Origin of the sequence: Pseudomonas sp. IPO3749, from assembly GCF_013386605.1 — a bacterium.
Taxonomy (GTDB): Bacteria; Pseudomonadota; Gammaproteobacteria; order Pseudomonadales; family Pseudomonadaceae; genus Aquipseudomonas; species Aquipseudomonas azotoformans_A.
The window spans coordinates 1-45,677 of the sequence record NZ_JACARN010000052.1; the positions used below are offsets into that span (position 1 = coordinate 1).

Genomic DNA, 45,677 nt, shown 5'->3' on the forward strand with positions numbered 1-45,677 from the left:
GGACAGCGGCGTGCCCAGGGTGCAAGGCGTGCGTCTGGCGTTGTATGGCCGCAGTGGCTTGGGTGCGGCTGGGCAAAGCCTACAACGTCAACTACTTGATTTGTGTGCAAACAGCCCTGCCTGATCAATGCCTTTACTGAATATTTCTTATGCCTGAAAGGCATTCAAAAACAACGCCTTTGCGCCAGCCCCCGTAGGCCGGGGCTTTGCCGTTTCCAAGTATTTCATTTATTCAATTTAGATCTATGTATAACTTTAAAGATTACTTTAAGAGATAAGCGTCTGGCCCCGATGATTCAACCCTCGACGGCCTTCCACGCAGGCCTGTCGGTTTTTTTGTTTCAAAACCGTAGGGAGTGAATCAATGGGCAATGTCCAGACCGCCGCCAGTGCGCACGAGGCGCAATGGCGCCAGGCACCGGGTGGTGAGTTGGTCGACCTTGGCCGGCCGCACCGCGCGCCGTTGGGGCAGTTGCGCACGCAGAAAACGCCGAAGCGTTTCTCCAGCCGTCGCGAAGGGATCCTGCTGGGTTTGCTGGTACTGGCCCTGCACGGTGCGGTGATCTACTGGGTAAGCCAGAAGCCGACGCCGGTGCTGCCGATCGTGCCGCCGGAAATTCCGCCGATGACGATCGAGTTTTCCCAACCCGCACCTCCCGTGGTGGAACCGCCACCGCCCGTGCCGCCGCCACCACCACCGCCTGTGGTCGAGCCACCGCCGCCGGTCGTGGATGAATTGGCCGCCAAGCCGGCGCCACCAAAACCGATTCCAAAACCCAAGCCCAAGCCGGTTCCAAAGCCTGAGCCCAAGCCCGCGCCGAAACCTGTCGAGCAGCCGCCCGCGCCACCGACACCGGCACCACCTGCGCCGCCAGCACCACCGGCGCCGGCCCCGGTTACACCCGCTTCGGCCAACGCCGCGTACCTGAAGAACCCGGCGCCGGAGTACCCGTCACTGGCTCAGCGGCGCGGTTGGGAAGGCACGGTGTTGCTCAGGGTGCAGGTACTGGCCAGTGGCAAGCCGGGTGAGATCCAGATCCAGAAAAGCAGCGGTCGCCAGCAACTCGACGACGCCGCGCTGGCAGCGGTGAAGCGCTGGAGCTTTGTACCGGCCAAGCAGGGCGATGTGGCCCAGAACGGCTGGGTCAGCGTACCGATCGATTTCAAGATTCACTAACTATTCGGCTGCGGTGTGTTGCACACGCCGCGACCTGCACAGAGGGAAAACATCATGGCATTAGCATCTCCACTTGAATCCATCGAAAGCGCGGTGATCTGGCTGCTGGTGGTTTTTTCGGTCGCCACCTGGGGCCTGGCCCTGCTCAAGGGCGTGCAGTTCGGTCGCCTCAAGGCGCAGGATCGCAAGTTCCACAAACAGTTCTGGGCGGCGTCGAGTCTCGACTCGGCCGCCGAGCTGGCGGAAACCCAGCCGGGCGCCGCTGCTCGGGTGGCCCAGGCTGGTTACGCCGCGATCCAGGTGGGCGAAACCCCGCACGCGGCCGACCTGAGCCAGGCGATCAACCACCAGGACCGCCTCGAGCGGGCCCTGCGCCAACAGATCGTGCGTGAACGCCGCTCCCTGGAAACCGGCCTGGCCGTGGTCGCCAGTATCGGCAGCACCTCGCCGTTCATCGGCCTGTTCGGCACCGTGTGGGGCATCATGGAAGCGCTCAAGGGCATCAGCGCTGCGGGCTCCGCCAGTCTCGAAACCGTGGCCGGCCCGATCGGTGCGGCACTGGTCGCGACCGGTGTGGGTATCGCCGTCGCGGTGCCGGCGGTGCTGGTCTACAACTATTTCCTGCGTCGTCTGAAGCTGACCGCTGCCGACCTGGACGACTTTGCCCACGACTTCTACAGCCTGGCCCAGAAGAACTCCTTCCGCGTGTTGCTGCACCCGGCCCTGAACAAAACCGCTGCCGGCAACCCGCAGAAAGTGAAGGAGGCGTCCTGAGATGGCCTTTTCCACGCAAGACAGCGATGAGGTGCTGAGCGAGATCAACGTGACGCCGTTGGTGGACGTGATGCTGGTGCTGCTGGTGGTGTTTATCGTCACCGCGCCGCTCTTGACCAACGCGATCCCGATCAACCTGCCCAAGACCGAGGCGGTCGCGCCGGTGGAGCAGAAAGACCCGCTTGTGGTGAGTATCGATGGCGCCGGCAAACTGTTTATCAACAAGGACGAAATCCAGCCGGACCTGCTGGAGTTCAACCTGCAGGCGGCCAAGGCCAAGGACCCCGATGTGCGGGTGCAACTGCAGGCTGACGATGGCGTGAACTACGGCGAAGTGGCGCGAGCCATGGCGTCTATCGAGCGCGCGGGGATTACCAAGCTGTCGGTGATTACCGCACGTTAATTGCAAAAGCCTCGACAATTTTTTGGCCGTCTCCTTGGCAGGGTGCGGCCTTTTTTTTGCGTAAAATCCTTTTGTGATTTTGGTTATTAATAAATAGCTTCTTATTCCTTAACGAATATAACCCCCGTCCCTATACTGTTCAGCAACGTTAAACGCTGCAGGAGGGCACACCCATGCACAGCGAGTCGATTCGTTATCTGATCGTGCCGGGCTGGCAAGGATCGCCAGAAGATCATTGGCAAAGTCACTGGCAGAACAGCCTGCCCAACAGCGCCCGCGTGGAGCAAGATGACTGGCTGACGCCACGTCGCGAAGACTGGGTCGCCGCGCTGGCCGAGGCCATCGCCGCCGACAGCACGCCGGTGATCCTGATCGCCCACAGCCTGGGCTGCATCACCGTGGCGCATTGGGCGGCCACCGCGCCGGTGCAGTTCCTGCGCCAGGTACGCGGCGCCTTGCTGGTGGCACCGGCCGATGTCGAGCGTCCTGCCTGTGCTCCCGCCTTGCGTAATTTCGCGCCGATCCCCACCGACCTGCTGCCGTTTCCGAGCCAGGTGGTCAGCTCCGACAACGACAGTGCCGTCAGCGCGCCTCGGGCCCTTGAGCTGGCCCGTCACTGGGGCGCCGAAGCCGGGATTCTGTCCGGTGCCGGGCATATCAATGTGAAGTCCGGTCACCAACGCTGGGAGCAGGGGTTTGCTTACCTGTACCGCCTGCAAAGCCGCCTTGAGCATCACGCCCGGCGCACTGCCTGAACACTTTTCAACGCCCCGTCCCTTAAGCGGATTGGGGGCGGGAGCCTGCCATGAGTCTGCATGAAACCTACGGCCAGCCGTTGCTGACCTTCCCCGATGCCGAAAAAAGCCCGTTGAGCATTCGCGCCAAGGCGCTGGTGTTTGTCGACCCCCGTTCGCGCCAATTGCGCGAAGACCTCGAAAGCCTCGCACCACGCGCCTTGCCCGTGTTGATTCGCGGCGAAACCGGCAGCGGCAAGGAGCTGCTGGCGCGCCACATTCACCGTGGCAGCGACCGTACCGGTTTGTTTGTCTCGGTCAATTGCGGTGCCATCAGCCCGACCTACGCCGATGCCGAATTGTTCGGCTACGCCGCTGGCAGCCATAGTGGTGCCGCCAGCAGCCGGGCCGGTTGGTTCGGTTCGGCGAATGGCGGCACGTTGTACCTGGATGAGATCGGCGATTTGCCGCTGCCAATCCAGGTAAAACTGCTGGCCGCCCTGGAAAACCACGAAGTCACCCGCGTCGGCGCCCATCAGCCCAGCCCGGTGGATGTGCGCCTGGTCGCCGCCACCAGCATCGACTTGGCCCAGGCTGTGGCAGCCGGCAAGTTCCACGAGCGCTTGTTCCATTACTTGAGCGAAGGGCGGCTGGACTTGCCCGCACTGCGTGAGCGCGTGGGTGACATTCTGTCCCTGGCCGAGTACTTCCTGGGTATCTACAGCCAGCGTCTGGACCTGCCGGTGCCGCTGATCAGCGATGCCGCCCAGCGGGTGCTGGAACTCCACAGCTGGCCGGGCAATACCCGTGAGCTGGAAAACGTCATTCACTTTGCGTTGCTGGTGAGCAGCGGCGATGAGATTTTGCCCGAGCATTTGAACCTGCCGGTCGCAGGGTCACCGTTGGAGCAGGTGCGGCGGATTTTCAACAGCGCCAGCCCCGCCGAGCAGGAAACCCTGCTTAAATTCCTACATGAGCAAAATGGAATATCAACGTGAATAAAAGATATTGTTCGGGAATAAAAAATCTAGGTATTGTCCCTTCCACGCCGCGATAGCACTTCGCTGGCACACCACATAAAATACGGTCGTCAGAGACGCCCCGCAATTCCGATAAGGACACTGCATGAAAAAGGTTCTGTTGTTTACCGCACTGGCGGCTGCCCTGACTGCAAGCTTCGCTCAAGCCAACGAAAAACTGGTGGTTGCCGCGACCCCGATCCCCCACGCCGAGATCCTCGAGCTGATCAAGCCGACCCTGGCCAAAGAAGGCGTGGACCTGCAGATCAAAGTCTTCACCGACTACGTTCAACCCAACACGCAGGTGGCCGAAAAGCGCCTGGACGCCAACTACTTCCAGACCCTGCCGTATCTGGAAAACTTCAACAAGGGCAAGGGCACCAACCTGGTGACCGTGGTCGGTGTGCACGTTGAACCCATCGGCGGCTACTCGAAAAAGATCAAGAACATCTCTGAACTCAAGGATGGCGCCACTGTGGCCATCCCGAACGAAGGCTCCAACAGCGGCCGTGCCCTGTTGCTGCTGCAAAAGAACGGCCTGATCACGCTGAAAGACCCGACCAATGCCCTGTCCACGCCGAAAGACATTGCCAGCAACCCGAAAAACCTGAAGTTCAAGGAGCTGGAATCGGCGCTGCTGCCACGCGTGCTGGACCAGGTTGACCTTGACGTCATCAACACCAACTACGCGCTGGAAGCGGGCCTGAACCCAGCCAAAGACGCGCTGATCATCGAAGACGCCAAGTCGCCGTACGTGAACTTCCTGGTGGCTCGCCCGGACAACAAGGACAGCGACGCGATCCAGAAACTGTCCAAGGCCCTGACCAGCCCGGAAGTCAAAGCCTTCATCGAGAAGAAGTACAACGGCGCGGTCGTGCCTGCGTTCTGATGTAACTCAAAACCCCCTTCAAGGTTTGAACGCCGACGGCTTGCATCGCGTCGGCGTTTTTTTATTCCGGTTTTTTGATAAATAGAGAACTAAGATTGAAGGCGTTAAATGAGTTATTGGTCGAAGGCCACCGTTTAGTTCATTGGCGGGTCTGATTGATTGTGTCTGAGCGTGTTTTTAAATTGCCTTACATTTTAGGTTTTGCTTAGTTGGTTTAGTAGGGCCAAGCTTGCGCGTGTTGTAAGAGTCATCGCATGGAGGCGCCCGTGAGTTTTACCAACTTTTGGAAGCCAGTGTCATTATGATGAAATCCATTTCTCCTTACGATGTACGAACCCCTATGGCTGGCCATGTGAATGACGCTACTCATTCGCCATCTGCTGCAGGATTTGAAGCAAAATACCCCGAAGATCAGTTCAAGCCAGTCCCCAATAATATCCACATGGTCTGGGTGGGCTCCAAACCGGGTTCGAACCAAGATACTTATTTACGCCAGTGGGCCACCATGAACCCGAACCATAAAATTATGTTATGGGTTGACTCTACTCAGTTTGATGCTTACGCAACTAATAAATCGGCTCAGGCAAAAGCCGAAAGTGTTTACCCAAACTACCAGTCAGAAAGACCCGTTCGAGGGTTGTTCAGTCAGCTTAAGACAGCAATTAATAACCCGCTGCAATGGCCTCGCAATCAAATCGAGCAGAAGCAAGTTATTGGAGAACTTAATAAAGAACTTTTGTCTTCAGGTAACAAAGCATTGAAGGAAGCATTGCTGCCAGAGGGTGGAAAAGTTACGCCCCAGAACGCCTCTCAAGTGCTCAGTGCTTTTGAGCGTCACGCTTCACGTACCGATGACAAGTTTCATCAAGCAGAAGCCACCATTCTTGACCAGACGACAAAGTCCTGGGACCGCTACGCCAGTAACCCTCCCCGTGACACGACGACCCTGGCGGCTTTACAGGAGCGTTTCAGCGATCTGAAGAACGTGCAGATACGTGACTTGAGCAATCCTGCCGACATACGCCTGCAAAACAAGGACGTGTATCAGCATGAAATCATGGGCCGCAACGGCGGTTACGCCGCAGCTTCCGACGTCGCCCGATATGAAATCGTCAATCACTATGGCGGCACCTACACGGATATTGACCTGGAAAGCGTGCGCCCGCTTGACGGCGCCTTAAATGCCCACCCAGACCTGATGCTGGTCGGCATGGCTGCAGGCAAGAGTGAGGCAAGTGGCAACGCCACCCCCTATTTTGCCAACGCGCTGTTCTCCAGCCACTCCCAGAGCGCGATGCTGAAGAGCCTGATTGATGACATCGGGGACAAATACCGTTCGATGAACGGCAATGAATACGCCGGCGATCGTTACTTCAGCCGTCCGAATAAAAGTACCATCGAAACCACCGGGCCCAATGCACTACGTGGGCATGTTGACAGGGTGATACAAGAAGCCAAAGGACGACCGGACCTGATCCGTAACGACGCCGCCTCCTCTGCTGAACGTATCTGGGACATGGCAAAGCCACAGAATAAAGAGTACTGGGGCCTGGTGGATTCCCACTTCAAGTTCCCGGACAACTACGTCAACTTTGAGACCGAAGAACAGCAAAACAGCGCCACCAAAGCCATGGCGGGAGGTGCTGATCGGCAGCCTTCCACCCAAGGTTGAGCCTATGAGAAAAAGCCTCACCACGGTGAGGCTGTTGTTTTTTACAGCGCCTGACTATTGATCGCCCTGCGCAACGCCATCAACCACTTCACCAGTTCTTGCGGATCCATCGGTTTCACTTCCTGCATGGTTCAATCCCTCGAATCTCAGACCCCCCAACCATAGCTGCCACCCGCCAAACCCGCGAACCCGGCGGTTATCTTTTTGGGTGATATCAATATGCTATTTGGGTATTTAAATTTTCTTTTTTATACCTTTAAAGTTCGCGCTACCCGGCGTTACCCACACCGGATCGGATTGCGCTCGCTGCATTACCCTTGCGGCGTCATGGACTGGAAATGACCTTCGATTTCGCTTTTATCCTCAGCACCCTGCCGGCTTTCCTCAAAGCCGTGGGCGTGACGTTGCAAGTGGGCCTGATCGCCATTGCCACCTCGTTGCTGGTGGCGCTGATCAACGCGGCGCTGCTGGTGTTCCGCACGCCGTACCTGTCGCGCCTGGTGGCGCTCTATGTGGAGCTGGCGCGTAATACGCCACTGCTGATCCAGCTGTTCTTCGTGTACTTCGCGCTGCCGGCCCTGGGCTTCAATATTTCCGGGTTTTGGGCGGCGATCATCACCATGACGTTCCTCGGCGGCGCCTACCTCACCGAAGTGCTGCGTGCCGGTGTGGAAGCGGTGCCGCTGGCGCAGATCGAGTCGGGCAAGTCCATTGGCCTGTCCGACTGGCAGCTGTTGCGCCATGTGATCCTGCCCCAGGCCGGTATCCTTAGCCTGCCGGCGTTGTTTGCCAATTTCATCTTCCTGCTCAAGGAGACCACCGTGGTCTCTGCCGTGGCGGTGCCGGAGATTCTCTACACCACCAAGAGCTACATCGCCCTCTACTACAAAACCTACGAAATGCTCGCCGTGCTGACGCTGATCTGCGTGTTGCTGTTCTTGCCGCTGTCGCTGTTGCTCAGCCGCCTGGAAAGGAGGCTCCAGCATGGCCAGTTCGGGTCTTGAGTTGTTGTGGGTGTCGTTGCCGCAATTGGGCAAGGGCGCTGCGCAAACCTTGTCGATTTCATTCTTGAGCATCGCCTTCAGCACTGTCGGCGGCGTGTTGTACGGCGTGCTGCGCACCTTGAACAACCGGCTGCTCAACGCAGTGCTGCGGGTATATCTGGAGCTGTTCCGCGCGATCCCGGTGCTGGTGTGGCTGTACCTGCTGTTTTTCGGCCTGCCGATTTTCTTCGGCCTGAGCATTCCAAGCTTCTGGTGCGCTGTGCTGGTGCTGTCGCTGTGGGGCGCCAGTGAAGTCGGCGAAGTGGTGCGTGGCGCCTTGCATTCGCTGCCACGCGGGCAACGTGAAGCGGGGTTGTCGATTGGCCTCTCGGACCCGCAACTCTACGGCTATGTGTTGCTGCCCCAGGCCCTGAAACGCATGACGCCGCCGACCATCAACGTCTACACGCGCATCATCAAGACCAGTTCCCTGGCGGTGCTGATCGGCGTGGTCGACGTGATCAAGGTTGGCCAGCAAATCATCGAACGCACCTATGAGTCGGTATTGATCTACGGCGTGCTGTTCCTGTTTTTCTTCTTTATCTGCTACCCGTTGTCGGCCGCCTCCAAGGTGCTGGAACGGCGCTGGGCCCAAGCATGAGCGCATTGATCGAGTTCCAGGGTTTCAACAAGTTTTTCGGCGAGGCGCAGGTGCTCAAGGGCATCGACTTGAGCGTGCAAAGCGGCGAAGTGGTGGTGATCCTCGGCCCCAGCGGTTGCGGCAAAAGCACCTTGCTGCGTTGCCTCAACGGCCTGGAAGTGGCCCACAGCGGCAGCCTGCGGTTTGCCGGCAACGAGCTGCTGGGCAAGCAAACCGATTGGCGCCAAGTGCGCCAGGACATCGGTATGGTGTTCCAGAGCTACCACCTGTTCCCGCACATGAGCGTGCTCGACAACATCCTGCTCGGCCCGTTGAAAGTGCAAAAGCGCGACCCGCGCGAAGCCCGCGAACAGGCCGAGAAGCTGCTGGAACGCGTGGGCCTGGCCGACAAGCGCGACGCCTTCCCGCGCCAGCTCTCCGGCGGCCAGCAGCAACGCATCGCTATCGTCCGTTCACTGTGCATGAACCCCCAGGTCATGCTCTTTGATGAGGTCACCGCCGCCCTCGACCCGGAAATGGTCAAGGAAGTGCTGGAAGTGATCCAGGGCCTGGCCCGCGATGGCATGACCCTGCTGATTGTTACCCACGAAATGGCCTTCGCCCGCGCCGTCGCCGACCGCGTGGTGTTTATGGAAGCCGGTCGCATCCTCGAACACAACACCCCCGAGGCATTCTTTACGAACCCGCAAACCGCACGCGCGCAGCAGTTCCTGGAGAAGTTCTCCTTTGTTTCAACACTGCCCAAAAAACCTAAGGAACTTGCGCTGATATGAAAAAGTTACTGCTGCCACTGTTTGCCGTCGCTTTACTGGTCGGCTGCGATAAAAAGGCCGAAGAGCCTGTAAAACCTGCCGCTGTCAGTTACATCGACAAGATCAAGGCTCGCGACAAGCTGATCGTCGGCGTATTCACCGACAAACCGCCGTTTGGTTTCGTCAACGAAGCTGGCCGTTACGTCGGCTTCGATACCGACATCGGCCGCCAATTCGCCAAGGACCTGTTGGGCGATGAAAACAAGGTCGAGTTCGTTGCTGTCGAGCCCGCCAGCCGCATTCCGTTCCTGCAAAGCGACAAGGTCGACCTGATCCTCGCCAACATGACCGTGACCCCGGAACGCAAGGAAGCGGTGGAATTCACCAACCCCAACCTGAAAGTCGCGGTGCAGGCCCTGGTGCCGAACGACAGCGCGGTAAAAAGCCTGGATGACCTGGCTACCCGCACCACCATCGTCACCACCGGCACCACCGCCGATATCTGGCTGACCAAGAACCACCCGGACTGGAAACTGCTCAAGTTCGAGAAAAACTCCGAGTCGCTGCAGGCGTTGTCCGCCGGCCGTGGTGATGCCTATGCCCAGGACAACCTGGTGCTGTTCAGCTGGGCCAAGCAGAACCCGGGCTACCGTGTGCTGGAAGAAAAACTGGGTGATGAAGCGCCGATCGCACCGGCCGTGAAGAAGGGCAATATCGAACTGCGTGACTGGGTGAATGCCGAGTTGGCCAAGTTGGGCGAGGAGAAATTCCTGCTCAAACTGTACGACCAATATGTGCGTAAAGAGCTGAGCGATGACACCAAGCCTGAGAGTGTGATTGTTGAAGGCGGGAAGTGGCAGGGCTGATCTCTATTTGCTCGTTCCCGCGCTCTGCGTGGGAACGAGCATTACTCCGGCCAATGCCACGCCGGCGCATCCAAAATCCCCTGACCCACAATCCGGGTCTCCCCCAGCACTTTCTCCAACACAATCGAATTGCACCCACATCCTGCTGCAACGCCGCAATCAAGCGGCTGGCATGGGACACCACCCACACCTGGCATCGCCGGGACGCCTGGATGATCAAGCGCGCCAACGCCGGCAGCAGGTCCGGATGCAGGCTGGTTTCCGGCTCGTTCAGTACCATCATGGTCGGTGGCCGAGGTGTGAGGAGCGCTGCGATCAGCAGCAGGTAACGTAAGGTGCCGTCCGACAGCTCCGCCGCCGATAACGGCCGCAACAAGCCTTCCTGATAAAACTCAATCGCAAAGCGCCCACCCTGCAATGGTTGGATATTCAGGCGCGCGCCGGGGAATGCGTCGCTGACTGCGCGCTGCAAGGCCTCGTGGTCGCCGATTTCACGGATGGTCTGCAACGCCGCCGCCAGGTCGCGCCCATCGTGATGCAACACCGGCGTGCGTGTGCCCAGTTGTGGCTGACGCACCGGCGCGTCCATATCACTGCGAAAGTGATCATAAAAGCGCCAGCCACGGATGCTTTCGCGCAGCAGCAACACCTCCGGTGAGCCGCGCAGGTTGCCGACCTGATCGAACAGGCTGTGGTAGTTCGGGGTGTACTGGGCCAGTACATCCCAGGCGCGACCCTCACGCGCCCGCACCATCGGTCCGGAACGCTGCACCAGCAGGCTGGCCGGGCGGTAGAGGTGGCCGGCCCAGATGCATTCCTTCTTGACCTCGGGGTCGAGGGAGAAAAACGACTCGCTCGGTTCAGGCAGCCCCAAGGAAATGGCGTAGCTGAAATCCTCCCCGGCAAACCCCAGGCGCAGGCGTTTCACGCCTTGGCGCACGGTGGACTCAATCGGCACCTCGCCGTTGTGCATGCGCCGGCTGATAGTCTCGGGCCCCGCCCAGAAGGTCGAATCCAACCCACCCTCACGGGCCAGCGCATTGATCACCCCACCCTGGGCGGTCTCCGCCAGCAGGCGCAGGGCGCGGTACAAGTTGGACTTGCCGCTGCCGTTGGGCCCTGTCACCAGGTTCAGTCGGTCCAGGGGCATTACTAATTTGTTGATCGAGCGGTAATTGGCTACCGCGAGGGTCTTGAGCATGGGCATTCAGTCGGCTTGGGAACCATTGGAGTATGGGAGCCTCCATGCAGATAAGGAACCCTGAACTAAGCTCACAGTCGCATACACACTGGCACGTCGGCATCACGCACAAGGAGCCTGCATGGGCGGTCGCATTTGCACCTTTATTTTCGGACTTGGCCTACTGGCTCTGTTAAGCGGCTGTGGCGAGGAAAAGGCTGAGCCCAAGCAGCATTCTCGGGTATTTGTGCAGACTGTGCAGCCGGCGGACTTTGCCGCAGCGGTCACGTTGACGGGCGATATCCAGGCCCGTGTGCAAACCGACCTGTCCTTCCGCGTGGGCGGCAAGATCATCCAGCGCATGGTGGACGTCGGTGATCGTGTCAGTGCCAAGCAAGTGCTGGCCAAGCTCGATCCCAAAGACTTGCAGACCAACGTCGATTCCGCCCAGGCCCAGGTCGTGGCCGAGCAGGCGCGGGTTAAACAGACCGCTGCCGCCTTCGTGCGCCAGGAAAAGCTCCTGCCCAAGGGCTACACCAGCCGCAGCGAATACGATTCCGCCCAGGCCGCGTTGCGCAGCAGCCAAAGCGCCTTGGCCGCCGCTCAGGCCCAGTTGGCCAACGCCCGCGAACAGCTCGGCTACACCTCGCTGATCGCCGAAGCCCCCGGCGTGATCACTGCGCGACAGGCCGAAGTCGGCCAGGTGGTGCAGGCCACCGTGCCGATTTTCAGCCTGGCCCGCGATGGTGAGCGCGATGCGGTGTTCAACGTCTATGAGTCGCTGTTGGTGGAGCCGCCGCCGGAGGCGCCGATCACCGTCAGCCTCTTGGATAACCCGAATATCAAGGCCGTGGGCAAGGTGCGTGAAGTTACGCCCGCCGTGGCCGCCAATACCGGCACCGTGCAGGTGAAAATCGCCCTGCAAGCGTTGCCCAAAGGCATGGAATTGGGCTCGGTGGTCAGCGCCACCGCCAATGGCCCGGCCAAGGCCAGCATCGAATTGCCTTGGGCCGCGTTGACCAAGGACCTCAGCGAACCCGCCGTGTGGCTGATTGACGGCGACGGCAAGGCGCAACTGCACAAAGTCACTGTGGCACGTTACCTCACCGGCAAAGTCATCATTGGCGATGGTCTCAAGGGCGGCGAAAAAGTCGTGGTGGCCGGCGGACAATTGCTGCACCCCGGCATGCTTGTCGAGATTGCCCAGCCAGGAGCCCAGCCATGAAGCGCCTGACGGTGTTGCTCGCCGCCAGCCTGTTGCTGGTGGCCTGTTCGAAGGAAGAGCCGCCACCCGAACCGGTGCGCCCCGTGCTGTCCATGGAAGTGAAAGCCGAGGACCAGGAAAACCTCGGCCGATTCGCCGGCACCATCCAGGCCCGTTATGAAAGCAACCTGGGTTTCCGTGTGCCCGGCCGCATTGCTCGTCGCGCTGTGGATGTGGGCGCCGAGGTGGAGAAGGGCGCCTTGCTCGCCGTCCTCGACCCCACTGACCAACAGAACCAATTGCGCGCCGCCCAGGGCGATCTGGCTCGCGTGCAGGCGCAATTCATCAACGCCCAGGCCAATGCTCGCCGTCAGCAGGAATTGTTCAACCGTGGCGTCGGCGCTCAGGCCCAGCTGGATATCGCCCAGACCGACCTTAAAACCACCCAGGCCTCTCTTGACCAGGCACAAGCTTCCGTCAACCAAGCCAAGGACCAACTCAACTACGCCGAACTGCGTACCGACCACGCTGGCATTGTCACCGCGTGGAATGCCGAAGCCGGCCAGGTGGTCAGTGCCGGTCAGCAGGTGGTGACCCTGGCCCGCCCGGATATCAAGGAAGCGGTGATCGACCTGCCCGCCGGCCTGGCCGAGCGCCTGCCCCATGACGTGGTGTTCCTGGTCGCCGGCCAGTTGGACCCCAGCGTCAACACCACCGCCATCGTGCGCGAGATCGAACCCCAGGCCCAGAGCGCCACACGCACCCGTCGTGCGCGGCTGACCCTGGCGGAAACCCCCCCTGCGTTCCGCCTCGGCACAGCGATCAGCGTAACCTTGAGCACCGCCATTGCGCCACGCATCGAAGTGCCCCTGAGTGCCTTGCAGGAGATCGACGGCAAGACCCGCATCTGGCTGCTCGACACCCAAAGCCAGGCCGTGCAACCGCGCGACATCAGCCTGATCAGCCGTGACGCCAACAGCGCCTTGCTCAATGGCGGCGTCAAACCCGGCGAGCGTATCGTCACTGCTGGCGTGAACAGCCTGAAGCCTGGGCAAAAAGTCAAAATCGACGAGGACAGCCCGCGATGAAAGGGAGCTTCAACTTATCCGACTGGGCCCTCAAGCATCAGTCCTTCGTCTGGTACCTGATGTTCGTCGCGCTGCTGATGGGCGTGTTCTCCTACATGAACCTGGGCCGCGAGGAAGACCCTTCGTTCACCATCAAGACCATGGTGATCCAGACCCGCTGGCCAGGCGCGACCCAGGAAGAAACCCTCAAGCAGGTCACCGACCGCATCGAGAAAAAACTCGAAGAACTCGACTCCCTCGACTACGTGAAAAGCTACACGCGGCCGGGCGAGTCCACGGTGTTCGTGTTCCTCAAGGACACCACCAGCGCCAAGGCCATCCCGGAGATCTGGTACCAGGTCCGCAAGAAGATCGACGACATCCGCGGCACCTTCCCCCAGGGTTTGCAGGGGCCGTCGTTCAACGATGAGTTCGGTGACGTGTTCGGCTCGGTGTATGCCTTTACCGGCGACGGCCTGTCGATGCGCCAGCTGCGTGACTACGTGGAGCAGGTGCGCGCCGAGATCCGTTCGGTGCCGGGGCTGGGCAAGGTCGAGATGATCGGCCAGCAGGACGAAGTGATTTACCTGAATTTCTCCACGCGCAAACTGGCCGCCCTGGGGATTGACCAGCGCCAGGTGGTGCAGAGCCTGCAATCGCAGAATGCGGTGACTCCGGCCGGGGTGATCGAGGCCGGGCCGGAGCGGATTTCGGTGCGGACTTCTGGGCAGTTCGCTTCGGAGAAAGACCTGGCCAATGTGAATCTGCGCCTCAATGACCGCTTTTATCGCCTGGCGGACATTGCCGATATCAGTCGTGGCTATGTGGACCCGGCGCGACCGATGTTCCGCTTCAACGGCAAGCCGGCCATCGGCTTGGCGATTGCCATGCAGAAGGGAGGCAATATCCAGTCGTTCGGCAAGGCCCTGCACGGGCGCATGGACGAACTGACCGCCGACCTGCCGGTGGGCGTCGGCGTGCACAAGGTGTCCGACCAGGCGGAAGTGGTGGAAGAGGCTGTCGGCGGCTTTACCAGTGCGTTGTTCGAAGCGGTGATTATCGTGTTGGTGGTGAGCTTCATCAGCTTGGGCATGCGCGCCGGCTTGGTGGTGGCATGCTCGATTCCGTTGGTGCTGGCGTTGGTGTTCGTGTTCATGGAATACAGCGGCATCACCATGCAGCGGGTGTCCCTGGGCGCGCTGATTATCGCCCTTGGCCTGCTGGTGGACGACGCGATGATCACCGTTGAAATGATGATCACGCGCCTGGAAAAAGGCGAAACCAAGGAGCAGGCGGCGACCTACGCTTACACCTCCACGGCGTTCCCGATGCTGACCGGCACCCTGGTCACAGTCGCCGGGTTTGTCCCTATTGGCCTCAACGCCAGTTCGGCGGGCGAGTACACCTTCACCCTGTTCGCGGTGATTGCCGTGGCGATGCTGGTGTCGTGGGTGGTGGCGGTGCTGTTTGCGCCGGTAATCGGCGTGCATATCCTTAGCGCCAAGGTGAAACCCCACGATGCCGAGCCGGGGCGAATTGGCCGGGCGTTCAATGGCGGCATGCTCTGGGCAATGCGTAACCGTTGGTGGGCGATTGGCATCACCGTGGCGCTGTTTGTGGCGTCGGTGTTCTCCATGCAGTTTGTGCAGAACCAGTTTTTCCCGTCATCGGACCGCCCGGAAATCCTGGTTGACCTGAACCTGCCGCAAAACGCCTCGATCAACGAGACCCGCAAGGCCGTCGACCGCCTGGAAGCGATCATCAAGGACGACCCGGACATCGCGCGTTGGAGCACCTATATCGGCCAGGGCGCGATCCGTTTCTACCTGCCGCTGGACCAGCAACTGGAAAACCCCTACTACGCGCAGTTGGTCATCGTGAGCAAGGGCCTGGAAGAGCGCGGCGAGTTGATCGCACGCCTGCAAAAGCGCCTGCGCGATGACTTCGTCGGCATTGGCAGCTTTGTGCAGCCGCTGGAAATGGGCCCGCCGGTAGGTAGGCCGATTCAGTATCGCGTGTCGGGAAAAGACACCGATCAAGTACGCAAACACGCCATCGAACTGGCGACCTTGCTCGACAAGAACACTCACCTGGGCGAGATCATCTACGACTGGAACGAGCCGGGCAAAGTGCTGCGCATCGACATCGCCCAGGACAAGGCGCGCCAGCTGGGACTGTCGTCGGAAGACGTGGCGCAGTTGATGAACAGCGTGGTCAGCGGTGCCTCGGTGACCCAGGTGCATGACGATATCTATCTGATCAACGTGGTCGGCCGTGCCGAAGATGCCGAGCGCGGCACGCCGGAAACCTTGCAGAACCTGCAGATCGTCACACCCAACGGTACCTCGATTCCGCTGCTGGCGTTCGCCACGGTGCGCTACGAGCTGGAGCAGCCGCTGGTGTGGCGCCGCGACCGTAAACCGACGATCACCATCAAGGCGTCGGTGCGTGATGAGATGCAGCCGACGGACCTGGTGAAACAGCTCAAGCCGGAGATCGATAAGTTCAGCGCCGGCTTGCCGGTGGGCTACAAGGTCGCCACCGGCGGCACCGTGGAGGAAAGCGGCAAGGCCCAGGGCCCGATTGCCAGCGTGGTGCCGTTGATGCTGTTCCTCATGGCGACCTTCCTGATGATCCAACTGCACAGTGTGCAGAAGATGTTCCTGGTGGCGAGTGTCGCGCCGCTCGGTTTGATTGGCGTGGTGCTGGCGCTGATCCCCACGGGCACGCCGATGGGCTTTGTGGCGATCCTGGGGATCCTGGCGCTGATCGGCATTATCATCCGCAACTCGGTGATTCTGGTGACGCAGATTCATGAGTACGAAGTGGCGGGCTATACGCCGTGGGATGCGGTGGTGGAAGCCACCGAGCATCGGCGCCGGCCGATCCTGCTGACGGCAGCGGCGGCGAGCCTGGGCATGATCCCCATCGCGCGTGAGGTATTCTGGGGGCCAATGGCCTACGCGATGATCGGCGGGATCATCATTGCGACTTTGCTTACACTTTTGTTTTTGCCCGCGTTGTATGTGGCTTGGTACAAGATCCGCGAGCCCAAACACGAACAGAGCTGAACATGCCCCACCTCCTGCGCCACAGTTGGTTGATCTGCACGTTGTTGCTGTCACCCATGGTTTTTGCCGGCGCCGTTCTGGAAAACGCGTTGTGGCGGGTCGAACTCGACCCGGCCACCCTTGCGATCCGCGTGACCCCCAGTGGGCAACCGACGATACAAGCTTCCAACGGCGTAGCGGCGCGTGCAGTCAGCCAGCTTGCCCACAGCGATCAACAGGCCGATTGGCAATGGGATGATGGCGCCTTCCGTGTGAGCGCTACCCTTGAGCAGCGCGACCTGGCGTTGTCCATCCGTGCGCGTGCGCCGGGTGAAATTCCCATTCTTCAACAACCGGCCAGTGCGTTGGGCGAAGGCGTGATGTGGCCTTTGGCTGAAGGGCATTACGTACCCGCCGATAACGCCATCTGGAAGGCGTTCCTGCTGGAGCAAGGCGACTTCAACACCACCCAGGATCTCAGCCTGCCGCTGTGGGGTGTCGACCACGGCGCGTTTACGCTCAACTGGTTGCTCACCAATCCCTATAACAATCGCCTGCGTTGGCAACCGGACCAGGCCCTGTCCTTGGCCCATGAATTCACCTCGCTCGACCCTGATGCTCCGATGACGTTGCGGTTGCACCTGGGCGATGGCGATCCCTTGGCCGGCGCCAAGCGTTATCGCCAGTGGTTGGTCGAGCAGGGGCGGTACGAGCCTTTGGCGGACAAACTGCGACAGACGCCCGAGGCGCAGAAGTTGCTGGGCGCCAGTCATGTCTACCTGTGGGGCAATGACCTGTTGGCGCTGGAGGATGTGCGGGATTGGCCGCTGTTGCTCCAGCGCTTGCGTAGGCATGAACTCAAAGGCTTGCTGGACAAGGAGTCTGCCAAGGTACTGGCGCAGACCACGGCGTTGAATCGTTATGAGCAGACGGTGCTGCTGCGAGGGCTGAACGCGGCGATCAGCAAGAAGGCCCGGCAGAGTTGGCAGGTAGCAGAGCCTGATATGACACGGCTCGCTGCGCGCTACGGTGAATTGCGTGGCGAGTTGGCCGTGGACTTTGCCGGCGCCCTCAGTGAAAACCCGGCAGCCTGGGGCAACCCGGTGATTCAATCGCTGAGCAACGCCGGCCTGCCCCGTGTGTTGCTGACCCTGGGCGAAGGCTGGGAAGGCGGGCTCTGGCACCCCGAGGCGATTCGCGCCGGTGTCGATGCGGGCTTCCTGATGGCGCCCTACGACTCCTATGAAACCGCGTTATCCGCCACGGAAAACCCCGATTGGACCACCGCCCACCTTGGCAGTAATGCCTATCGCAACTGCGCGATTGTGTTGAAGGGCGGCAAGCTCAAGACCGGTTTTCAACAGTCCGGGCACTACACCGACCCGCGCTGTGTGCGGCCGTTGCTGGAAGCGCGGGTGCAGGCCGTGCAAGCCCAGGCAGGCTTCAACGCCTGGTTCCTGGATGCCTACGCCACCAGCATGGTGTTCGACAGCTACCGCGACAGCGCACCGATGACCCAGGCGCAAAACGCGGAGGGCAATATCGACGCCTCCCGCTGGATCAATGCCGCGCGCAAGTTGCCCACCGGTTCCGAGGACGGCAACGCCATCACGGCCCAGGGCATTCTGTTTGCCCATGGCATGCAGACGCCGGTGATCGGCTGGGGTGATCCCGCGATGACCAAGGACAAGCAATCGCCCTATTACGTCGGCAACTGGTTCCCGCCGGAGCAGCCGGCGGTGTTCTTCAAGTCGGTGCCATTGAAGGAGCCGTTTCGCACGGTGTATGTCGAACCGACGATGCGCCTGCCGCTGTATCAGGCGGTGTTCCATGGCTCGGTGATCACGACCCATCACTGGTTGTTCGACAGCTTGAAGCTGAGCAATGTGCGGGTGGAAAACGAGCTGACCCAACTGCTCTACAACGTGCCGCCGCTGTATCACTTGAGTGCTGCGACCTTGAAGCAGCGACTGCCATTGATCCAACATCAGGACGCCTTTTTCCGCCCGTTGCATCAGCGTTTGGCCATGCAGGAGATGACCGGGTTTCGGTGGCTGACCGCGGATCGGCGGGTGCAGGAGACCACGTTTGCCGATGGGACTCGGTTGGTGGCGAATTTTTCCAATGAAGAAAAAGCAGGGTATGCCGCTCGGAGTGTGACGGCGCTACTGAAGGGTGAAGAAGCCCAGGTATATCAGGTCAAATAACCTGTGGCGAGGGAGCTTGCTCCCGTTGGGCTGCGTAGCAGCCCCAAAGCTTGGGGCCGCTTCGCGCCCCAGCGGGAGCAAGCTCCCTCGCCACAAAAGCCGTCAGGGTTTACGCCACACGCTGGCCAGCCAAGGCTGCTGCTCACGCGGCAGCCCGGCGGGGCGGTAGTAGTGTTCCAATTCCACAAAACCTGCGTGGGTGAGCAACGTTTGCCACGCCGCCAAGTCGTGATAAGACCCATACCGTGGGCCATTCCAGCCTTCCTGGTTCTCACCCCGAGGATTGGAGCTGAACAACACGCCCCCAGGCTTCAACGTCCCCTGCAACTGCTTGAGCACGCGCGGCAGTTCCTGCTTGGGAATATGAAACAGCACGGCATTGGCAAAAATCCCATCGAAGCGCTCGGCAGGCAGGTCCAGCTTAAGGAAATCCTGCTGCAATACCTCGCAACCACTGTCTTCCCGCGCCATCTGCGCAAACCGCTCCGATCCATCCAGCCCCACGGCGATGTGTCCCATGCGCGTAAAGGTCTGCAAGTCCCGTCCTGGCCCACAGCCAAAATCCAGCACGGTAAAGGGCGGCGGGCCTTGTATATGCCTCAACAAAGCATCGATATTCTGGCTCACATCGTGATCGCGGGTGCCTTGACGGAAGCCCTCGGCCACCTTGTTGTAGTGGCCAAGGGTGGTGGAGGTGATCTGGTCGAGTTCGTCGGGAGCAAGTTTCATGGCAGGGCGCACTGAGGCTGAGATCGTTGGACTATACCTCAGGGCACCGTCTGATTCAGTTGAAAGACTTGTGCGCTGTGTAGGGCAATTCAGTGCGTATTCAGTGGAAGCCTCCGACATCCTGACCGCAGGATTCTAGGTACCATTCGCTTCCGACTGAAAGAGGCGTCATATACCCATGGATCAGGCACCCCAACCCCCGGCTGATGAAACCACTCAGCAAAACAAAATGGACCGATACGCCAATGTCTTGAGTAACGGCCTGTTATGGCTCAATGAACGCGCATGGCCTTTGACCGTGGGCATTTTGTCGGTAGCCGGCCTGTACCTGTACCAATACATCCAAGTGGAAAAGGTGCCGCTGAGTATTTTGTCGGCCGCCGCATTCACCGCATTGCCGGCGATGTTCGCCATGCTGGTATTTGTCATCGGCATGATGGGGGCGTCGATCCTGATGCCGACGTTCATCTTGTTCCTGCGCCTGAACGCTAAGGGCACGCGGCTCAGCGACCAGCTCAATCTCAGTCGGCAATCGCCTGAGAGGACGGCTCAGCATCGTCGGTTATTGATGCATTGGGCGGCCAGTCTCGTGGTGCTGGCGGTGTTCTGGTTGTCAGCGGTGTACCTGTCCGCGAACGCCGAAAGCGGGCCGTTCCAGACTGTGTGCTGGGTAGTGTCGATCGCGGTGACGGTATTGGCGTATACCTGCATCATCATTCGCGCCCGGCCGGCAAACATCCCGCGGCGCGAGCTTTCCGTGGAGTTCTGGATCGCAAGTGCCAGTGCCGGCGTCATTCAGATGCTGGTTGTTCTCATGGTCACTGTGCCTGTCTCGCGTGCGTTCGGGGAATACTCCGACAGCGTCGTGCTGTTTACCCCGGTCATGTTTGCCGAAATAGTGGTGCTCTTTCTGATTCAAGGGCTGGGGGCGTGTCTTGTGGCGTATATGAACGATCATAAGAATCCGGTCGCATTGGCGTCTTTGGCTGCCCTTGGACTTCTGATCGCACTGGGGCTTTTCCCGGTGACAGGCGCTAAATTGGGAGGCCTGCCGCTGCAAGCCTCCGCATCGGGAGGGCGGATGTGTACCGTCATGACCTGGTCAGAAGGCGCCAAGGTTCCCGGCACGCTGGTGGACGCCAAAAAACCTGAGGGCAGCATCAAGCTGCGCGTCCTGGCGGACTCGGACGGCAGTTACATCGTGCGCCCTTGGCAGGCCAAGGAAAAAACCGTGACTTTCGTCCCCCACTCCAGCGTCGCCCAACTGGATGAGTGCCCATAACCTCAACGCTTGTTCAGGACCCGCGCCAGGCGATCACCGCCCAACTGAATCACCGCCACCAGCATCACCAGCAACACGATCACCGTCAGCATGATCTGCGTATCAAAGCGCTGATAACCATAACGGTAGGCAATGTCGCCCAAGCCGCCCGCGCCAATCGCGCCGGCCATGGCCGACGAGTTGATCATGGTGACGAGCGTGATGGTGAACCCGCCGACAATCCCCGGCAGCGCTTCCGGCAGCAGCACATGCCAGATGATGTGCCAGCGACGGCAGCCCATGGCTTGCGCAGCCTCGATCAGACCGTGATCGACTTCGCGCAGGCTCACTTCGGCGATCCGTGCAAAAAACGGCGTGGCGGCAATGGTCAGCGGCACGACGGCGGCCCATACGCCATAGGTGGTGCCGACGATCAGCCGGGTGAACGGGATCAACGCCACCATCAGGATCAGGAATGGAATCGAGCGGAACAGATTGACGAACGCCCCCAGCACGCGGTTAAGCGCCGGGGCTTGATAGATACCGCCTTTGTCGCTGGTCACCAGGAACACCGCCAGCGGAATGCCCACCAGCAGCGCGATCAATGACGACACGCCGACCATTAACAAGGTGTCGATGGCGCCCTGCAATAAACGATCAAACCACATAGCCCAGCACCTCTGCCTGTTGTGCCCAGTTGCCGGCGCGGTTGCGCAGCTCGCTAGCGTCGTGGGTCGATCCACTCACGGCCAGCAGCAGTTGCCCCAGGGCATGCCCCTGGATGCGTTCCACGCCGCCCTGCAGCAAACGCACGCGCCCGCCGAGTGCGCTGAACAGCGCGGCCAGGTCCGGCTCATCGGTGTCGCTGCCGGTGAACTGTAAGCGCAGCACCACGGCGCCGTCGGCGGATGCCGGTGTGGCTTGCAAACGGCTCTGCAACTCGTCCGGCAGCCCGTGTTGCAGCGGTGCCAGCAGGGTTTTGCTGACGTCATGCTGCGGATTGCCGAACACTTGCCACACCGGACCTTGCTCAACGATGCGCCCGTGTTCCAGCACCACCACGCGGTCGCAGATTTCGCGGATCACCGCCATCTCGTGGGTGATCAATACGATGGTCAAACCCAGGCGCTTGTTGATCTCACGCAGCAGGCCGAGGATCGACTGGGTGGTTTCCGGATCCAGGGCCGACGTGGCCTCGTCGCACAGCAGGATCTGCGGGTCATGCACCAGCGATCGGGCGATGCCCACCCGCTGTTTCTGCCCGCCGGACAGCTGCGCCGGGTAAGACTTGTGCTTGTCCTGCAAACCTACCAGCTCCAGCAGCTCGCGCACCTTCTGCTCGCGTTGCAGCTTCGGCACACCCGCCACTTTCAACGGCAACTCGACGTTCTGCCACACCGTCTTGGCCGACATCAGGTTGAAGTGCTGGAAGATCATGCCGATGCGCCGACGCAGCTCCACCAGACGGTCTTCATCGAAGTCGCCGATGTCGACCTGATCGATCAGCACGCGCCCGCTGCTGGGTTGCTCCAGGCGGTTGATGGTGCGGATCAGTGACGACTTGCCCGCGCCGCTGCGGCCGATGATGCCGAACACTTCACCGCGCTGGATCGCCAGGTCGATGCCTTGCAAGGCATGCACGGTGCCGTCGTAGGTCTTGCCCAGGTTGATAAAACGCACGTGGGCGTGGTTCAGGTCAGGATGCAGCTCGGTCTGCTCGGCGTCCCTGGGCGGCAGGCCCAGGTCGCGCAGTTGGGCGTTGGCGGCGGTCATTTTTTATCTTCCCAGCCGACCTGGTAGAGCTTGCCGAGGGATTTATCCAACGCGGCGCGCACGACCGGCGAATGTTGGTAGATGTCGACGAACTTGATCACTCGAGGGTCGGTTTTGCTTTTCGGCTGGATCACGAACTGGATCACGTATTCCGGGTGGTCGAGGCCATCGAACAGCAGTGCCGATTCGGCATCGAAGGTCTTGGACAGGCGGATATACGCCGGGTAGCCCTGCACCAGGTCTGCGTCGTCGTAGGCGCGTACCAGTTGCACGGCCTCGACCTGCAGGATCTTGATCTTCTTCGGATTGGAAACGATGTCCTCTTCGGTGGCCTTGTAGCCCACGCCCGGTTTGAGAGTGATCAGCCCGGCCTTGGCCAGCAGTTGCAGGCCGCGACCGCTGTTGATCGGGTCGTTGGCAATCGCCACGCTGGCGCCTTGGGGCAGGTCGTTGATGCTCTTGTACTTCTTCGAATACAGGCCGACGTTGTTAATGATCCCCGGTGCGTACGGCACCAGGTCAAAACCGGCGGCGGCCTTGGCGTTTTCCAGGAACGGGATGTGCTGGAAGTAGTTCACGTCGATATCGCCGGCCGCGAGGCTGACGTTGGGCGCGATCCAGTCGGTGAATTCCACCAGTTCGACTTTCAGGCCTTGCTTGCCGGCTTCGGCGACGGCGGCTTCGAGGGGAATCGCAAAGGCCGCCGTGGTGCCGATTTTCAACGCCGCGTCGGCGGCGAACACCGCCGAACTGAACAATCCGAAAGCCAGGGCCAGTGCTTTGACTGGGTGAGCGAGCAATGTCTTTTTCATAGGGTATTTCCAGTCAGAGAAGCCGTTTGGCGGTAGGTGGAGCCGGTGTGTTGTTCGGGCAGGCGGGCGCCGCCGTGGAAGACTTTTTCGCGCAGCGTGCCGGTCTCGTACGCGGTCTTGTAGGACCCGCGCTTTTGCAGCTCCGGCACCACCAGGTCGATGAAGTCCACGTAGCTTTCCGGGGTGACAATGCGCGTGAGGTTGAAGCCATCCAGGCCGGTTTCGCTGATCCAGGATTCCAGCTCGTCAGCGACCTGCTCAGGCGAGCCGACCAGGGTGATGTAGCGCCCGCCCAGGGCGTGCTGTTCCAGCAATTTGCGCCGGGTCCAGTCGTTGTTCTGCAGGTTCTTGGTGGCCGACTGGATTGCGTTGCTCTTCACGTACTGGATCGGTTCGTCCAGTTCGTATTGCGCAAAATCGATGGCGGTGGACGCCGAAAAGTGCGCCACACCCGCTTCCGCGCTGGCATAGCTCAGGTACTCGGCGTGCTTCTCCCAGGCCAGCGCTTCGGTGGCGCCCACGATCACGTTGAGGCCCATGAACACCTTGATGTCATCCGGGTTGCGCCCGGCTGCCACGGCGCTGGCGCGCACCTTGTCCACCTGCACCTTGGTCGCCGCCTTGTTCTGCCCGCTGATGAATACGCATTCGGCGTGCCGGCCGGCGAACAGCAATCCCCGATCCGAACTGCCGGCCTGGAACAGCACTGGTGTACGTTGCGGCGAGGGCTCGCACAGGTGATAACCCTCCACCTGGTAGAACTCGCCGTGGTGCTCGACCTTGTGCACCTTGCCCGGCTGCGCATACACCCGCGCTTTTGGATCGTTGAGTACCGCGCCGTCTTCCCAGCTGCCCTCCCAGAGCTTGTACAGCACCTCCAGGTATTCATCGGCCTGGTCGTAGCGACGGTCATGCTCGACCTGCTCGGTCAGGCCCATGGCCTTGGCGGCGCTGTCGAGGTAGCCGGTGACGATGTTCCAGCCGACCCGGCCACGGCTCAGGTGGTCCAGCGTGGACATGCGCCGGGCGAACAGGTACGGCGGCTCGTAGGTGAGGTTGGCGGTGAGGCCAAAGCCGAGGTTCTGGGTGACGGCCGCCATGGCCGAAACCAGCAGCAACGGGTCATTCACCGGCAACTGGATCGACTCCTTGAGCGGTACGTCTATCGAGTTCTGATAGACGTCATACACGCCGACGATATCAGCGATGAATAAACCATCGAACAGCCCGCGCTCCAGCGTCTTGGCCAGCTCGGTCCAATACTCGATGGTCTTGTATTGGGTGGACGTGTCCCGTGGATGGGTCCACAGGCCGTGGTTGATGTGCCCGATGCAGTTCATGTTGAAGGCATTGAGCAGGATTTTCTTCTTAGCCATCAGATGGTCCCCCGCAGCGGTGGGTTTTCATCGTTGAGGTAGTAATTGCCCACCGCGTGGTACTTCCAACGCACCGGGTCGTGCAGGGTGTGCACGCGGGCGTTGCGCCAGTGGCGATCCAGGCCGTGCTCGGCCAGGGTCGCCTGGCTGCCGGCGAGTTCGAACAAGGTGCTGCCGGCGGCCAGGGAAATTTCGGTACTCAAGGCGCGTACTTCAGCGACGGCAATCGAGGCGGCCGCAACCGTCTCGGCATTGCTGTCGGCCTGGGCCCGGTCGAGGAATTCACCCGAGCGTTCCAGCAGCGCCTCGGCGGCGTGCAGGCGGATGCTCAGGCGTCCGAAGCTTTTCAGGGTCAGTGGGTCTTCGGTGGCTTTGTCGTTGCCGGAATCGATCCATGGACGGGTCTTGGTACGCACAAAGTGCAGCGCATCTTCAAAGGCCGCGCGGGCGATGCCCGTGTCGATGGCGGCGTGGAGGATCTGCGCCAGCGGACCGACGGTTGTGGGGCGTTCAAAGGCGCTCTGGAACGGGATCACGTCTTGCGCGGCAACCCACACGTTGTCGAACACCACCGACCCGCTGCCGGTGGTGCGCTGGCCGAAGCCGCTCCAGTCGTCGATCACGCTCAGGCCTTCGCTGTCGCGCGGCACAAAGGCGAGTTGCTGCGCGCCCTGTTCATCCACCACCGACGTGGGGATGCGTTGGGCGTAGATCGCGCCGGTGGAGTAGAACTTGCGACCGCTGATACGGAAACCGTCACCGTCGCGGGTGATGGAGGTTACGCGGTCGTGAGCGGTCTTGGTGCCCAGTTCCGCCAGGGCGTTGCCGAAGCGTTGGCCGGCGAGGACTTCGGCGTAAAGGCGTTTTTGCTGCGCCGGGTTGCCGTTTATGCGCAGCACTTCCAGGGCATAAAAGTGGTTTTGCGGGATCTGGCCCAGGGAAGCATCCGCCTGGGCGATCAGTGCAATGACCTGGGCCAGGGTGACGTTGGACACACCCGCGCCACCGTACTCCTTGGGCACGCTGATACCCCACAGTCCGGAGCGCGAGAATACATCCAGCTCAGGCAGCGGCAGGCGGCGCTCGCGGTCGCGCTGGGCGCTGTCGCGACGGAAGTCTTCGGCCAGGTCGCTGGCGACAATAAGGGCTTGTTCGTCGCTGGTGATAACCGCGACGTTTGCAGAGAAAGTCATAGGTGTTCTCCAGAGGTCTGGTCGGTCAGATCCAGGAATGCCTGGCAGGCAACGTGCCGTTCAGTCGATAGGCGCCGATGGCGTGATATTTCCAGCGCACCGGATCGTGCAGGGTGTGCACGCGGGCGTTGCGCCAATGACGGTCGAGGTTGAATTCGGCGAGGGTGGCGCGGCTACCGGCCAGCTCGAAGAGTTTTTCGCTGACCAGCAGCGATACCTCGGTGGTCAGCACCTTGGCTTCAGCCACGGCAATCGACGCACGGGCCGCGGACTGCGCGGTGATCGGCGCAGCGCTGACCTGGTCCAGCACCTGGCCAGCCTTGCGCAGCAGGGCTTCGGCGGCGTGCAGTTCGATCTTCAGCTTGCCGATATCGGCGATTACATACAGGTCATCGCTGGCGCGTTCGACCTTGGCATCGATCCATGGGCGCGAGCGTTCACGTACGAACGCGATGGTGTCGTCGAGCGCGCCGCGTGCGATGCCCGCATCGATGGCCGCCTGAATCAATTGGGAGACCGCGCCTTGGATATTCGGGGTTTCGCCGATGCGCCAGTTTTCCACGACCAACTCGGCGTCGACCGGCACCTGGTTCAGCAACACGGTGCCGCTGGCGGTGGTGCGTTGGCCAAAGCCGGACCAGTCATCGACGATGCGCAGGCCTTCGGTGCCACGGCGCACAAACGCCATGACCTGCTTGCCGTCATCGTTGAGTGCCTTGACGGCAACCCAGTGGGCGAAGAGCGCGCCAGTGGAATAGAACTTCTGGCCGCTGATCACATAACCGTCACCCACGGCGGTGATGCGCGCCTTGAGTTCCAGGGTATTTTTGGTGCCGCGCTCCGGGCCGCCATTGCCGATGCGCCAGCCGTCGAGGACGCTCTGGAACAGCTGCTTTTTCTGGCGCTCGGTGGCGGCACCTTGCAACAGGTGCAGGATGCCGAAATGGTTCTGCGGAATCTGCCCGAGGGCCGGGTCTGCCGCACTGATGATCGCGAACACCTCGGCCAGGGTCACGAAAGACACCTGCGGGCCGCCGTATTCACGGGGAATGGAAATACTGCCCAACCCACTGCGGGTGAACTGTTCGAGCTGTGCCCATGGCAGCTTGCGCTGCTGGTCGCGCTTGGCGGCTTGCAGGCGCGCAGCCTGGGCGAGTTCATGGGCCGCCTTCAGCGCTTCTGCATCGTTGCGCAGCACGGCGGCTGGCAACAGCAGGGGGGCAATGTCCAGATCGCTCTGGGGGGGTGTTTGAGCCAAGTTAGACATCAGCGCCGCTCCTTGGCTGCACGTAATGCCCTGGCGTTGTGCACCGGGGTAATCCTGACCATACCGACCTCGCATTCAATGAAATAAAAACAGAAAAATCAGCGATGTCCGGTGGTCCGGTGCATATACCCTAAGCGTGTTAAATATTTAAATAAACTAACTTTTGGGAATATGCATAGAAGGTCTGTCACCCAGGTTCGCAGGGCGATCCCAGTGGGCGCGGTTGATAGATCAGCGCCGCCCCGGTCAGGCGGGTCGGCGCCTCGGCGGCAATGCGTAACATGCGGGCGGGCGCCCAGCGTGAATTGTTGCCGACGCGATCAAGAATGCAGTACGTCACTTCCAGCCGACAGTCTTCGCCAGCCTCGGTGATTACCGCGGAGGGCACCCATACCTGCACCGCCAGGCCGACTTCAGCGGCTTGGATCTTGGGCAAGTCAAGGCGTACATCGCCCCAACGCAGAGTGATCGCATCGCCGGTGGTCATGTTGAGATACGGCTCGATGGTCAGCGGGATACCGCGCCGTACCTGGCAGGCGTTGACGCCGTAGCGACGAATGATTTCGGGCAAGCCCACGGGGGCGAGATTCTGGTTTTCGTCGCCGCACAGCGACGAGGGCTGGCCACCCGGAAAGAGCGTCTTCACCTGCACGCGCGTCACGGCCGAACGGGCAGGGGCGTGGCCCACTTGCATGACCTGGTAATGCACTTGGGTCGGGCCGTCCAGCACAAAACTCTCCGGCACCCGTAGATGGGTAAGTGTGCCGATCTTGCAGGCGGTCACCCGACGCGAAGCGGCAAAGCAGTTGTTCCAGAACAGCTCGATCAGGTCGCCTTCATCCATGCCGGGATACGGCGCGATGTCGACCTGCAAGTGTGTGGCGGCCAGGGCATTGATGCCATTGCCGATGGCCTGGGGCAGTGTCGGGGCGGTGAGCAGGGGGGGCGTCATAAATAATCTCCTTGATGCAGCCAGCAGCAATCGCTCCAGCCCCTTGGCGCAGGCAAGCGCGGTGGGCCGAACAGAACGATTCAGTGAGTAGCCGGGATAGGATCCAATCCTCTGGGCGCTAGATAAGAGGGTTGGGCACGGAGCGTCAATGGCGGCAAAGGGCTAAACGGCGGGTTTGGAGATATTCAGAAGGGTCTGACTGGTGCGGGGATTTTTGCGTGAGTGCGGCAGAGTGTTTTACGCGTGCCAGCGAGGAATTCCTGTAGGAGGGGCTTGTTGTGGCGAGGGAGCTTGCTCCCTCCCACATTCAAGCGTTTCCAAGGGAGTGTCAGTGGGAGAGAAACTTGCTCAGGAACTGTTTGGTGCGCTCTTCCTTGGGGTTGGCAAACAACGCCTTGGCTTCGCCTTGTTCCACGATCACGCCCTTGTCGAAGAAGATCACCCGGTTGGCCACATCCCGTGCAAAGCTCATCTCGTGGGTGACGATGACCATGGTACGGTTTTCTTCGGCGAGGCTGCGGATGGTTGCCAGTACTTCACCCACCAGTTCCGGGTCGAGGGCCGAGGTGGGTTCGTCGAACAGAATCACCTCCGGCTCCATGGCCAACGCACGGGCAATCGCCACGCGCTGTTGCTGGCCGCCCGAGAGACGCCTTGGATACGCGTCTTCCTTGCCCGCCAGGCCGACCCTGGCGAGCAGCTTGCGACCCAGGGCATCAGCGGCTTCCCTTGGCATCTTCTTGACCACGGTGGGCCCTTCGATGACGTTTTCCAGCGCGGTGCGGTGGGGGAACAGGTTGAAGCTCTGGAACACAAAACCCACGTGCTGGCGCAGGCGCCGCACCAGGCTGGCCTGCTGGTTGATCGGCTTGCTGCTGTCGATCTCGATGTCGCCCACCTTGATGCGACCGCTGGTGGGTTGTTCGAGGAAATTCAGGCAGCGCAGGAAGGTGGTCTTGCCGGAACCGCTGGGGCCGATGATGGCGATGACTTCGCCCTCCTTGACCTCCAGGTCGATGCCGTTGAGCACCACCTGACCCTTGAATTGTTTGGTCAGTTTTTCAACCACGATCATGCTTCAGGACTCCAGGTCATGCCGGTTGACCCGGTCTTCCAGGCGATTCTGCAAATGCGCCAGGATGCTCGCCAAAATCCAGTAGATCAGGGCAGCGGAGAGATACATGGTGAAGATTTCGAAGGTCCGCGCCGACACCAATTGCGCCTGGCGGAACAGCTCGGGCACCTGGATGGTGGCGGCCAGCGCCGTGTCCTTGACCAGCGAAATGAAGCTGTTGCCCAGCGGCGGCAAAGCCGTGCGCATGGCCTGCGGCAGGATGGCCCGGCGCAGGGTCTGAGCACGGGTCATGCCGATACTGGCCGCAGCTTCCCATTGGCCGCGCTCGATGGAACCGATGGCGGCGCGCAGGATTTCACAGGCATAGGCGGCCATGTTCAGCGAAAAGCCGATCATGGCGGCCGGGATCGGATCCAGCTCGATGCCCACTTGCGGCAAGCCGTAGTAGATCAAGAACAGCTGTACCAGCAAGGGCGTGCCGCGAAAGAACGACACGTAGACTCGGGCGAGCCAGCTCACCAGCTTGAAGCGCGACAGGCGCATCAAGGCCAGGCCGAAGCCCAGCAGCAAACCGAAAAACATCCCGCCGAGGCTGAGGATCACCGTGTAGTACGCGCCCTTGAGCAGAAAGGGCGCGGAGTCCAGCGCGAGTTGGAAACCTGCTTCCATTATTGAGTGACGTCAGCGTTGAAGTACTTCTCGGACAGCTTCTTCAAGGTGCCGTCGGCGCGCAGTTTGTCGAGGGCCTTGTTCACCGCGTCGAGCAGTTCTGGCTCGCCTTTGCGCAGGGCAATCCCGGCTTCCTGACGGGAGAAGGCGTCGCCGGCTGCGGCGGTGTCAGGGGCTTTCTTGGCGTATTCCAGGGCGGCCAGGCGGTCGATCAGGATGGCGTCGATACGGCCGATGCGCAGGTCCTGAAACTTGGTCGGGTCGTCGTTGTAAGTCTTGATGAGGGCTTTAGGTTGGTTGTCCTTGAGCCATTGTTCGTAGTTGGTGCCCAGGCCCACACCGACTTTCTTGCCGGCCAGGTCATCGGCGGTCTTGATCGCGTCAACGTTCTTCTTCAGGACCAGTGCCTGGATACCGGAGACGGTGTAAGGCTTGGAGAAATCGTACTTCTTCTTGCGCTCTTCCGAGATGGTCACTTGGTTGACCACGGCGTCCAGACGTTTGGATTCCAGGGCAGCGAGGATGCCATCCCAGGGGGTGGCCTGCAGCTTGACCTTCACGCCCAGCTCCTTGGCCAGCGCTTCGGACAGCTCCACCTCGAAACCGCTGAGCTTGCCGCTTTCATCGACGAAGCTGAACGGTGGGTAGGTGCCTTCCAGGCCGATCTTGATCTCGCCTGCTTTCTTGATGTTGTCCAGCTGTTCACCCGCGATGGCCTGGCCCATCAGGCCAGCTCCGAGTGCCAGGCCCAAAGTGCCAACCAACAACGTGCGACGGAATACAGAAATAGTCATGAAGAGCCCCTGTGTTTTTTATGGTGAGCGAAGCAGGTGACGCAGTAGTCGTATCCTGCCTTAAAGCGCGTAGCGCGTCTTCGCCTACGGCGCGACTATAAAGCCGGTTTTTAAGACTTGAAAATAATATTAAATCATTCGGTTATTCTTTTATGGAATATAATGGTCGGCTTTTTTAGAACGTCGAGTCATAAGTGAATAACGCTGGCGCGCCACCGGTATGCAGGAAAATTATCGGCCCGTCCTCAAAGCGTTGACGCCCGATGCCATCCAGCAAGCCGGCCATGGCCTTGCCAGTGTAGACCGGGTCCAGCAGCAGGCCTTCCTGGCTCGCCAGCAGCTTGACCGCCGCCAGGGTGCCGGCGTTCGGTTCGCCGTAGCGCGGGCCGAAGTATTCGTCCCACAGGATCACCTTGAAGGCCTCTGGAGTTTTTACCCCCAGCAATTCGGCAGTGCGTTCGGCCAGGCCCTCTACTTTCGGGCGCTGGGCCTCTTCGGTGCGCGAGACAGTGACGCCAATCACGGGCAGGTTCGGCAATACTTCGCTCAAGGCCAACGCCAGGCCGCTATGCGTCCCCGCGCTGCCGGAGGCCAAGACCACGGCGGCGAACTCGATGCCACTGTCTTCGATCTGCCCGGCCAGCTCCAGCCCGGCGCGCACGTAACCCAATGCACCGAGGGCATTGGAGCCGCCGATCGGCACCAGGTACGGTTTTTTGCCGTTGCTGCGCAGGCGGTCGGCGAGGGCGTTGAGCTGGTCGTCGACGTTGTCGAGGTTCTCGACCAGCTCCACCTTGGCGTCGAACAGCTCCAGCAGCAGGCGATTGCCGTTGCCCAGGTAATTGGGGTCTTCAGTGCCGGTGGGGTTTTCCAGCAGGGCGACGCAGCCCAGGCCGAGCTTGGCGGCCAACGCGGCGGTCTGGCGCACGTGGTTGGACTGGATCGCGCCAGCGGTCACCAGGGTGTCGGCGCCTTGAGCGATGGCATCGGCGGCGAGGTATTCGAGCTTGCGCAGCTTGTTGCCGCCCATCGCCAGCGGCGTGGTGTCGTCGCGCTTGACGTAGATATCCCTGCCCAACCAGGCCGACAGCCGCTCGAGTTTTTCCAGGGCAGTGGCGCCACCCAGCAGTTCCAGGCGGTTAAAACGGTCGAGCTGTTGTTTGATCATGGCTACGCACGGTTGATGAGTATGGGGCGACTATAGGCAGGCACTTTTCATCGGGCAACCGTCAATCGCTTATTCCGGACGGTTCTTAGCATCACACCATTGGTTCTTAAGGGCGGCCAGGGTGCATACCGTAAAGTGATGACCATTTCGTCAGGAGTGAATACCGTGAGTGAGCGTTCCAGTCATTGGCAATTACAGACCATCGTCAGCCAACTGCGCAGCGCCCGGGACCAGTGGCGAACGCGCAATGGGCGCTTGAGTGGAGAGCATGGTGGTCGTGAGTTGCCGTCCCGCGAGGCGGTGGCGCAGATTCTCGAGTCGTTGTGCGGCGCGCTGTTCCCCATGCGCCTCGGCCCGGTTGACCTGCGTGAAGAAAGTGAAGATTTCTACGTCGGGCATACCCTCGATGTGGCGCTCAATGCCTTGCTCGGCCAGGCCCGCCTGGAGCTACGCTACGCCGCGCGACAGGGTGCCAAGGATGACAGCGAAGTCGACGCGCTCGCCATCCGCCTGATCCAGGATTTCGCCCTGGCCCTGCCGTCCCTGCGCAGTCTTTTGGACACCGACGTGCTGGCCGCCTACCACGGCGACCCAGCGGCACGCAGCGTGGATGAAGTGCTGCTGTGCTATCCGGGCATCCTGGCGGTGATTCACCACCGTCTGGCGCACCACCTGTACCGCGCCGGCCTGCCGCTGTTGGCGCGCATCAGTGCGGAAATTGCCCACTCGGCCACCGGTATCGATATTCATCCCGGCGCGCAGATCGGCCCGAGTTTTTTTATCGACCACGGGACCGGTGTGGTGATCGGCGAGACAGCGATCATCGGCGAGCGCGTGCGCATCTACCAAGCCGTAACCCTGGGCGCCAAACGCTTCCCGGCGGACGAAGACGGGCAGTTGCAGAAAGGCCACCCACGCCACCCGATTGTCGAGGATGACGTGGTGATCTACGCCGGGGCGACGATCCTGGGGCGTATCACCATCGGCCAGGGCTCGACCATCGGCGGCAACGTGTGGCTGACGCGCAGCGTGCCGGCGGGGGCGAATATCACCCAGGCCAACCTGCAACATGATGACGGCACGCAAAAGTGATGGCACTTCCTGTGAGCACTGAGGACTAAGCTTGCCTTGGGCTGGCGTAGGAAATGTCTACCACTCAGCCCTGCGATTAGTCCCAGACCGCCCATCCATGTTTAACTTGAATGCTCGTTCAAGTTAAACCCGGTGGTTCGCTGCCCGCTCACAACAGGAGGCTTACCTTTGCTGAGTCCGTTATTTACAGCCATATCCCTCACCTTCGGGGTGCATCGTTCATGAGTGCATCGTCCACCCCTACTAGCGGCCAGGTGCGCATGAACGCGCCGGTCTTCTACTTCGCCGCGACGTTTATCCTGCTGTTCGGCATCACGGTCATCGCTATCCCGCAACAGGCTGGTGCCTGGCTGCTGGCGGCGCAAAACTGGGCGGCCAACACGGTCGGCTGGTACTACATGCTGGCGATGACCCTGTATCTGGTCTTCGTGGTGGTCACCGCGTTATCGGGCTACGGCAAGATAAAACTCGGTGCCGACCACGACGAGCCCGAATTCAGTTACCTGTCCTGGGCCGGCATGTTGTTCGCCGCCGGGATCAGCATCACGCTGTTTTTCTTCTGCGTCTCCGAGCCGCTGACGCACCTGGTGCAACCGCCCCAGGGCGCGCCGATGAACGCCGATGCCGCGCGCCAGGCCATGCAGATCCTGTTTCTGCACTGGGGCCTGCATGGTTGGGGCGTGTTCGCGTTTGTCGGCATGGCCCTGGCGTATTTCGCTTACCGGCATAACCTGCCGCTGGCGTTGCGCTCGGCGCTGTACCCGCTGATCGGCAAGCGCATCAACGGCCCCATCGGTTACGCGGTGGATGGCTTCGGCATCATTGCTACGGTGTTCGGTCTGGGCGCCGACATGGGCTTCGGCGTGTTGCACCTCAACTCCGGTCTCGACTACCTGTTCGGCATCGCCCATACCCAGTGGATCCAGGTGGGTCTGATCACGCTGATGATGGGCGCCGCGATCATCGTCGCCGTGGCCGGTGTCGATAAAGGCGTGCGCGTGATGTCCGACATCAACATGCTGCTGGCCTGTGCGTTGCTGCTGTTCGTGTTGTTCGCCGGGCCGACCCAGCACCTGCTCAATACCTTGATCCAAAACATCGGCGACTACCTGGGCGCCTTGCCGACCAAGAGTTTCGACGTGTACGCCTACGACAAACCCAGCGACTGGCTGGGCGGTTGGACGGTGTTCTACTGGGCCTGGTGGATTGCATGGTCGCCGTTTGTGGGCCTGTTTATCGCGCGGATCTCCCGTGGTCGCACCATCCGTGAGTTCGTGTTTGGCGTGCTGCTGATCCCGCTGGGTTTCACCCTGGCGTGGATGTCGATCTTCGGCAACAGCGCCATCGACCAGGTGCTCAACCACGGTATGGCCGCACTCGGTCAGTCGGCCATCGATAACCCGTCGATGAGCCTCTACCTGCTGCTGGAAACCTACCCGTGGAGCAAAACCGTCATCGCGGTCACGGTGTTTATCAGCTTCGTGTTCTTCGTGACCTCGGCCGACTCTGGCACCGTGGTGCTGTCCACCCTGTCGTCCAAAGGTGGCAACGCCGATGAAGATGGGCCGAAATGGCTGCGGGTGTTCTGGGGCGCGATGACGGCACTGGTCACTAGTGCGTTGTTGTTTGCCGGCAGTATCGATTCGCTCAAGTCGGCGGTGGTGCTGACCTCGTTGCCGTTCTCCATGATCCTGCTGCTGATGATGTGGGGGCTGCACAAGGCGTTCTATTTAGAGTCGCAAAAGCAGATCGCCCAGTTGCATTCATTGGCACCGATTTCGACGGCTCGCAAGGGACGCGGCGGCTGGCGCCAGCGTTTGAGCCAGGCCGTGCACTTCCCGTCGCGAGACGAGGTGTACCGTTTCCTTGACTCGACGGTGCGCCCGGCGATTGAAGAAGTGACGGCGGTGTTTGTCGAGAAGGGTTTGAATGTCGTGACACAACCTGACCCCGCCAACGACAGCGTCAGCCTGGAAATCGGCCATGGCGAGGAGCGTCCGTTCATCTACCAGGTGCAGATGCGCGGCTACTTCACGCCGTCATTTGCCCGTGGCGGAATGGGCTCCAAGGAGCTCAACAACCGTCGCTACTACCGGGCGGAAGTGCACTTGGCCGAGGGTAGCCAGGACTATGACTTGGTGGGCTATACCAAGGAACAGATCATCAACGACATCCTCGACCAGTACGAGCGTCACCTGCAGTTCCTGCACTTGGTGCGCTGAGGCTCAGGCCCTGAGGTACAGGGCCAGTGCCACCAGGGGCACGCCGAACACGCCACTGCCGATCACCAGCTCCGACACCAGGGGCTGGCCTGCAGTGACGACCCCTACAGCGCCATTGACCACCGCTACCCCCAACCAGATCGCCACAAAGCTGTAGGCCAGAATGGGCCGGCTCACGCCAAGCTTCTGCCCGATCAACAGCATCAGTACCAGCAGAATCAAGCCTGCGCTGATCACCAGGGTGGTGTGCATGTTCAGAGCTCCTTGCCCAGTGCGTTGTCCAGGGAATAGCGGCCGGCACCGCGAAACACCAGGTACAACGATAGCAGCGCCATCAGCACCGGGTACTCGATGCCTCGGTCGATCCACGGCCACGTCGGCCCCAGCAAGTAAGCAATGGTCAGCATCTGCACGGTCATCATGGCCGCGATCAGCCGTGTGCCCAGGCCGAGTATCAACAGCAATCCACCGACTGCTTCCAGTAGAGCGACTAGCAGGCCGATCAGCTCCGCCTGCGGCAAATGCAGGCGGTTCTGGATCAGATTGATGGACGCCGCCATCGGGTTGGCCATCGAACCATGGGCATTGCCCAGCAATTTGGGCAGCCCGTGGGTGAGCATGATCACCCCAAAACCTGCGCGCAGCAGCGCGTAGGCCAGGGGTTCGGCGAAGCGGTAAAGCGGGGCGAGTGCGGGGATCAACAAGGTTGGCATGATAGAGCTCCACAAAGAGAACATCGCTGGCCCGGATGTGTGACTTAGACCAGCCCGCCATTGGCGCGCAGGATTTGCCCATTCACCCAGCCACCGGCCGGGCTCACCAGAAACGCCACCACGCGGGCGATATCTTCCGGTTGGCCAAGGCGTTCCAGCGGCGGCATCTTGGCCATGCCCTGGATCTGCTCTTCGCTTTTGCCGTGCAGGAACAACTCGGTGGCGACCGGGCCTGGCGCCACGGCGTTGACGGTAATCCGGCGCCCGCGCATCTCTTTGGCGAACACTTGGGTCAGGGACTCCACCGCCGCCTTGCTGGCGATGTACACCGCGTAACCTTGGAAGTTGAGACCGACTGTACTGCTGGAGAAGTTGACGATGCGTCCGCCGTCATTCAGGCGGGTGGCGGCTTCGCGCAGGGCGTTGAAGGTGCCACGGGTGTGGATATCGAAGTTCTGGTCGTAGAGTTCGTCGCTGTGTTGAGCCAGGGGCAGGATCTTGAGGATGCCGGCGTTGTTGATCAGCACATCCACCTTGCCCAATTGCGCTTCGGTTTCGTCGAACAGGCGCTTGATGTCGGCGGGTTTGGCGACGTCGCCTTGGATCGCTATGGCTTGGTGGCCGGCCTGGCGCAGTTCCACTACCAGCTTCGACGCCTCGGTGGCGCTGCTGGCGTAATTGATGGCCACGGCGTACCCGTCGGCAGCGAGTTGCTTGGCGATGACGGCGCCAATGCCGCGGGAGGCGCCGGTGATGATTGCTACTTGAGTCGTCATGATCTGGGTCCTTGAACGGGGTGTGGAAGCAGATTCACATGTTTACCCAGGCCGATAAATGCGCCAGAGTTGCCTTGACTGTTCAATAATCGCCAACAATCGGCGTGTAGGAGTGCAGCGTGGATCAAGTCAAAGCCATGAAGGTCTTCGTGCGGATTTACGAGCGTTCCAGCTTCACCCTGGCGGCCGATGACCTGAATCTGCCCCGTGCGACCCTGACCCACACCCTCAATCAATTCGAAGCCTGGCTGGGCACGCGCTTGTTGGAACGCAGCACCCGGCGTGTGCGCCCGACCCTCGATGGCGAGGCGTATTACCAACGATGCGTGCAGTTGCTCGCGGAGCTGGAAGAGGCCGAGCTGGCGTTCCGCAGCGTGGCGCCCAAGGGGCGTTTGCGCGTGGACCTGCACGGCACGCTGGCCAAGTATTTTGTGGTGCCGGCGCTGCCGGAGTTCATGGCGCGTTACCCGGATATCGAGCTGTCCATCAGTGAGGCGGATCGCTTTGTCGACCTGATCGCGGAGGGCGTCGATTGCGTGCTGCGTGCAGGCACTCTGGGGGATTCCGCGTTGATTGGCCGGCGCGTCGCCAACTTGCGCCAAGTGACCTGCGCGAGCCCCGCTTATCTGCGCAAATACGGAGAACCCAAGCGCCTGGCCGAGCTGAGTGAACACCGCGCGGTGAACTACGTGTCGCGCACCACGGCCAAGCTGTTTCCGTTCGAGTTCATGGTCAATGGCGAGCTGCAGGAAGTGAGTATCGACGGTGCATTGTCGGTGTTCGGCGCGGAGATTTATTCGGCCAGCGCGGTGGCCGGACTCGGCATTATCCAGTGCCCGCACTACCGCATGGCGGAGCTGATCGAACAGGGAGTGATGCGTGAAATCCTGCGCGAAACACCGCCGCCGTTGATGCCGGTTTCAGTGTTGTATCCGCAGAATCGGCACATGTCGCCACGGGTGCGCGTGTTCGTCGACTGGCTCGCGGAAATCTTCGAAAATGCCCGCTAACCCGCGTAGTTAAAGGGTTTCTTAAATTTAATTTCATTCGTTCAAGCCGCGTTTTGACGCGCAACTGTCATCTGGCCACTGCGTAATTGTGTGAAGCGTTTGACGCTTTCATTTCAGAACAGTGACGGAGACCGGTAACAATGAAGACGTTGATAAGCCCTATGGTGGGTGCCGCCATGGCGAGCTTCATGCTGTCCGCCCACGCCGATTTTATCGATGACAGCCACGCCGATGTGACCCTGCTCAACCGCTACCTCAACCAGCAGGGGCGTGATGTGGTGAACAGCAACGCCAAGGCTCACAGCATTAGGGATTGGGGCCAGGGGTTCGAGTTCAACTTCAAGTCCGGCTACACCGTAGGTCCGGTGGGTTTTGGCCTGGACCTGCAGGCGTTCTACGGGTTGAAGCTGGACTCCGGCGGTGACCTCAACGACAAGGATCACCAGGGCCGCTACCCCGGCAGCATGTTCCCGCTGGACAACGGCAAATCCGCCGACCAGTTCGGTGTGTTGAGCCCGACGTTCAAGATGCGTTTCGCCAAGGATGAACTGCGTGTCGGCACGCTCTACGGCAACAACCTGATACTCGCCAACACCGACGGGCGCCTGTACCAGCAGACCAATACCGGTGTGCAACTGGTGTCCAAAGACCTCAGCGACTTCACCTTCACCGGCGGCGATATCTTCAAGACCAAGATTCGCAACGAAACCGGCGACCAGGGCATGATCACCGCCGGCGGCACCAAAGAGAGCGATCGCTTCCTGTTCGGCGGTGCGGATTACACCGGCATCCAGAACACCACGGTCAGCCTGTGGTATTCCAACCTTGAGGATTACTACCAGCAGTTTTTCCTCGGTGCCAAGCGCCATGACGCGTTATCCGTGGGTGCCATCGACACCGACCTGCGTGTATTCCGCAGCCTGGGGGTGGGTGGCAACGCCGACGGTGACAAGGACTACGCCGCGAGTGGTCTGTACGGCGACGGCGTGAACAAAGGCCGCATCAACCAGACCACCGCCAGCTTGCTTGAAAGCTACAGCCTCGACGGCCACACCGTCGGCCTGGGTATCCAGAAAAACAGCGGCGACAGCGACTTCCCGTACCTGGACTCCGGCCTGAACAGCGGCGACAACCGCCAGGGCCCAGGCTCAGGCGCCGACACCCCGGCGCTGACCAACATGCAGTTGAATAAATTTCAACACGCCGGTGAGCGCACTTGGCTTGCGCAGTACAAGTATGACTTCGGTAAGCTTGGCCTCACGGGCCTGACGTTCTCCGCTGCCTATGCCCACGGTGATGACATCCGCACGGCGCAAGGCACCACCAGCGAATGGGAACGTAACGTCGCCGTGGCTTATCAAGTGCCCACCGGCACTCTCAAGGGCCTGGGTGTGACCTGGAAAAACGCCCACGCCAGCCCGGACATCAGCGGTGCCACCGTGCAGGATGAAAACCGCTTCTATGTGAGTTATGTCGTTCCACTCTGGTAGGCAATTGCTGTAGAACGGAACGGCAGACTTAAGCGATTCAGCTGGTTAAAAGGCCTGGGAATAACCTTATTCCCAGGCCTTATTTGCCGACGTCCAAGAGAGGATTCGATGACTTACATTGCTGCCGAAAACCGCTATGAATCTATTCCGTACCGCCGCGTAGGCCGCAGTGGATTGGTGCTGCCTGCACTGTCCCTGGGCCTGTGGCACAACTTTGGCGACAGCACCCCGATCGACACCCAGCGCGCTCTGTTGCGCACCGCGTTCGACCTGGGCATCAACCACTTCGACCTGGCCAACAACTATGGCCCGCCCTATGGCAGCGCCGAGATCAACTTCGGCCGCTTGCTGCGCGAAGACTTCAAGCACTATCGCGACGAACTGATCATCTCCAGCAAAGCCGGCTGGGACATGTGGCCCGGCCCTTACGGCCAGGGCGGCGGCTCACGCAAGTACGTGCTGGCCAGCCTCGACCAGAGCCTGCAACGCCTGGGCGTCGACTACGTGGACATCTTCTACTCCCACCGTTTTGACGCCGACACCCCCCTGGAAGAAACCGCCAGCGCCCTCGCCACTGCCGTGCAACAAGGCAAGGCGTTGTACATTGGTATTTCGTCCTACTCGGGCGTGAAAACCCGCGAAATCGCCGCGCTGCTCAAAGAGTGGAAAGTACCGCTGCTGATTCACCAACCGGCCTATAACCTGCTCAACCGCTGGGTGGAAAAAGACCTGCTGGACACCACCGAAGAGCTCGGCGCCGGGGTGATCGCGTTCACGCCATTGGCCCAGGGTCTGCTGACCGACAAATACCTCAACGGCGTACCGGCGGATGCGCGGGTGAATCGTCCGGGCGGTGGTTCGTTGCAGGCCAAGCACCTGTCCGAAGCCAACATCGCCCACGTGCGTGCGCTGAACGAAATCGCCCAGCGCCGTGGCCAGAGCCTGGCGCAACTGGCATTGGCCTGGACCCTGCGTGATCCACGGGTGACCAGTGCGCTGATCGGTGCGAGCCGGCCGGAGCAGATTATCGAGAACGTCGGGGCGTTGAAGAACCTGCATTTCAGCGCTGAGGAATTGGCGGAGATCGACCGGTTTGCCCAGGAAGGTGGGATCAACCTGTGGGAAAAGCCATCTACTGCTGAATAAGCGGCCGCACGGGATCAATGTGGGGTTGGTGTGGGAGTGGGCTTGCCCTAATGCCAGTCAGTTAAAAACTAGAAAGAGTAAAAAGTACTTGTGGCGAGGGAGCTTGATCCCGCTGGACTGCGCAGCAGTCCCATTTTTGGGGCCGCTTCGCGGCCCAGCGGGAGCAAGCTCCCTCGCCACAGGTCCCGCGCACACTCATTGGCGGTCGCTTAGTCTTCGAGCTTCACAATCCCAACTGCTGTTGCTCTCTCAGGCAGTTCAAGCTCGATATAGCCTACGCCTGAAAGCCGGGCTCGTATTCTGCTTCCAAGCCCTTTGCATTTTCGGGTTTTTGCAGCGGATGTACGTGCGCCCAACTTAGGTTTTTGTTTCACAGATTCATCCTCCTGAGAGCGATCAGAAAGATAGCGGTTTAACATATTTAAAAGCCAGTCTTCGGTTCCTGCCCCTCAGAACGGCACATCCCCCAAAATCGTCGCCCGGTGCATCACCCGCCGCTGCGGCCGGTAATCATCCACCGCGTAATGCTGCGTCACGCGGTTATCCCAGAATGCCACGTCATTCTCTTGCCAGCGCCAGCGGATGGTGAACTCCGGGCGTGTCGCATGGGCGAACAGCAGCTTTAGAATCGCCTCGCTCTCCGCCGGCTCCAGCTCGTTGATTCTGGTGGTGAACCCATCACTGACAAACAGTGACTTACGCCCACTCACCGGGTGCGTGCGCACCACCGGGTGCGACAACGGCGGGTTCTTCTTGCGAGTCTCTTCCCAACGCGCCAGGTCTTCGGCGGTGTTGCCAAAGCGCTCCAGCGGGAAGGACTTGGTGAAGTCGTGGGTCGCGGTCAGCCCATCGAGCAAGTGCTTCAACGGCTCGGACAACGCCTCATACGCCGCAATCCCGCTGGCCCACAGCGTATCGCCGCCAAACGCCGGCAGCAGCTTGGCGCTGAGTACCGCGCCCAACGCCGGAGTCGGCAGGAAGGTCACGTCGGTGTGCCACACGGCGTTGTCGCGCACGTCGGTGACGGCGGTGTCGAGGATCAGCACTTCGGGCTGTTCCGGCACATTGGGGTAGATCGGATGGATATGCAGGTCACCAAAATTCGCCGCGAACCGCGCTTGCTGTTGCGGGTTGATCGGTTGATCGCGGAAGAACAGCACCGAGTGCTTGAGCAATGCCTGTTCAATGGCATCGCGCTCTTCAATGTTCAACGGCTGGGTGATATCGACGCCACTGATCAGGGCACCCAATGCGGTGCTGATGGGGGTAACGGTCAGGCTGCTCATGCGGTTCTCACTCAATGTGCCTGGCCATGCCACGGCACTAATTTACGCTGCAGGGCACGCAGGCCCATTTCCATGGCGAAGGCGATCAGGGCGATGACCAGGATGCCCAGCACCACCACGTCAGTGACCAGGAACTGCGCCGCCGACTGCACCATGAAACCCAGGCCGCTGGTGGCCGCGATCAGCTCGGCGGCGACCAATGTCGACCAGCCCACGCCCAGGCCGATGCGCACGCCGGTAAGGATGTCGGGCAGCGCGCTTGGCAGGATCACATGGCGAATCAACTGGGCGCGGGTGGCGCCCAACGACTGTGCGGCGCGCAGCTTGGCCGGGTCGACCGTGCGCACACCGGTCGCGGTGGCGATGGCAATCGGCGCGAAGATCGCCAGGTAAATCAGCAGCACCTTGGACAGTTCGCCAATGCCGCACCAGATCACGATCAGCGGCAGGTAGGCCAATGGCGGGATCGGGCGGTAGAACTCGATCAGCGGGTCGAGAATGCCACGGGCGATACGGTTGGAGCCGATGGCGATCCCCACCGGCACGGCAGTCAGCACGGCAAAGCCCAAGCCCAGGCCGATACGGCTGAGGCTGGCGCCCAGGTGTTGCCACAGGGTGGAGTCCATGTAGCCGGTGGTCGCCAGCAGCCAGCCTTTCTGTAGCACTGCGGACGGCGGTGGCAGGAACAGTGGTTCGATCAAACCGGTGGCGGTCACGGCCCACCAGATAACCAGCAACGCGACCAGGGTCAGCAGGCTGATCCAGCGGGTGCTCAGGCTGCGACGCACCGGGATAACCGCGTGCACCGCCGGCTTGGCGGCCGTGACGGGAAGTTCGTAGCTGCTCATGCGGACACCTGCCGTTGGGAGAACACTTTGCCCAGCACGTGTTCGCGGGTTTCGATAAAGCGCGGGTCGGACTTGATCGCCCGCGCCGACTCACCGGCGGCGTAGCGTTGGCCGAAATCCAGGCTCAGGCGTTCGACGATCTGGCCAGGGTTGGGCGCCAGCAGGATCAGGTCGGTGGCCAGGAAGACCGCTTCTTCGATGTCGTGGGTAATCAGGAACACCGGCTTGGCCGTGCGCCGCCAGACTTGCAGCAGCAGCTCCTGCATCTGTTCGCGGGTGAAGGCGTCGAGGGCGCCGAAGGGTTCGTCCATCAGCAGCACACGAGGGTCGGCCGCCAGCGCGCGGGCGAGGCCGACACGTTGCTTCTGCCCACCGGAAAGTTGCCAGATGCGGCGGCTGTCGAAACCGGCCAGGTCCACCAGCGCCAGCATTTCCCGAGCGCGCACTTCACGTTGCGCCTTGGGCACACCGGCCAGCTCCAGGCCGAAGCCGACGTTGGCCAGCACATCCTGCCAGGGCAGCAGGGCGTCGTCCTGAAACACCACGCCGCGTTCGGCGCTCGGGCCTTTGACCGGCACGCCATCAAGCGTAATGCGCCCGGCGGACGGTTCGACAAAGCCGGCAATCAGGTTCAACAGCGAAGTCTTGCCACTGCCGGACGGGCCGAGGGCCACCAGCAATTGCTGGGGCCCCAGGTCGATTGAAATGTCTGACAGTACCGGTTCTGTGGCGCCTGGGTACTGTGCGCTGATGCGCTCCAGTTGTAGCAAGGCCATCGCGATGAACTCCTGATCAGTTAGTAATGAACTTGGCGCTGACGTAAGGGGCGTAGTCCGGCAGCACGGCGTCGACCTTGCCTTGCTCCTTGAGGAACGCGGCGGTATCGGTCACGGCCTTGGTGGTCGGTGCGCCCAGCAGGGTCACCTGGTCGGCGGCCAGCGGGTAGACGTTGCCTTGCAGCAGCAGTGGGATGTCGCTGGGCTTGGCGCCGGAGAGTTTCACCAGTTTTTCGACGTTACCTTTGTCGGCGAGCCAGGCTTGTGGGTCTTTACGGTAGGCGGCGTAGGCATCCAGGGTGACTTTGGCAAACGCCGTGACGATTTCCGGGTGCTTCTCGGCAAAATCCTTACGCACGATCCAGGCATCGAAGGTTGGCGCGCCAAACTTGGCCAGTTCGCCGGAAGTGATCAGCACCTTGCCGTTTTCCTTGGCCACGCCCAGGGCGGGGTCCCATACGTAAGTAGCGTCGATATCACCGCGCTTCCAGGCGGCGATGATCGCCGGTGGTGCGAGGTTGAGGATGGTTACTTTGGACGGGTCGATGTTCCAGTGCTTCAGCGCGGCCAACAGGCTGTAGTGACCGGTGGACACGAAGGGCACGGCGATTTTTTTGCCGATCAGGTCCTGCGGGCTGTTGATCCCCGAACCGTCGCGCGCTACCAGGGCTTCGGCGCCGCCGATCTGGGTGGCAACGAGGAAGGTTTCCACCGGCACTTTGCGGGTGATCGCAGCGGTCAGCGGGCTGGAACCGAGATAGCCGATCTGCACGTCGCCGGACGCGATGGCGGCGATGATGTCGGCGCCATTGTCGAATTTGCGCCAGTTGATCTTGGCGTTGGTGGCTTTTTCGTAGGCGCCGTCGGCCTGGGCGACTTTGGCCGGGTCCACGGTGGTCTGGTAAGCGATGGTCACATCCGCCGCCTGGGCAAACAGGCTGGCACCGGCCAGGGACAATGCGGCCAAGAGGCGCAGAGGGGTAAGCAGTTTCAAGGGGAAGCTCCTCAATCAGGCGGCCGAGGGTCGGCGTGTGAGGAGACTAAATGATCTAAGAATACGAAAATAAATAACATTTTCGAATTAGCTTATGAGGAGAAGTGAACGTGGATCCTGAGGCGCATAGGTCAAATGTGGGAGCGGGCTTGCTCGCGAATGCGGTGTATCAGTCAGCACATCAATCACTGACAGACCGCATTCGCGAGCAAGCCCGCTCCCACAGGGTTTGTGTACGACCTTTAGTTACTGATCGCCAGAATGCTCGCCTGGTACGAGCCAACAAACACGTCAAAATCACCCACTTCGTTCTGCTCAAGCTCCGCCTGCTGTGCCAGCGATTTGCGTGCCAGTTCTTCAAACTGCGCTTGCTCTTCGGCTGGCAGCGGCTCGCTGCGGAAATGCTCGGCGTGCAGTTGGCTCTGGTGCAGGGAGAACTGCGCAAAGCTTTCCTTACGCTCGGCCATCGCCGCCAACACCTGGGCCGACGGGGTCAGGGACGAATCCTTGACCTTGGCCAGTTGGGCATCCAGCGCCTGGCTGTGCTCGGTGATGCCGTGGCTTTCATCCAGCAAGGCGGCCAGTGGCGCAATCTGCTCCAGCAGCTCGGCAGCCCATTCCTTCATGTCCACAGGCTGGCCCTGACGCTGCAATTGCAGGCCGGGACGGCGACCTTCCTTGACCACGCTGAGGAAGTTGGAGGTGGCGTTGCCGCACTCGTTGTCGGCAAACAGCGGGCTGTCGTTCAACGCGCAGTACAGCAGGAAGGCGTCGAGGAAACGCGACTCCGGCAGGTCGATGCCCATCGGCAGGAACGGGTTGATGTCCAGGCAGCGCACTTCGATGTACTGGATGCCACGGGCCACCAGCGCCTGGATCGGCCGTTCGCCGGTGTAGGTCACACGCTTGGGGCGGATGTTGGAGTAGTACTCGTTTTCGATCTGCAGGATGTTGGTGTTGAGCTGTACCCACTCACCGTCCTGATGGGTTCCGATTTCGACGTACGGTGCGTAGGGCGTTGCTACCGCTTCGCGCAGGCTGTCGGTGTAGCTGGCCAGGTCGTTGTAGCAAGGCGTGAGGCCGGCCTGGGCGTTGCTCTGGTAACCCAGGTCGCTCATGCGCAGGCTGGTTGCGTAGGGCAGGTACAGCGTGTCGGCGTCGAGCACTTCCAGCTGGTGCGAGCGACCGCGCAGGAAACCGGCGTCCAGGGCAGGGGATGCACCGAACAGGTACATCAGCAGCCAGCTGTAACGGCGGAAGTTACGGATCAGCGCGATATAGGCGGTGGACTGGTAGTCGCGATCGGTGCCGACAAATCCCTCAGTCTCCTTAAGCAACGGCCACAGCGCTTCCGGCAACGAGAAGTTGTAGTGGATGCCAGCGATGCACTGCATGGTCTTGCCGTAACGCAGGGCCAGGCCCTTGCGATACACGTACTTGAGCTGTCCGATATTGGACGTGCCGTAGTAGGCAATCGGAATATCTTCCTCAGCCGGCAACGGGCACGGCATTGAGGGGCTCCACAGGTATTCGCTGCCCAGCTTGGTGTAGGCAAAGCGATGGATCTTGTCCAGGCTGCTCAGGGTATCGGCCGGGTTGGGCAGGGCGGGAGTGATG

The 45,677-nt window shown here is 60.9% G+C and carries 41 protein-coding genes and 2 pseudogenes; 22 read left to right on the forward strand and 21 right to left on the reverse strand.

Annotated elements, in window-relative coordinates; all coding sequences use genetic code 11:
• The 12 genes and pseudogenes from HX812_RS32125 to HX812_RS20495 form a co-directional block, all read left to right on the forward strand.
• Positions 1 to 124 (forward strand): annotated as a pseudogene (locus HX812_RS32125) (LysR family transcriptional regulator); the annotation flags it as partial.
• Positions 125 to 364: 240 nt separating this feature from the next.
• Complete coding sequence (locus HX812_RS20445) at positions 365 to 1,177, forward strand: energy transducer TonB (protein ID WP_038850321.1); 813 nt, start codon at positions 365 to 367, stop codon at positions 1,175 to 1,177.
• A gap of 51 nt (positions 1,178 to 1,228) precedes the next feature.
• Positions 1,229 to 1,951 (forward strand): MotA/TolQ/ExbB proton channel family protein, encoded by a 723-nt coding sequence (locus tag HX812_RS20450; RefSeq protein ID WP_105698363.1) that lies wholly within the window; start codon positions 1,229 to 1,231, stop codon positions 1,949 to 1,951.
• Position 1,952: 1 nt separating this feature from the next.
• Positions 1,953 to 2,354 carry a biopolymer transporter ExbD gene (locus HX812_RS20455; protein ID WP_010565408.1) on the forward strand — a complete coding sequence of 134 codons (402 nt, stop codon included), beginning with the start codon at positions 1,953 to 1,955 and terminating at the stop codon, positions 2,352 to 2,354.
• Between the two features lie 173 nt (positions 2,355 to 2,527).
• Entirely contained in the window at positions 2,528 to 3,109 is a 582-nt protein-coding gene (locus HX812_RS20460; protein WP_038850323.1) for an alpha/beta hydrolase, read from the forward strand.
• A 50-nt stretch (positions 3,110 to 3,159) separates the two neighbouring features.
• The gene (locus tag HX812_RS20465; protein ID WP_038850324.1) at positions 3,160 to 4,086 is read left to right on the forward strand and encodes a sigma 54-interacting transcriptional regulator; all 927 of its coding nucleotides are present in this window, start codon (positions 3,160 to 3,162) and stop codon (positions 4,084 to 4,086) included.
• Between the two features lie 127 nt (positions 4,087 to 4,213).
• Entirely contained in the window at positions 4,214 to 4,996 is a 783-nt protein-coding gene (locus tag HX812_RS20470) for a MetQ/NlpA family ABC transporter substrate-binding protein (protein WP_033898862.1), read from the forward strand.
• A 301-nt stretch (positions 4,997 to 5,297) separates the two neighbouring features.
• Complete coding sequence (locus tag HX812_RS20475) at positions 5,298 to 6,668, forward strand: TcdA/TcdB catalytic glycosyltransferase domain-containing protein (protein WP_080642451.1); 1,371 nt, start codon at positions 5,298 to 5,300, stop codon at positions 6,666 to 6,668.
• 338 nt (positions 6,669 to 7,006) lie between these two features.
• A complete protein-coding gene (locus tag HX812_RS20480; RefSeq protein WP_003187615.1) occupies positions 7,007 to 7,672 on the forward strand; it encodes an amino acid ABC transporter permease in 666 nt (221 codons plus the stop codon).
• On the forward strand, positions 7,653 to 8,312 hold the full coding sequence (locus HX812_RS20485) for an amino acid ABC transporter permease (protein ID WP_038850326.1): 660 nt from the start codon (positions 7,653 to 7,655) through the stop codon (positions 8,310 to 8,312). The genes HX812_RS20480 and HX812_RS20485 overlap by 20 nt, the downstream gene beginning before the upstream one ends.
• On the forward strand, positions 8,309 to 9,085 hold the full coding sequence (locus HX812_RS20490; protein ID WP_038850327.1) for an amino acid ABC transporter ATP-binding protein: 777 nt from the start codon (positions 8,309 to 8,311) through the stop codon (positions 9,083 to 9,085). The genes HX812_RS20485 and HX812_RS20490 overlap by 4 nt, the downstream gene beginning before the upstream one ends.
• Positions 9,082 to 9,930, forward strand: a complete 849-nt coding sequence (locus HX812_RS20495; RefSeq protein ID WP_038850328.1) for a transporter substrate-binding domain-containing protein — start codon at positions 9,082 to 9,084, stop codon at positions 9,928 to 9,930. Before HX812_RS20490 ends, HX812_RS20495 begins: the two co-directional genes overlap by 4 nt.
• A gap of 41 nt (positions 9,931 to 9,971) precedes the next feature.
• On the opposite strand, the pseudogene HX812_RS20500 reads toward HX812_RS20495, so the two are convergent.
• Positions 9,972 to 11,131: pseudogene (locus tag HX812_RS20500) on the reverse strand (AAA family ATPase).
• A 121-nt stretch (positions 11,132 to 11,252) separates the two neighbouring features.
• Between HX812_RS20500 and HX812_RS20505 the strand changes: the two are divergent.
• Genes HX812_RS20505 through HX812_RS20520 form a run of 4 tightly spaced genes read left to right on the forward strand, consistent with a single transcriptional unit; the run spans position 11,253 to position 18,638 of the window.
• Positions 11,253 to 12,335 (forward strand): efflux RND transporter periplasmic adaptor subunit, encoded by a 1,083-nt coding sequence (locus HX812_RS20505; RefSeq protein ID WP_038850329.1) that lies wholly within the window; start codon positions 11,253 to 11,255, stop codon positions 12,333 to 12,335.
• The gene (locus tag HX812_RS20510) at positions 12,332 to 13,402 is read left to right on the forward strand and encodes an efflux RND transporter periplasmic adaptor subunit (RefSeq protein WP_038850330.1); all 1,071 of its coding nucleotides are present in this window, start codon (positions 12,332 to 12,334) and stop codon (positions 13,400 to 13,402) included. Before HX812_RS20505 ends, HX812_RS20510 begins: the two co-directional genes overlap by 4 nt.
• Positions 13,399 to 16,452, forward strand: coding sequence for an efflux RND transporter permease subunit (locus HX812_RS20515; RefSeq protein ID WP_038850331.1), 3,054 nt, complete (start codon positions 13,399 to 13,401; stop codon positions 16,450 to 16,452). Before HX812_RS20510 ends, HX812_RS20515 begins: the two co-directional genes overlap by 4 nt.
• Positions 16,453 to 16,454: 2 nt before the next feature.
• A complete protein-coding gene (locus HX812_RS20520; protein ID WP_038850332.1) occupies positions 16,455 to 18,638 on the forward strand; it encodes a glycoside hydrolase in 2,184 nt (727 codons plus the stop codon).
• A 102-nt stretch (positions 18,639 to 18,740) separates the two neighbouring features.
• Here the strand turns inward: HX812_RS20520 and HX812_RS20525 are convergent, their stop codons facing one another.
• Positions 18,741 to 19,367 (reverse strand): bifunctional 2-polyprenyl-6-hydroxyphenol methylase/3-demethylubiquinol 3-O-methyltransferase UbiG, encoded by a 627-nt coding sequence (locus HX812_RS20525; protein ID WP_038843588.1) that lies wholly within the window; start codon positions 19,365 to 19,367, stop codon positions 18,741 to 18,743.
• 178 nt (positions 19,368 to 19,545) lie between these two features.
• Between HX812_RS20525 and HX812_RS20530 the strand changes: the two genes are divergently transcribed.
• Entirely contained in the window at positions 19,546 to 20,649 is a 1,104-nt protein-coding gene (locus tag HX812_RS20530; protein WP_038843589.1) for a hypothetical protein, read from the forward strand.
• 2 nt (positions 20,650 to 20,651) lie between these two features.
• Here the strand turns inward: HX812_RS20530 and HX812_RS20535 are convergent, their stop codons facing one another.
• The 11 genes from HX812_RS20535 to HX812_RS20585 all read right to left on the reverse strand — a co-directional run bounded on the left by HX812_RS20535 (position 20,652) and on the right by HX812_RS20585 (position 31,707).
• Entirely contained in the window at positions 20,652 to 21,296 is a 645-nt protein-coding gene (locus HX812_RS20535) for a methionine ABC transporter permease (RefSeq protein WP_038843591.1), read from the reverse strand.
• Complete coding sequence (locus tag HX812_RS20540; protein ID WP_038843593.1) at positions 21,286 to 22,401, reverse strand: methionine ABC transporter ATP-binding protein; 1,116 nt, start codon at positions 22,399 to 22,401, stop codon at positions 21,286 to 21,288. The genes HX812_RS20535 and HX812_RS20540 overlap by 11 nt, the downstream gene beginning before the upstream one ends.
• Entirely contained in the window at positions 22,398 to 23,213 is an 816-nt protein-coding gene (locus HX812_RS20545; RefSeq protein WP_038843594.1) for a MetQ/NlpA family ABC transporter substrate-binding protein, read from the reverse strand. The genes HX812_RS20540 and HX812_RS20545 overlap by 4 nt, the downstream gene beginning before the upstream one ends.
• On the reverse strand, positions 23,210 to 24,589 hold the full coding sequence (locus HX812_RS20550; RefSeq protein ID WP_038843596.1) for an LLM class flavin-dependent oxidoreductase: 1,380 nt from the start codon (positions 24,587 to 24,589) through the stop codon (positions 23,210 to 23,212). The genes HX812_RS20545 and HX812_RS20550 overlap by 4 nt, the downstream gene beginning before the upstream one ends.
• Positions 24,589 to 25,782: an SfnB family sulfur acquisition oxidoreductase gene (locus HX812_RS20555; RefSeq protein WP_038843597.1), complete on the reverse strand. Its 1,194-nt coding sequence runs from the start codon at positions 25,780 to 25,782 to the stop codon at positions 24,589 to 24,591. Before HX812_RS20555 ends, HX812_RS20550 begins: the two co-directional genes overlap by 1 nt.
• A 25-nt stretch (positions 25,783 to 25,807) precedes the next feature.
• The gene (locus HX812_RS20560; protein WP_038843599.1) at positions 25,808 to 27,049 is read right to left on the reverse strand and encodes an SfnB family sulfur acquisition oxidoreductase; all 1,242 of its coding nucleotides are present in this window, start codon (positions 27,047 to 27,049) and stop codon (positions 25,808 to 25,810) included.
• Between the two features lie 187 nt (positions 27,050 to 27,236).
• Positions 27,237 to 28,001, reverse strand: coding sequence for a hypothetical protein (locus HX812_RS20565; protein ID WP_038843601.1), 765 nt, complete (start codon positions 27,999 to 28,001; stop codon positions 27,237 to 27,239).
• Between the two features lie 328 nt (positions 28,002 to 28,329).
• Entirely contained in the window at positions 28,330 to 29,076 is a 747-nt protein-coding gene (gene tcyN, locus HX812_RS20570) for an L-cystine ABC transporter ATP-binding protein TcyN (protein ID WP_038843602.1), read from the reverse strand.
• Positions 29,077 to 29,079: 3 nt separating this feature from the next.
• Positions 29,080 to 29,745 (reverse strand): cystine ABC transporter permease, encoded by a 666-nt coding sequence (gene tcyL / locus HX812_RS20575; protein ID WP_010214112.1) that lies wholly within the window; start codon positions 29,743 to 29,745, stop codon positions 29,080 to 29,082.
• The gene (gene tcyJ / locus HX812_RS20580) at positions 29,745 to 30,539 is read right to left on the reverse strand and encodes a cystine ABC transporter substrate-binding protein (RefSeq protein WP_038843603.1); all 795 of its coding nucleotides are present in this window, start codon (positions 30,537 to 30,539) and stop codon (positions 29,745 to 29,747) included. The genes tcyL and tcyJ overlap by 1 nt, the downstream gene beginning before the upstream one ends.
• Positions 30,540 to 30,714: 175 nt before the next feature.
• Positions 30,715 to 31,707, reverse strand: coding sequence for a D-cysteine desulfhydrase (locus HX812_RS20585; protein WP_038843605.1), 993 nt, complete (start codon positions 31,705 to 31,707; stop codon positions 30,715 to 30,717).
• Positions 31,708 to 31,872: 165 nt separating this feature from the next.
• Here HX812_RS20585 and epsC point away from each other — a divergent pair, with 165 nt between their 5' ends.
• Together epsC and betT are read left to right on the forward strand one after the other, a co-directional pair.
• Positions 31,873 to 32,799, forward strand: a complete 927-nt coding sequence (gene epsC / locus HX812_RS20590) for a serine O-acetyltransferase EpsC (protein ID WP_016974984.1) — start codon at positions 31,873 to 31,875, stop codon at positions 32,797 to 32,799.
• A 260-nt stretch (positions 32,800 to 33,059) separates the two neighbouring features.
• On the forward strand, positions 33,060 to 35,021 hold the full coding sequence (betT, locus tag HX812_RS20595; RefSeq protein WP_162834914.1) for a choline transporter BetT: 1,962 nt from the start codon (positions 33,060 to 33,062) through the stop codon (positions 35,019 to 35,021).
• Between the two features lie 3 nt (positions 35,022 to 35,024).
• Here the strand turns inward: betT and HX812_RS20600 are convergent, their stop codons facing one another.
• The 3 genes from HX812_RS20600 to HX812_RS20610 are packed head-to-tail and all read right to left on the reverse strand — an operon-like array spanning position 35,025 to position 36,510.
• Positions 35,025 to 35,273 carry a hypothetical protein gene (locus HX812_RS20600; RefSeq protein ID WP_038843606.1) on the reverse strand — a complete coding sequence of 83 codons (249 nt, stop codon included), beginning with the start codon at positions 35,271 to 35,273 and terminating at the stop codon, positions 35,025 to 35,027.
• Positions 35,274 to 35,275: 2 nt separating this feature from the next.
• The gene (locus HX812_RS20605) at positions 35,276 to 35,734 is read right to left on the reverse strand and encodes a DoxX family protein (protein ID WP_050572387.1); all 459 of its coding nucleotides are present in this window, start codon (positions 35,732 to 35,734) and stop codon (positions 35,276 to 35,278) included.
• 44 nt (positions 35,735 to 35,778) lie between these two features.
• Positions 35,779 to 36,510, reverse strand: coding sequence for an SDR family oxidoreductase (locus HX812_RS20610; protein ID WP_038843608.1), 732 nt, complete (start codon positions 36,508 to 36,510; stop codon positions 35,779 to 35,781).
• A gap of 119 nt (positions 36,511 to 36,629) precedes the next feature.
• On the opposite strand from HX812_RS20610, the gene HX812_RS20615 reads away from it, so the two are divergent.
• From HX812_RS20615 to mgrA, 3 genes are all read left to right on the forward strand, one after another.
• The gene (locus HX812_RS20615) at positions 36,630 to 37,520 is read left to right on the forward strand and encodes a LysR family transcriptional regulator (RefSeq protein ID WP_038843609.1); all 891 of its coding nucleotides are present in this window, start codon (positions 36,630 to 36,632) and stop codon (positions 37,518 to 37,520) included.
• Between the two features lie 161 nt (positions 37,521 to 37,681).
• A complete protein-coding gene (locus HX812_RS20620; RefSeq protein WP_080642348.1) occupies positions 37,682 to 39,010 on the forward strand; it encodes an OprD family outer membrane porin in 1,329 nt (442 codons plus the stop codon).
• 108 nt (positions 39,011 to 39,118) lie between these two features.
• Positions 39,119 to 40,156 (forward strand): L-glyceraldehyde 3-phosphate reductase, encoded by a 1,038-nt coding sequence (gene mgrA, locus HX812_RS20625; protein WP_038843613.1) that lies wholly within the window; start codon positions 39,119 to 39,121, stop codon positions 40,154 to 40,156.
• Positions 40,157 to 40,605: 449 nt separating this feature from the next.
• On the opposite strand, the gene tauD is transcribed toward mgrA, so the two are convergent.
• From tauD to gshA, 5 genes are all read right to left on the reverse strand, one after another.
• The gene (tauD, locus tag HX812_RS20630; RefSeq protein ID WP_038843614.1) at positions 40,606 to 41,442 is read right to left on the reverse strand and encodes a taurine dioxygenase; all 837 of its coding nucleotides are present in this window, start codon (positions 41,440 to 41,442) and stop codon (positions 40,606 to 40,608) included.
• An 11-nt stretch (positions 41,443 to 41,453) separates the two neighbouring features.
• Positions 41,454 to 42,290 (reverse strand): taurine ABC transporter permease TauC, encoded by an 837-nt coding sequence (gene tauC / locus HX812_RS20635; RefSeq protein WP_038843615.1) that lies wholly within the window; start codon positions 42,288 to 42,290, stop codon positions 41,454 to 41,456.
• Positions 42,287 to 43,066: a taurine ABC transporter ATP-binding subunit gene (gene tauB / locus HX812_RS20640; RefSeq protein WP_017254560.1), complete on the reverse strand. Its 780-nt coding sequence runs from the start codon at positions 43,064 to 43,066 to the stop codon at positions 42,287 to 42,289. The genes tauC and tauB overlap by 4 nt, the downstream gene beginning before the upstream one ends.
• Positions 43,067 to 43,082: 16 nt before the next feature.
• The gene (gene tauA / locus HX812_RS20645; protein WP_038843618.1) at positions 43,083 to 44,060 is read right to left on the reverse strand and encodes a taurine ABC transporter substrate-binding protein; all 978 of its coding nucleotides are present in this window, start codon (positions 44,058 to 44,060) and stop codon (positions 43,083 to 43,085) included.
• A gap of 242 nt (positions 44,061 to 44,302) precedes the next feature.
• Positions 44,303 to 45,677: glutamate--cysteine ligase (gene gshA / locus HX812_RS20650; protein ID WP_178949124.1), on the reverse strand; the 1,375-nt coding region annotated here is incomplete at its 5' end.

Bases quoted from the DNA above. Each gene is read 5' to 3' on its own strand.
- mgrA (WP_038843613.1), top strand. From the start codon at position 39,119: ATGACTTACATTGCTGCCGAAAACCGCTATGAATCTATTCCGTACCGC.
- tcyJ (WP_038843603.1), bottom strand. From the start codon at position 30,539: ATGACTATTTCTGTATTCCGTCGCACGTTGTTGGTTGGCACTTTGGGC.
- HX812_RS20505 (WP_038850329.1), top strand. From the start codon at position 11,253: ATGGGCGGTCGCATTTGCACCTTTATTTTCGGACTTGGCCTACTGGCT.
- HX812_RS20605 (WP_050572387.1), bottom strand. From the start codon at position 35,734: ATGCCAACCTTGTTGATCCCCGCACTCGCCCCGCTTTACCGCTTCGCC.
- HX812_RS20550 (WP_038843596.1), bottom strand. From the start codon at position 24,589: ATGGCTAAGAAGAAAATCCTGCTCAATGCCTTCAACATGAACTGCATC.
- betT (WP_162834914.1), top strand. From the start codon at position 33,060: ATGAACGCGCCGGTCTTCTACTTCGCCGCGACGTTTATCCTGCTGTTC.
- HX812_RS20520 (WP_038850332.1), top strand. From the start codon at position 16,455: ATGCCCCACCTCCTGCGCCACAGTTGGTTGATCTGCACGTTGTTGCTG.
- HX812_RS20585 (WP_038843605.1), bottom strand. From the start codon at position 31,707: ATGATCAAACAACAGCTCGACCGTTTTAACCGCCTGGAACTGCTGGGT.
- HX812_RS20455 (WP_010565408.1), top strand. From the start codon at position 1,953: ATGGCCTTTTCCACGCAAGACAGCGATGAGGTGCTGAGCGAGATCAAC.
- HX812_RS20490 (WP_038850327.1), top strand. From the start codon at position 8,309: ATGAGCGCATTGATCGAGTTCCAGGGTTTCAACAAGTTTTTCGGCGAG.
- HX812_RS20610 (WP_038843608.1), bottom strand. From the start codon at position 36,510: ATGACGACTCAAGTAGCAATCATCACCGGCGCCTCCCGCGGCATTGGC.
- HX812_RS20600 (WP_038843606.1), bottom strand. From the start codon at position 35,273: ATGCACACCACCCTGGTGATCAGCGCAGGCTTGATTCTGCTGGTACTG.
- HX812_RS20525 (WP_038843588.1), bottom strand. From the start codon at position 19,367: ATGAAACTTGCTCCCGACGAACTCGACCAGATCACCTCCACCACCCTT.
- tcyN (WP_038843602.1), bottom strand. From the start codon at position 29,076: ATGATCGTGGTTGAAAAACTGACCAAACAATTCAAGGGTCAGGTGGTG.
- HX812_RS20530 (WP_038843589.1), top strand. From the start codon at position 19,546: ATGGATCAGGCACCCCAACCCCCGGCTGATGAAACCACTCAGCAAAAC.
- tauB (WP_017254560.1), bottom strand. From the start codon at position 43,066: ATGGCCTTGCTACAACTGGAGCGCATCAGCGCACAGTACCCAGGCGCC.
- HX812_RS20565 (WP_038843601.1), bottom strand. From the start codon at position 28,001: ATGACGCCCCCCCTGCTCACCGCCCCGACACTGCCCCAGGCCATCGGC.
- HX812_RS20475 (WP_080642451.1), top strand. From the start codon at position 5,298: ATGATGAAATCCATTTCTCCTTACGATGTACGAACCCCTATGGCTGGC.
- HX812_RS20480 (WP_003187615.1), top strand. From the start codon at position 7,007: ATGACCTTCGATTTCGCTTTTATCCTCAGCACCCTGCCGGCTTTCCTC.
- HX812_RS20555 (WP_038843597.1), bottom strand. From the start codon at position 25,782: ATGACTTTCTCTGCAAACGTCGCGGTTATCACCAGCGACGAACAAGCC.
- HX812_RS20540 (WP_038843593.1), bottom strand. From the start codon at position 22,401: ATGACCGCCGCCAACGCCCAACTGCGCGACCTGGGCCTGCCGCCCAGG.
- HX812_RS20515 (WP_038850331.1), top strand. From the start codon at position 13,399: ATGAAAGGGAGCTTCAACTTATCCGACTGGGCCCTCAAGCATCAGTCC.
- HX812_RS20460 (WP_038850323.1), top strand. From the start codon at position 2,528: ATGCACAGCGAGTCGATTCGTTATCTGATCGTGCCGGGCTGGCAAGGA.
- HX812_RS20620 (WP_080642348.1), top strand. From the start codon at position 37,682: ATGGTGGGTGCCGCCATGGCGAGCTTCATGCTGTCCGCCCACGCCGAT.
- tcyL (WP_010214112.1), bottom strand. From the start codon at position 29,745: ATGGAAGCAGGTTTCCAACTCGCGCTGGACTCCGCGCCCTTTCTGCTC.
- tauD (WP_038843614.1), bottom strand. From the start codon at position 41,442: ATGAGCAGCCTGACCGTTACCCCCATCAGCACCGCATTGGGTGCCCTG.
- HX812_RS20465 (WP_038850324.1), top strand. From the start codon at position 3,160: ATGAGTCTGCATGAAACCTACGGCCAGCCGTTGCTGACCTTCCCCGAT.
- HX812_RS20545 (WP_038843594.1), bottom strand. From the start codon at position 23,213: ATGAAAAAGACATTGCTCGCTCACCCAGTCAAAGCACTGGCCCTGGCT.
- HX812_RS20510 (WP_038850330.1), top strand. From the start codon at position 12,332: ATGAAGCGCCTGACGGTGTTGCTCGCCGCCAGCCTGTTGCTGGTGGCC.
- tauC (WP_038843615.1), bottom strand. From the start codon at position 42,290: ATGAGCAGCTACGAACTTCCCGTCACGGCCGCCAAGCCGGCGGTGCAC.
- HX812_RS20560 (WP_038843599.1), bottom strand. From the start codon at position 27,049: ATGTCTAACTTGGCTCAAACACCCCCCCAGAGCGATCTGGACATTGCC.
- HX812_RS20470 (WP_033898862.1), top strand. From the start codon at position 4,214: ATGAAAAAGGTTCTGTTGTTTACCGCACTGGCGGCTGCCCTGACTGCA.
- HX812_RS20445 (WP_038850321.1), top strand. From the start codon at position 365: ATGGGCAATGTCCAGACCGCCGCCAGTGCGCACGAGGCGCAATGGCGC.
- HX812_RS20495 (WP_038850328.1), top strand. From the start codon at position 9,082: ATGAAAAAGTTACTGCTGCCACTGTTTGCCGTCGCTTTACTGGTCGGC.
- HX812_RS20535 (WP_038843591.1), bottom strand. From the start codon at position 21,296: ATGTGGTTTGATCGTTTATTGCAGGGCGCCATCGACACCTTGTTAATG.
- HX812_RS20485 (WP_038850326.1), top strand. From the start codon at position 7,653: ATGGCCAGTTCGGGTCTTGAGTTGTTGTGGGTGTCGTTGCCGCAATTG.